Origin of the sequence: Actinosynnema sp. NPDC050801, from assembly GCF_040673975.1 — a bacterium.
GTDB lineage: Bacteria > Actinomycetota > Actinomycetes > Mycobacteriales > Pseudonocardiaceae > Actinosynnema.
Window position 1 is genome coordinate 115,344 of the sequence record NZ_JBFAQZ010000003.1, and the last position, 57,671, is coordinate 173,014.

Annotated in this window: 49 protein-coding genes and 2 pseudogenes (2 of these 51 cut by a window edge); 18 read left to right on the top strand and 33 right to left on the bottom strand. The window is 71.7% G+C overall.

Translation table 11 applies throughout. The annotated features are described in order from the left end of the window. The 5 genes and pseudogenes from secD to ruvC form a co-directional block, all read right to left on the bottom strand. On the bottom strand, positions 1-1,857 hold the 5' portion of the coding sequence (gene secD / locus AB0K14_RS08570; protein ID WP_360450949.1) for a protein translocase subunit SecD. It extends 24 nt beyond the left edge of the window; the window shows 1,857 of its 1,881 coding nt (coding positions 1-1,857); it begins with the start codon at positions 1,855-1,857; the stop codon falls past the left edge of the window. A gap of 141 nt (positions 1,858-1,998) precedes the next feature. Continuing rightward, a complete protein-coding gene (yajC, locus tag AB0K14_RS08575; RefSeq protein WP_360450951.1) occupies positions 1,999-2,340 on the bottom strand; it encodes a preprotein translocase subunit YajC in 342 nt (113 codons plus the stop codon). Between the two features lie 115 nt (positions 2,341-2,455). Next, the gene (ruvB, locus tag AB0K14_RS08580) at positions 2,456-3,553 is read right to left on the bottom strand and encodes a Holliday junction branch migration DNA helicase RuvB (protein ID WP_360450953.1); all 1,098 of its coding nucleotides are present in this window, start codon (positions 3,551-3,553) and stop codon (positions 2,456-2,458) included. Next, positions 3,550-4,140: a Holliday junction branch migration protein RuvA gene (gene ruvA, locus AB0K14_RS08585; RefSeq protein ID WP_360450955.1), complete on the bottom strand. Its 591-nt coding sequence runs from the start codon at positions 4,138-4,140 to the stop codon at positions 3,550-3,552. Before ruvA ends, ruvB begins: the two co-directional genes overlap by 4 nt. A 470-nt stretch (positions 4,141-4,610) precedes the next feature. Next, positions 4,611-5,159 (bottom strand): annotated as a pseudogene (gene ruvC, locus AB0K14_RS08590) (crossover junction endodeoxyribonuclease RuvC); the annotation flags it as partial. Positions 5,160-5,340: 181 nt separating this feature from the next. Between ruvC and AB0K14_RS08595 the strand changes: the two are divergent. Beyond that, a complete protein-coding gene (locus AB0K14_RS08595; protein WP_360450958.1) occupies positions 5,341-6,864 on the top strand; it encodes a GGDEF domain-containing protein in 1,524 nt (507 codons plus the stop codon). A gap of 16 nt (positions 6,865-6,880) precedes the next feature. Then, on the top strand, positions 6,881-7,327 hold the full coding sequence (locus AB0K14_RS08600; protein ID WP_360450960.1) for a cupin domain-containing protein: 447 nt from the start codon (positions 6,881-6,883) through the stop codon (positions 7,325-7,327). A gap of 41 nt (positions 7,328-7,368) precedes the next feature. Here the strand turns inward: AB0K14_RS08600 and AB0K14_RS08605 are convergent, their stop codons facing one another. Continuing rightward, on the bottom strand, positions 7,369-7,872 hold the full coding sequence (locus AB0K14_RS08605) for a DinB family protein (protein ID WP_360450962.1): 504 nt from the start codon (positions 7,870-7,872) through the stop codon (positions 7,369-7,371). Between the two features lie 115 nt (positions 7,873-7,987). Between AB0K14_RS08605 and AB0K14_RS08610 the strand changes: the two genes are divergently transcribed. Genes AB0K14_RS08610 through AB0K14_RS08620 form a run of 3 tightly spaced genes read left to right on the top strand, consistent with a single transcriptional unit; the run spans position 7,988 to position 11,108 of the window. Then, entirely contained in the window at positions 7,988-9,040 is a 1,053-nt protein-coding gene (locus AB0K14_RS08610; RefSeq protein WP_360450965.1) for an ATP-dependent DNA ligase, read from the top strand. Further along, positions 9,037-10,110, top strand: coding sequence for a non-homologous end-joining DNA ligase (ligD, locus tag AB0K14_RS08615; RefSeq protein ID WP_360450968.1), 1,074 nt, complete (start codon positions 9,037-9,039; stop codon positions 10,108-10,110). The genes AB0K14_RS08610 and ligD overlap by 4 nt, the downstream gene beginning before the upstream one ends. 38 nt (positions 10,111-10,148) lie before the next feature. Further along, positions 10,149-11,108 carry a YafY family protein gene (locus AB0K14_RS08620; RefSeq protein WP_360450971.1) on the top strand — a complete coding sequence of 320 codons (960 nt, stop codon included), beginning with the start codon at positions 10,149-10,151 and terminating at the stop codon, positions 11,106-11,108. Positions 11,109-11,162: 54 nt separating this feature from the next. On the opposite strand, the gene AB0K14_RS08625 is transcribed toward AB0K14_RS08620, so the two are convergent. The 3 genes from AB0K14_RS08625 to AB0K14_RS08635 form a co-directional block, all read right to left on the bottom strand. Beyond that, positions 11,163-11,636, bottom strand: a complete 474-nt coding sequence (locus AB0K14_RS08625; RefSeq protein WP_360450974.1) for a TspO/MBR family protein — start codon at positions 11,634-11,636, stop codon at positions 11,163-11,165. A 69-nt stretch (positions 11,637-11,705) separates the two neighbouring features. Beyond that, positions 11,706-12,248, bottom strand: coding sequence for a uracil-DNA glycosylase (locus AB0K14_RS08630; RefSeq protein WP_360450977.1), 543 nt, complete (start codon positions 12,246-12,248; stop codon positions 11,706-11,708). Between the two features lie 152 nt (positions 12,249-12,400). Beyond that, complete coding sequence (locus AB0K14_RS08635) at positions 12,401-13,153, bottom strand: DUF427 domain-containing protein (protein ID WP_360450979.1); 753 nt, start codon at positions 13,151-13,153, stop codon at positions 12,401-12,403. A 170-nt stretch (positions 13,154-13,323) separates the two neighbouring features. Between AB0K14_RS08635 and AB0K14_RS08640 the strand changes: the two genes are divergently transcribed. Continuing rightward, entirely contained in the window at positions 13,324-13,908 is a 585-nt protein-coding gene (locus tag AB0K14_RS08640; RefSeq protein WP_360450982.1) for a hypothetical protein, read from the top strand. A 15-nt stretch (positions 13,909-13,923) separates the two neighbouring features. Here AB0K14_RS08640 and AB0K14_RS08645 read toward each other — a convergent pair whose 3' ends face one another. Next, the gene (locus tag AB0K14_RS08645) at positions 13,924-14,451 is read right to left on the bottom strand and encodes a DUF305 domain-containing protein (protein WP_360450985.1); all 528 of its coding nucleotides are present in this window, start codon (positions 14,449-14,451) and stop codon (positions 13,924-13,926) included. After that, positions 14,448-14,990 carry a DUF1996 domain-containing protein gene (locus tag AB0K14_RS08650; RefSeq protein WP_360450987.1) on the bottom strand — a complete coding sequence of 181 codons (543 nt, stop codon included), beginning with the start codon at positions 14,988-14,990 and terminating at the stop codon, positions 14,448-14,450. Before AB0K14_RS08650 ends, AB0K14_RS08645 begins: the two co-directional genes overlap by 4 nt. Before the next feature lie 186 nt (positions 14,991-15,176). Here AB0K14_RS08650 and AB0K14_RS08655 point away from each other — a divergent pair, with 186 nt between their 5' ends. Next, positions 15,177-17,312 carry a discoidin domain-containing protein gene (locus tag AB0K14_RS08655; RefSeq protein WP_360450989.1) on the top strand — a complete coding sequence of 712 codons (2,136 nt, stop codon included), beginning with the start codon at positions 15,177-15,179 and terminating at the stop codon, positions 17,310-17,312. A gap of 131 nt (positions 17,313-17,443) precedes the next feature. Here the strand turns inward: AB0K14_RS08655 and AB0K14_RS08660 are convergent, their stop codons facing one another. From AB0K14_RS08660 to AB0K14_RS08685, 6 genes are read right to left on the bottom strand one after another with little or no spacing between them, the layout of a single operon-like run. Further along, a complete protein-coding gene (locus AB0K14_RS08660) occupies positions 17,444-18,856 on the bottom strand; it encodes a GH1 family beta-glucosidase (RefSeq protein WP_360450992.1) in 1,413 nt (470 codons plus the stop codon). Positions 18,857-18,902: 46 nt separating this feature from the next. After that, positions 18,903-19,913: an ABC transporter ATP-binding protein gene (locus tag AB0K14_RS08665; protein ID WP_360450995.1), complete on the bottom strand. Its 1,011-nt coding sequence runs from the start codon at positions 19,911-19,913 to the stop codon at positions 18,903-18,905. Further along, positions 19,910-20,902: an ABC transporter permease gene (locus tag AB0K14_RS08670; protein ID WP_360450998.1), complete on the bottom strand. Its 993-nt coding sequence runs from the start codon at positions 20,900-20,902 to the stop codon at positions 19,910-19,912. Before AB0K14_RS08670 ends, AB0K14_RS08665 begins: the two co-directional genes overlap by 4 nt. 3 nt (positions 20,903-20,905) lie before the next feature. After that, positions 20,906-21,886, bottom strand: coding sequence for an ABC transporter permease (locus tag AB0K14_RS08675; protein WP_360451000.1), 981 nt, complete (start codon positions 21,884-21,886; stop codon positions 20,906-20,908). Further along, complete coding sequence (locus AB0K14_RS08680; protein ID WP_360451003.1) at positions 21,883-22,971, bottom strand: ABC transporter ATP-binding protein; 1,089 nt, start codon at positions 22,969-22,971, stop codon at positions 21,883-21,885. The genes AB0K14_RS08675 and AB0K14_RS08680 overlap by 4 nt, the downstream gene beginning before the upstream one ends. Before the next feature lie 53 nt (positions 22,972-23,024). Further along, entirely contained in the window at positions 23,025-24,683 is a 1,659-nt protein-coding gene (locus AB0K14_RS08685) for an ABC transporter substrate-binding protein (RefSeq protein WP_360451006.1), read from the bottom strand. A 186-nt stretch (positions 24,684-24,869) separates the two neighbouring features. On the opposite strand from AB0K14_RS08685, the gene AB0K14_RS08690 reads away from it, so the two are divergent. The 4 genes from AB0K14_RS08690 to AB0K14_RS08705 all read left to right on the top strand — a co-directional run bounded on the left by AB0K14_RS08690 (position 24,870) and on the right by AB0K14_RS08705 (position 32,207). Further along, positions 24,870-26,096 (top strand): ROK family transcriptional regulator, encoded by a 1,227-nt coding sequence (locus AB0K14_RS08690; protein ID WP_360451008.1) that lies wholly within the window; start codon positions 24,870-24,872, stop codon positions 26,094-26,096. Between the two features lie 261 nt (positions 26,097-26,357). Next, positions 26,358-28,727, top strand: a complete 2,370-nt coding sequence (locus tag AB0K14_RS08695) for a glycoside hydrolase family 3 C-terminal domain-containing protein (protein WP_360451010.1) — start codon at positions 26,358-26,360, stop codon at positions 28,725-28,727. Between the two features lie 108 nt (positions 28,728-28,835). Further along, positions 28,836-29,879 (top strand): LacI family DNA-binding transcriptional regulator, encoded by a 1,044-nt coding sequence (locus AB0K14_RS08700; protein WP_360451013.1) that lies wholly within the window; start codon positions 28,836-28,838, stop codon positions 29,877-29,879. A 123-nt stretch (positions 29,880-30,002) separates the two neighbouring features. Beyond that, a complete protein-coding gene (locus AB0K14_RS08705; protein ID WP_360451016.1) occupies positions 30,003-32,207 on the top strand; it encodes a discoidin domain-containing protein in 2,205 nt (734 codons plus the stop codon). A 63-nt stretch (positions 32,208-32,270) separates the two neighbouring features. Here AB0K14_RS08705 and AB0K14_RS08710 read toward each other — a convergent pair whose 3' ends face one another. Continuing rightward, the gene (locus AB0K14_RS08710) at positions 32,271-32,621 is read right to left on the bottom strand and encodes a VOC family protein (RefSeq protein WP_360451019.1); all 351 of its coding nucleotides are present in this window, start codon (positions 32,619-32,621) and stop codon (positions 32,271-32,273) included. 96 nt (positions 32,622-32,717) lie between these two features. On the opposite strand from AB0K14_RS08710, the gene AB0K14_RS08715 reads away from it, so the two are divergent. Then, complete coding sequence (locus AB0K14_RS08715) at positions 32,718-33,500, top strand: helix-turn-helix domain-containing protein (RefSeq protein WP_360451022.1); 783 nt, start codon at positions 32,718-32,720, stop codon at positions 33,498-33,500. 69 nt (positions 33,501-33,569) lie between these two features. Here AB0K14_RS08715 and AB0K14_RS08720 read toward each other — a convergent pair whose 3' ends face one another. After that, positions 33,570-34,436, bottom strand: a complete 867-nt coding sequence (locus AB0K14_RS08720; protein WP_360451025.1) for a maleylpyruvate isomerase family mycothiol-dependent enzyme — start codon at positions 34,434-34,436, stop codon at positions 33,570-33,572. A 159-nt stretch (positions 34,437-34,595) separates the two neighbouring features. Here AB0K14_RS08720 and AB0K14_RS08725 point away from each other — a divergent pair, with 159 nt between their 5' ends. Next, a complete protein-coding gene (locus AB0K14_RS08725; RefSeq protein ID WP_360451027.1) occupies positions 34,596-36,884 on the top strand; it encodes a hypothetical protein in 2,289 nt (762 codons plus the stop codon). Between the two features lie 45 nt (positions 36,885-36,929). Here the strand turns inward: AB0K14_RS08725 and AB0K14_RS08730 are convergent, their stop codons facing one another. After that, positions 36,930-38,069 (bottom strand): DUF418 domain-containing protein, encoded by a 1,140-nt coding sequence (locus tag AB0K14_RS08730; RefSeq protein WP_360451030.1) that lies wholly within the window; start codon positions 38,067-38,069, stop codon positions 36,930-36,932. Positions 38,070-38,330: 261 nt separating this feature from the next. On the opposite strand from AB0K14_RS08730, the gene urtA reads away from it, so the two are divergent. The 5 genes from urtA to urtE are packed head-to-tail and all read left to right on the top strand — an operon-like array spanning position 38,331 to position 42,935. Further along, entirely contained in the window at positions 38,331-39,548 is a 1,218-nt protein-coding gene (gene urtA, locus AB0K14_RS08735) for an urea ABC transporter substrate-binding protein (RefSeq protein ID WP_360451033.1), read from the top strand. A 12-nt stretch (positions 39,549-39,560) separates the two neighbouring features. After that, positions 39,561-40,451, top strand: coding sequence for an urea ABC transporter permease subunit UrtB (urtB, locus tag AB0K14_RS08740; protein WP_360451035.1), 891 nt, complete (start codon positions 39,561-39,563; stop codon positions 40,449-40,451). After that, positions 40,448-41,494, top strand: coding sequence for an urea ABC transporter permease subunit UrtC (gene urtC / locus AB0K14_RS08745; RefSeq protein WP_360451038.1), 1,047 nt, complete (start codon positions 40,448-40,450; stop codon positions 41,492-41,494). Before urtB ends, urtC begins: the two co-directional genes overlap by 4 nt. Beyond that, positions 41,491-42,240: an urea ABC transporter ATP-binding protein UrtD gene (urtD, locus tag AB0K14_RS08750; protein WP_360451041.1), complete on the top strand. Its 750-nt coding sequence runs from the start codon at positions 41,491-41,493 to the stop codon at positions 42,238-42,240. The genes urtC and urtD overlap by 4 nt, the downstream gene beginning before the upstream one ends. Further along, positions 42,240-42,935: an urea ABC transporter ATP-binding subunit UrtE gene (urtE, locus tag AB0K14_RS08755; RefSeq protein ID WP_360451337.1), complete on the top strand. Its 696-nt coding sequence runs from the start codon at positions 42,240-42,242 to the stop codon at positions 42,933-42,935. Before urtD ends, urtE begins: the two co-directional genes overlap by 1 nt. Before the next feature lie 10 nt (positions 42,936-42,945). On the opposite strand, the gene AB0K14_RS08760 is transcribed toward urtE, so the two are convergent. The 13 genes and pseudogenes from AB0K14_RS08760 to AB0K14_RS08820 form a co-directional block, all read right to left on the bottom strand. After that, complete coding sequence (locus AB0K14_RS08760) at positions 42,946-44,133, bottom strand: hypothetical protein (protein WP_360451044.1); 1,188 nt, start codon at positions 44,131-44,133, stop codon at positions 42,946-42,948. After that, entirely contained in the window at positions 44,130-44,888 is a 759-nt protein-coding gene (locus AB0K14_RS08765; protein WP_360451046.1) for a hypothetical protein, read from the bottom strand. Before AB0K14_RS08765 ends, AB0K14_RS08760 begins: the two co-directional genes overlap by 4 nt. A gap of 267 nt (positions 44,889-45,155) precedes the next feature. Continuing rightward, positions 45,156-46,337, bottom strand: a complete 1,182-nt coding sequence (locus tag AB0K14_RS08770) for a hypothetical protein (RefSeq protein ID WP_360451049.1) — start codon at positions 46,335-46,337, stop codon at positions 45,156-45,158. Next, on the bottom strand, positions 46,334-46,663 hold the full coding sequence (locus AB0K14_RS08775) for a hypothetical protein (protein WP_360451052.1): 330 nt from the start codon (positions 46,661-46,663) through the stop codon (positions 46,334-46,336). The genes AB0K14_RS08770 and AB0K14_RS08775 overlap by 4 nt, the downstream gene beginning before the upstream one ends. Next, positions 46,660-47,493 carry a hypothetical protein gene (locus tag AB0K14_RS08780; RefSeq protein ID WP_360451054.1) on the bottom strand — a complete coding sequence of 278 codons (834 nt, stop codon included), beginning with the start codon at positions 47,491-47,493 and terminating at the stop codon, positions 46,660-46,662. The genes AB0K14_RS08775 and AB0K14_RS08780 overlap by 4 nt, the downstream gene beginning before the upstream one ends. Then, positions 47,490-48,563 (bottom strand): hypothetical protein, encoded by a 1,074-nt coding sequence (locus AB0K14_RS08785; protein WP_360451056.1) that lies wholly within the window; start codon positions 48,561-48,563, stop codon positions 47,490-47,492. Before AB0K14_RS08785 ends, AB0K14_RS08780 begins: the two co-directional genes overlap by 4 nt. Before the next feature lie 143 nt (positions 48,564-48,706). Next, positions 48,707-49,348 carry a response regulator transcription factor gene (locus AB0K14_RS08790; protein WP_360451059.1) on the bottom strand — a complete coding sequence of 214 codons (642 nt, stop codon included), beginning with the start codon at positions 49,346-49,348 and terminating at the stop codon, positions 48,707-48,709. Then, positions 49,339-50,865, bottom strand: coding sequence for a sensor histidine kinase (locus AB0K14_RS08795; protein ID WP_360451062.1), 1,527 nt, complete (start codon positions 50,863-50,865; stop codon positions 49,339-49,341). The genes AB0K14_RS08790 and AB0K14_RS08795 overlap by 10 nt, the downstream gene beginning before the upstream one ends. Positions 50,866-50,901: 36 nt before the next feature. Next, positions 50,902-52,200, bottom strand: coding sequence for a 2-polyprenyl-6-methoxyphenol hydroxylase-like oxidoreductase (locus tag AB0K14_RS08800; RefSeq protein ID WP_360451065.1), 1,299 nt, complete (start codon positions 52,198-52,200; stop codon positions 50,902-50,904). A gap of 133 nt (positions 52,201-52,333) precedes the next feature. Beyond that, a complete protein-coding gene (locus tag AB0K14_RS08805) occupies positions 52,334-55,696 on the bottom strand; it encodes a fibronectin type III domain-containing protein (protein WP_360451068.1) in 3,363 nt (1,120 codons plus the stop codon). A 327-nt stretch (positions 55,697-56,023) separates the two neighbouring features. Next, positions 56,024-56,362, bottom strand: coding sequence for a proprotein convertase P-domain-containing protein (locus tag AB0K14_RS08810; RefSeq protein WP_360451340.1), 339 nt, complete (start codon positions 56,360-56,362; stop codon positions 56,024-56,026). Positions 56,363-56,389: 27 nt separating this feature from the next. Beyond that, positions 56,390-57,169, bottom strand: a pseudogene (locus AB0K14_RS08815) (serine protease); the annotation flags it as partial. 212 nt (positions 57,170-57,381) lie between these two features. Further along, on the bottom strand, positions 57,382-57,671 hold the 3' end of the coding sequence (locus AB0K14_RS08820) for a hypothetical protein (RefSeq protein ID WP_360451071.1). The gene runs 856 nt beyond the window's last position; the window shows 290 of its 1,146 coding nt (coding positions 857-1,146); its start codon lies off the right edge, out of view; it ends in the stop codon at positions 57,382-57,384.

Here is a 57,671-nt window from a genome sequence, read left to right on the forward strand (position 1 = left end):
CTTCGCACCAGACGGCACGCGGTCGTCGGCAGCGGCCTGGACGGCGCCGCCCAGGCCCGAGAGCTTCGGGTTGGACAGGCGCTTCGACTTGGAGATCATGCTGACCAGCGGGTGCGTGACCAGGAAGACCACGACGAGGTCGAGCACGGTCGACATGCCGAGGGTGAACGCGAAGCCCTTCACCTGGCCGACGGCCAGCACGTACAGGATGGCCGCGGCGAGGAAGCTGACCATGTCCGCGGACAGGATCGTGCGACGCGAGCGGACCCAGGCGCGCGGCACCGCGGACCGGAACGACCGGCCCTCGCGCATCTCGTCCTTGAGCCGTTCGAAGAACACCACGAACGAGTCCGCGGTGATACCGATCGACACGATGAAACCGGCGATGCCCGCGAGGTCGAGGGTGAACCCGATCCAGCGGCCCAGCAGCACCAGCACCGCGTAGACGACCACGCCGGACAGGGCCAGCGACAGGATCGTCAGCACGCCGAGCAGGCGGTAGTAGAACAGGCAGTAGACGAACACCAGCAGCAGGCCGATGCCACCGGCGATCAGGCCGGCCTGCAGCGAGGCCAGGCCGAGCGTCGCCGACACCGTCTCGGCCTCGGAGGCCTCGAACGACAGCGGCAGCGAGCCGTACTTGAGCACGTTGGCGAGGCTGGTGGCCTCAGCCTGGGAGAACTTGCCGCTGATCTGCGTCGAACCGCCGAGGATGGCCTCGTTGATGTTCGGCGCGGACACGACCTGGCTGTCCAGCACGACCGCGACCTGCTGCTGCACGTTGGCCGAGGTGAACTGGCCCCACTTCTTGCCGCCCTCGCCCTTGAACGTCAGGTCGACCACGAAGCCCGCGCCCTGCGGGTCGGTGCCGGACACCGCGTTGTCGATGTCCTCACCGGTCAGCCGCGAGTACAGGCTGAAGTCGTCGTCCTTCACGCTGCCGTCGGTCGGCGGGGTGACCGGCGCCAGCACGTACTTCTCGGTGTTGTTCCGGTCGCAGGTCAGCAGCGGCAGCGAGGGGTCGTCGTTGCCGATCAGCGGGTCGACCTTCGGGCAGGTGAACGCGCCGAGCGCCTGGGACACGGTCTGCGCGTCCAGGGTGGTCAGCTGCGGGTCCTGCCGGCAGGTGCGGGATTCCTCGATGGCCTTGGTCGGGTCCTCCGAGTACACGCCGCCGAACACCGCGCGGCAGTCGACCTGCGACTCGGCGGGCGGCGCGTTCGGGTCCGAAGGTGGTGCGTTCGGGTCCGCGGGGGGCGTGGCGTTCGGATCCGCCGGCGGCGTGGTGGTCGCCGGCTGGCCCTCGAACGCCGGCGCCGGGCGACCCTGTGCGGTCGTGGTCGGCGCGGCGGAGTTCGCGGTCTCCGTCGGCTCCTTGTCGCCGCTCGCGGGCGGCGTGGTCGAGGCGCCGGGAGGGGCGGAGCCGGACGTGGACGGTGGCGTGCTGCTCTCGGACGGCGCGGGCTCCGGCGCGTTGGGCACCGGCGAGCCGATGACCTTGCGGAAGTTCAGCTTCGCGGTCTGGCCGAGGCGCTTGGCGCCCTCGCTGTCGGAACCGGGGACCGTGATCACCAGGTTGGTGCCGTCGCGGACGACCTCGGGCCCGGCGACGCCCAGACCGTTGACCCGCGTCTCGATGAGCGCGCGGGCCTGGTCGAGCGACTCTTCCGACGGCGCTTTCCCATCAGGAGCCCGGGCGGTCAACGTGACACGGGTGCCACCCTGGAGGTCGATACCGAGCTTGGGGGTCGCCTTGCCGTTCCCGGTGAAGAACACCAGGGAGTACAGCGCGACCACGATGAGGACAAATGCGCCCAGGTACTTCGCGGGGCGGATTTGCCCGGCCGGAGGTGCCACGGTCCGTCCGTCTCCTGATAGTTGACAAGGTCAGCGAAGCGGGAGCGTACCCCTGATGGTGTGAGCTGCGCGTCACTGCCTGGAGTCGGCACGTTGACAGTTGCCGGCTCCAGGCCCAGGGGTCCGCGGGGGTGCTTCGGGTTACTTCTTGCTCTCCTGCTGTGCGGGCTCGACGTCCACGGTCCCGTCGGCGACATCGTCGACGTCGTCGACGACCGCGTCGGTCTCGGTGTCCACCACAACCTTCTCGCGAATGGCCTGGCGAAGCCAAGTGGTGACCACGCCGTCGGCGATCTCGAGATCGATCGTGTTGTCTTCGTCGTTCACGTCGGCAACCGTCGCGTACAGCCCGGAGGTGGTCATGACCCGGTCGCCCGGCTCCAGGGAGTTCAGCAGCGCCTGCTGTGCGGCGACGGCCCGCTTCTGCTTGCGGGCGCTGAGGAACAGCGGCACCGCGAGCAGCACGAGCAGCAGCGGGAACATCAAGGAAGACAGGTCCATCATTCTCCGATCAACCGGACGGGCGGACGCGATGAGCGCCCGGAACGTCCGAATTTCTGGGGTGCCGGTGCCGATTGTGCCAGGTGAGTAATCCCGATCACTCGGTGGCGTCGTCGAACAGGGACCGGGTGGCCTCGCCGGGCGCCTGCGGCGGCGGTTGCAACCCGAGGTGCAGCCATGCCGTGGCGGTGGCGACCCGACCACGCGGAGTGCGCGCCAGCATGCCCGCGCGCACCAGGTAGGGCTCGCAGACCTCCTCGACCGTGGTCGGCTCCTCACCCACCGCGACGGCCAGCGTGGAGACGCCGACGGGGCCGCCGCCGAACGACCGGACCAGCGCGCCCAGCACCGCCCGGTCCAGCCGGTCCAGGCCCAGTTCGTCCACGTCGTAGACCTTCAGGGCGTCCCGGGCGACCTGGAGGGTGACCGCGCCGTCCGCGCGCACCTCCGCGTAGTCCCGGACGCGGCGCAGCAGGCGGTTCGCGATGCGGGGCGTGCCGCGGGAGCGTCCCGCGATCTCCCGGCCGCCGTCGTCGCGCAGGTCGACGCCGAGGATCTTGGCGGACCGGCGGACGATCAGCTCCAACTCCTCGGGGCTGTAGAACTCCATGTGCCCGGTGAAGCCGAACCGGTCGCGCAGCGGGCCGGTCAGCGCGCCGGACCGGGTGGTGGCGCCGACCAGGGTGAACGGGGCGATGTCGAGCGGGATGCTGGTCGCGCCCGGTCCCTTGCCGACGACCACGTCGACCCGGAAGTCCTCCATCGCCAGGTACAGCATCTCCTCGGCGGGGCGGGCCATCCGGTGGATCTCGTCGATGAACAGCACGTCGCCCTCGACCAGGTTCGACAGCATCGCGGCCAGGTCGCCCGCGCGTTCGAGGGCGGGGCCGGAGGTGATGCGCAGCGACGCGCCCAGCTCGGCGGCGATGATCATGGCGAGGCTGGTCTTGCCCAGGCCGGGCGGGCCGGACAGCAGCACGTGGTCGGGCGGCGAGCCGCGTTGCATCGCGCCCTGGAGGACGAGTTCGAGCTGTTCGCGGACCTTCGGTTGGCCGACGAACTCGTGCAGGTCCTTGGGTCGCAGGGTGGACTCGACGTCCTGCTCGCCCACGTCGGGCAGCGGGTTGAGCGTGTCGTCGGCGTAGTCGTCGGGGTAGTCGTCCGCGTGGCCGTCCGGGTGGCCTTCGGGGGTCATCGCTTGCGGCCCAGCGTGGCCAGGGAGCGGCGGAGGACTTCGGAGGTGCCCAGCGAGCCGTCGGCGGCCAGCACGGCGTCCACGGCCTGTTCGGCCTGCTTGGCCGGGAAGCCGAGGCCGAGCAGCGCCTCGGTGACCTGGGTGCGCACCTGGCCGGTGCCGCCGCCCGAGGTCGGGGCGGGTGCGAGTTGGCCGACCTTGTCGCGCAGTTCGATGATCAGCCGTTCGGCGCCCTTGCGGCCGATGCCGGGCACCTGGGTGAGCACGGTGATGTTGCCCTCGGCGAGCGCGGCGCGCAGCTTGTCCGGTTCCAGCACGGCCAGCGTCGCCAACGCCAGCCGCGGCCCGATCCCGGACACGGTCTGGAGGAGGCCGAACAGCTCGCGGGCCTCGGTGTCGGCGAAGCCGAAGAGGGTCAGCGAGTCCTCGCGCACCACCAGCGACGTGGCCAGCTGGGTCTCCTCACCGCGCCGCAGCGTGGCCAGCGTGGCGGGGGTGGCCTGCACGGCGTAGCCGACACCGCCGACCTCGACGACGACGTGGTCGAGCCCGATCGACAGCACCTGCCCGCGCAGTGACGAGATCACTGGCTCCTACCTCCGGTCTTCGCAGCCTTGGCCGGCGCGACTTCGGTCGCCGCCGACAGGACCCCCATCTTGGCCGCCGCGTCCGGCACGCCCTCGCCCGGTACCGCCTGGCCTGGTACCGACCCGCCTGGTACGGACCCGCCCGGTGCCGCCCGGGTCTTCGCCGACGCGGCCAATCCGGCCTTCGCCGACGCAGGCGCGGCCTGGGTCTTGGCCGTCGTGGCCGGTCGAGGTTCGGTCGAGGTGGTCTTGGCCTGCCCGACCTTGGCCTGCCCGACCTTGGCCTGCCCGGCTTTGGCCGGTGCGGCCTTGACCTGCCCGGTTGTGGCCGGTGCGGCCTTGACCTGCCCGGTTGTGGCCGGTGCGGTCTTGGCTGGGGTGGTCCTGGCCGGGGTGGCAGCGACCTTGACCTGGGACGTCGGTCGTCGGGTGGTCGTCGAGGTGGTCGAGGTGGTCGAGGTCCGCGCGCCGGCCTGCGCCAGTTTCGCGCGGTGCGTTCGGGCGATCTCGGCGGCCCTCGCCTGAGCTTCCTCCAAGCGCGACCGCATCGGCGCCCGCCACAGGTGGCAGATGGCCAGGGCCAGCGCGTCGGCGGCGTCGGCGGGTTTCGGGGCGGTCTTGAGGCCGAGCAGCTTGGTCACCATGGCGGTGACCTGGGCCTTGTCCGCCCGACCGGAGCCCGTGACGGCCGCCTTGACCTCGCTCGGCGTGTGGAACACGACCGGCAGGCCCCGGCGCGCGGCCGACAGCGCGACCACGCCGCCCGCCTGCGCGGTGCCCATGGCGGTGCGCACGTTGTGCTGGCTGAACACCCGCTCGATGGCCACCACCTGCGGCTGGTAGTGGTCCAGCCACTGCTCGACCGCGTCGGACAGCTGGAGCAGCCGCAGCGCCAGGTCCAAGTCCGCCGGTGTGCGCACCACGTCCACGGCCACCGGTCGCACGGTGCGGCCCGCACCGCCGTCGACCACCCCGAACCCGCACCGGGTCAAGCCGGGGTCGACTCCGAACACGCGCACGCTGGTCCCCTCAACCGCCGACGAACACCAGTTCGAAACCTTAGACCTTGATCACGGCCACCGCCCCGGATGACACGCGCACGGTGACGAACAGACACCCCGCGATCGACACAGCGTCACGAGGTCACTACAGTGGCTCGGTCAACTGATCGACTCACAGTGGCGGCATGAGCGGGGTGCCATGACCCTGAGGCGGTTCGGCATCGTCTCCGGTGCCGTCTGTGCTCTGGTCTTCGGCATCGTCTTCCTCGTCGTCTCCGGCGTGCTCGACCGACCCACGTCCGTGGCCATCGACAAGTTCACCCAACTGCTCGCCTCGACCGCCGCGATGGTGTCGTACTGGCGGGCGGCACGGCTGCGGCAGGGTGTGGCGCGGCGCTGGCGGCTGTGGATGGCCGCGGCGATGGCGAGCCTGGTCGTCGGCCTGGCCGCGTGGATCTGGGGCCAGGTGTTCCTCGGGGTGTCGCTGCCCTCGTCCACGCTGGCGCCGCTGGGCTTCATGCTCGTGCCCGGCCTCACGCTGTGCGCGGTCCTGGTGCTGGCGCACGGCGGGTCGGGCAAGTTGCCCGGCCACCGCAGCAAACTCGTGGTCGCGCTGGACGGGTTGATCGTGGTCGGCTCGCTGTTCGTGCTCACGTGGGTATCGCTGCTGGAGTCGATGGTCCGCGCGTGGGCCACCTCCGGTCCGGGCTTCGCGACCGTCGTGGCGCACCCGGCGGCCTACCTGGTGATGCTGGTCGTGCTGCTGGTGTCGTCGTGGACGCACCGCTCGGTGCGGCAGCTGCCGGTGCTGTTCATCGCGCTGGCGGGCCTGGCGCAGTCGTCGTCCGGCTGGGTGTTCGCCTACATGGTCAGCAACGGCGCCACCGCCATCCCGACGGCCGCCGACATCGGCTTCATGGTCTGCCCGGCGTTGTTCTTCCTCAGCTCGATCGCGCCGGGCGGCGGTGGGCGGGAGCGGGCCGGCGCGGCGCGGCTGCGCGCGGGCGAGCTGCTGCACCTGCTCGTGCCGTACCTGCCGATGCTCGTCACGGGCCTGTTCATCGTGGTCGGGACGGCGACCGGCGTGCGGCTCAACCCGCTGGAGATCTACGTCGGGCTCGGCGTGGTGCTGCTGGTGATCGCACGGCAGCTGCTGACGCTGATCGACAACGTCCGGCTGCTGGACCAGCTGCGGGAGAGCCGGGAGCGGCTGCGGCACCAGGCCTACCACGACCCGCTGACCGGGGTGCCGAACCGGGCGCTGTTCCGGGAACGGTTGGACGCGGCGCTGGCCGGCGCGTCGCCGGTGGTGGTGCTGTTCATCGACGTGGACGGGTTCAAGGACGTCAACGACAACTTCGGCCACGCCGAGGGCGACGCGGTGCTGCGGATCGTGGCGTCGCGGTTGCAGGGGTGCGTGCGGTCCCAGGACGTGGTGGCCCGGCTGGGCGGTGACGAGTTCGGCGTGCTGGTCGACGGCTACCCGCAGCCGCCGGAGGAGATCGGCAGGCGGGTGCTGCGGGCGCTGGACGCGCCGCACCGGACCGAGAACGGCTCGCACGTGATCCGCGCGTCGATCGGGATCTCGCACCGCGACGCGTTCGACCCGTCGTTGACCGCCGACGACCTGCTCGGCACGGCCGACGCGGCGATGTACACGGCCAAGCGGCTGGGCAAGGGCATGGTCGTGGTGCACGGTTCGGTGGAAGCCGAGCTGTCGTGAAGGGGACGGGGTAGCCGTGGACGCGGACGAGGCCATCGCGGCGCTGGGGCTGGTCGAGCTGCCGGTGGAGGGCGGGTGGTTCGGGCAGTCGTGGCGGTCGCCCGAGGTGTCCGCGATCTACTACCTGCTGCGCGCGGGCGAGTTCTCCGGCGTGCACAAGCTGGACCACGTGGAGATCTACGCCTACCACTGCGGCGCGCCGTTGCGGATGCTGCTGCTGCACCCGGACGGCGAGGTGACCACGCCGGTGCTCGGTCCGGACCTCGCGGCTGGTCAGCGGCCGCAGGTGGTGGTGCCCGCGGGCGTGTGGCAGGCCAGTGAGCCGGACGGCGCGTGGTCGCTGGTCGGCACGGTGGTGGTGCCGCCCTACACCGATGACGTGGTCACCTTCGGTGCGGCCGACACCCTCGCCCCGCGCTACCCCTCGCACGCCGACGCGGTGCGCCGGCTCTGCCGGCTCTAGGACCGGGCGCCCGGCATCGGGCGCCCGAGACCGGGCGCCGGTCAGCCCATCGTCTTCTGGCCGTCGATGCTCTCGCGCAGGATGTCGGCGTGGCCCGCGTGCTGGGAGATCTCACCGATGAGGTGCAGCGCGACCCGGCGGACGCTCCAGCGGACGCCCGGCTCGAACCACGGCGCCTCCGGCAGCGCGTGGGAGGTGTCCAGGTCCAGCTCCTGGAGCAGCCGGTCGGTCTTGGCGGCGGTCTCCTCAAAGGCGGCGAGCAGCTCGTCCAGGGTCTCGTCCGGCAGCATCCGGAAACCGTTCACCCAGTCGTGCGGCACGCTCTCCATCAGCTCCGCGCCGCCGACCGCGAACCGCATCCACGACTCCTCGACGGTGCGGACGTGCTTGATCAGGCCACCGAGGGAGAGCTCGCTGGCGGTCGGCGTGAGCCTCGCCTGCTCGTCGGCGAGCCCGCGCACGGTGAAGAGGAGGAAACCGCGGTGCTTGGCCAGGGTGGCCAGCAGGTCGGTGACTTCGGCCGAGGCGATCGCCGTGGTGCTCATCAGTGTTTCTGCCTTCCGTTCGGTGTGCTGCCCACGCTACGAACGATTGCGGACAACTCCCGTCCTCTATTCGGATCTGCGGTGAACACGTCCGGCTGGACTTACGCTCGGCGGCGTGGACCTCCCCGTGATGCCACCCGTGCGGCCGATGCTCGCCAAGGCCGTGCACTCGGTGCCGCGCGAGCCAGGGCTCGTCTACGAGCCGAAGTGGGACGGGTTCCGGTGCGTCGTGTTCCGCGACGGCGCCGAGCTGGAACTCGGCTCGCGCAACGACCGGCCGTTGACCAGGTACTTCCCCGAGGTGGTCGACGTGCTGCTGGCCGGGCTGCCGCCCCGGTGCGTGGTGGACGGCGAGATCGTCATCGTCACGCCGGAGGGGTTGAGCTTCGACCTGTTGCAGCTGCGGCTGCACCCGGCCGCGTCACGGGTGCGCAAGCTCGCCGTCGAGACGCCCGCCGGGTTCGTCGCGTTCGACCTGCTCGCGCTGGACGACCGGGACCTCACCGCGACGCCCTTCGGTGAACGCCGCCGGCTGCTGGCGGACGTGCTCGGCGACGTGCCCGGGCTGTACCTGACGCCCGCCACCGACGACCCGGACCGGGCCGAGGACTGGTTCACCCGGTTCGAGGGCGCGGGGTTCGACGGGGTGGTGGCCAAGCGCACCGACCTGCCGTACGAGCAGGACAAGCGGGTCATGTGGAAGGTCAAGCACGAGCGCACCGCCGACTGCGTGGTGGCCGGCTTCCGGCCGCACAAGGACGGCGAGGGCGTCGGCTCCCTGCTGCTCGGCCTGTTCGACGACGCGGGCGTGCTGCACCACGTGGGCGTGGCCAGCAGCTTCACCGCCGCGCGTCGCCGTGAGCTGCTGGAGGAGCTGGCGCCGTACCGGGAGGACGCGCTGGCGGGGCACCCGTGGGCGGAGTGGGCCGGGATGGACGCGGCCACGCCGGGTGCGCAGAGCCGGTGGGCACCGACCAAGACGTTGTCCTGGGAGCCGGTGCGGCCGGAGCTGGTCGCCGAGGTGCGGTACGAGCACCTCCAGTCGCGGCGGTTCCGGCACACGAGCAGGCTCGTCCGCTTCCGGCCGGACCGCACGCCGGAGTCGTGCACGTACGCGCAGCTCGAAGAGGTCGCGCCGGCGGAGCTGAGGGACGTGTTCAGCCCGTGATCGAGGTCGAGGGCGTGCCGATCACCAACCCGGACAAGGTGTTCTTCAGCAGGCGGGGTGAGACCAAGCTCGACCTGGCGCGGTACTACGCGGCCGTCGCCGGGCCGTTGCTGCGCACGATGCGCGACCGGCCGCTGCTGATGGAGCGGTACCCGGAGGGCGCGGGCGGCAAGTCGTTCTTCCAGAAGCGGGTGCCGAAGTCGCCACCGGAGTGGTTGCGGACGACCGTGGTGTCCACGCCGAACGGCACGACCAGCGAGGCGTTGGTCGCCGCCGACATCCGGCACGTGCTGTGGGCGGTGAACCTGGGGTGCCTCGGCTTCCACGTGTGGCCGGTCCGGGCGTCCGCGCCCGAGGTCACCGACGAGCTGCGGATCGACCTCGACCCGTCGCCGGGCGTGGGGTTCCCGCAGGTGCGGGAGGCGGCGGTGCTCGTGCGCGGGCTGTTGGACGAGCTGGGCATCCGGGCCTACGTGAAGACGACCGGCTCGCGCGGGCTGCACGTGTACGTGGCGTTGCAACCGAGGTGGGACGGCTACCAGGTGCGGGCGGCGGCGGTGGCGCTGGCGCGCGAGCTGGAGCGCAGGCACCCGGAGCTGATCACCGCTCGGTGGTGGAAGGAGGAGCGCGGCGCGCGCGTGTTCGTGGACTTCAACCAGAACGCCCCGCACAAGACGGTGTTCGGGGCGTGGTGCGTCCGGCCGCGGGTGGGCGCGCAGGTGTCGACGCCGGTCGGCTGGGACGAGCTGGCCACCGTGGACCCGGACGAGCTCACCATCGCCACCGTGCCGGGTCGCGGTGACCCGTGGGAGGCGATGGCGGACGAGCCGCAGTCGTTGCTGCCGCTGCTGGAGCTGTCGGAGCGGGACATGGCGGCCGGGCTGATGGACGCGCCCTGGCCGCCGGTCTACCCGAAGATGCCCAACGAGCCGCCGCGCGTGGCGCCCAGCCGGGCGAAGCCGGGCAAGCAGGCCGAGCCGGGCGGGCAGGACCGGCAGGACCGGCAGGCTGAGCCGGGCGAGCAGGACCAGCGGGGCGGGCAGGCCGAGCAGGCTGAGCCGGGCAAGTAGGTCACGAACCGTCCTGGACGTCGGTCATGCTGGTCGGCGTGACCGACACCGCGGGCCGGCTGCTCTCCCTGTTGTCCCTGCTCCAGATGCCGCGCGAGTGGCCCGGCAGCGAGTTGGCGCGACGGCTCGACGTCAGCCCGCGCACGATCCGCCGCGACGTCGACCGGCTACGGGAGCTGGGCTACCCGGTCGAGGCGACGATGGGCGCCGACGGCGGGTACCGGCTGGTCGCGGGCACGGCCATGCCGCCGTTGCTGCTCGACGACGAGGAGGCCGTGGCGATCGCGGTCGGCTTGCGCACGGCGGCGCGGCAGGCCGTGGCGGGCATCGAGGAGGCGTCCGTGCGGGCCATGGCGAAGCTGGAGCAGGTGCTGCCGTCGAGGCTGCGGCGACGGGTGGCCGCGTTGGGCGCGGCGACCGTGCCGGTGGTGCTCGGCGCGGACGGGGTGACCGTGGACCCCGAGCACCTGACCACGCTGGCGTCCGCCATCGCGAACCGGGAACGGCTGCGGTTCCGCTACTCGGCGGCGGACGGCGCGGAGACCAGGCGGCATGTCGAGCCGCTGCACCTGGTGCCGTCGGGCCGGCGGTGGTACCTGGTGGCGTTCGACCCGGAACGCGACGACTGGCGGTTCTTCCGGGTCGACCGGATGACCGCGTTGACGCCCACCGGTGCGCGGTTCCCGCCGCGGGCGCTGCCCGCCGACGACCCGGCGACCTACCTGGCGGAGCACATGCTCAGCCGGGCGCCGACCTACGCGGCGGTGGCGACGGTCCGGCTACCCGCCCGTGACGTGCGCGCCCGCTTCCCCGGCATGACGGTCGAGGTCGTGGACGAGCGGACCTGCCGGGTGAGCGACCTCGGCGACACGGTCGAGTACCTGGCGTTCCACCTGCTGCAACTGGGCTGCGAGTTCGAGGTGCACGAGCCGCCCGAGCTGGTGGCGCACCTGCGCGAGCTGCACGGCCGGATCGGGCGCGCGGTCGGGTCGGGTTGACGCCCAGTCCAGGCCGAAGACCAGTCCAGACCGAAGATCAGTCCAGACCGACGATCAGTTCAGGCCGACGATGCTCGCGTTCAGCGCGGTCGCGAAGCCCACCCAGGCCAGGTAGGGCACGAGCAGCAGCGCGGCGACCCGGTGCTTGCGGCCGAACACCACGATCAGGGCGATGATCGACACGAGCAGCGCGATGATGTCGACCAGGGCCGCCCCGTACCGGCCCGCGGCGAAGAAGAGCGGCGTCCACGCCGCGTTGAGGACCAGCTGGACCGCGAACAGGACCAGTTCCCGGCTCGCGCCGTGCCGCTTCCAGAACAGCCAGCCGGACAGCGCGATCATCACGTACAGCGTCGTCCACACCGGGCCGAACAGCCAGGACGGCGGCGCCCACGACGGTGTGCGCAACTGCTGGTACTCGGCCGCGGAGGAGACGGCGGCCAGCGAGCCGATCACCGCGGTCGCGGCGACGGCGGCGGCGAACACCGCGAGTCCGGCCAGGGGTCGTCGCATCGCCACGTGAGCCATGCACCCCAGCCTAGGAAGGCTCGCCGCGGTCCGCATGACGGTTCCCGCGCCGCCCGGCGGCGGGTGCGCTCACTCGACCGCCTTCGCCGCCTGCCGGAAGGCTTCCACGAGCTGCGGCCACCGGGCCGCCCGGTCGCGGTTGATGGACAGCGGGGACGGGTGGGGTGCGTTGAACACCTTCAGCTTGTGGCCGCGGCCGGAGAGCGTCCAGCCGGTGCCCGCCGGCCGGCCGAGCACCACGACCGCCTTGAGCGCGGTCAGCATCCGGAGCAGCTCCACCAGGTACGGCACCGCCGCGCGCAGCTCCGCGGGCGTCGGCTCGCGGTTGGACAGGTACCAGGGCACCACGTTCCAGCTCAGGCACACCTGCCGCGACAGCCCGGCCTCGGCCATCGCGGCGAACACGTTGGCGGCGGTCGGGTCGTCGTTGTCGAGCGAGTTCAGGCCCGAGCCCGCCGAGGCGGGCCCGGGTGACTCCAGCAGCAGGAGGACCTTCGAGTTCACGCCGCCGCTCGCCGGGTCGAACAGCGGCACGTCGACCTTGCGCTCGGTGGCGACGCGCTGGGCGAACTCCGTCAACTTCGCCAGGTGCGGCGCTTTGAGCAGAGCCATCTTCCGAGCGACGACCACGGGGTTCCGGTGTGCCCTCGGGGTGGAGGGGAAGACGTTCATGGTTGGCAAGCGTCCCCGGAGTGATCAGGCCCGGCCATCCGCCGTACGGGCGGCACCGGTGACCGCGCGGTCGCACCGCGTCGACGTGGGGGCTAACCGACGTGGGTGCGGGGCCGCCCTTCGAGGACCCCGTCGACGTAGGTGTCGACCTTCTCGTTGTAGAACGCCACCAGGCCGGTGACCTGCCTGCTCTCCGGCAGCGGCGTGCGGTAGCCCCAGACGACGTTCTCGTGCGTCTCGTCGCCGACGACGACCGACCAGTACTCGGCGGTGCCCTTGTACGGGCAGCTCGTGCGCAGGTCGGTGGGCCGCAGCAGGTCCATCCGGACGTCGGTCATCGGCAGGTAGTAGCGGGCCGGGAGACCGGTCTCGAACAGGATCACCGGGTGGTGCGAGTTCGCCACCTCGACGCCGCCCACCTCCACCCGGATGTGCCTGCTGCTCGGCAACGCGTCGACCCTGGTGTACGGGTCGCGCGGGTGCACGTAGACCGGCTCGTCCTCCTCGAACCACTCGTCCATCGCGTCCCAGTCCAGCCGGACCAGGTCGCGCAGCGGCTCCAGCGGCGAGTCCGGGTAGCGCAGCCCCGCGCCCGCCGCGGTGGCGGCGCCGGTCTTCACGTCGAACACCTGGCCGTTGCCCCGACTGGGCGAGCGCTTCACCTCGCCGGTGGCCACCAAGGTCGCCCGGACGTCCTCCGCCGGGAAGTAGTAGGTCGGGTAGTACGGCTTCTCCCACACCAACGCCGGCCGCGTGGTGTCCACGACCAGTTCGCCCGCCAGGTAGGCCCGAACCCGCTTGGTCCCGGTCTCCACCCGCACCCGTCCGCGTTCCGCAGCACTCATGGTCACGACGCTACGCCCGAGTCCGCCGGGCGGGGAGTCGCCGCATTTCTCCGGTGTTGCCCAACGCGGGCCGCGCTTCCGGCACACGTGATCCGCCGTGCCTCACGGTCGTGCCGCTCCCTCCGGTTCGTCGGCGCCACCGGTGCCGGGGCTCGGATAAGGTGCCGCTCGTGACCCGCCACGCCGCCCGTTCGGCTTCGGCAGCGGCGCTGGTGGCCCTCGCCTTCGTGGCGGGCTGCTCCGCCGCGCCCACCGGACCCACCACCACGCCCCCGCAGTCGTCCACGCGCACCGTTCCGCCGTCCCTGCCACCCGAGGTGGCGGCCATGTGGGCCGAGGAGGTCGACCGGGCCAAGCGGACCGTGCCGGCCGAGGACCTGTGCGAGCTGCTCACCGGCGCGGAGATCGGCGAGGCCCTGGGCGTGGAGGTGCTGGAGGGCACCGCGACCGGGCCGACGAAGTGCGCGTGGCCGATCAGCGGCGCCACCGACGAACAGGGCCGCCCGGCGGCCGGCGTGGTGCTCCACACGCCGAAGACGCCCGTGTGGCTGGGTGAACCGACCGCCGTGGACGGGCATCCCGCGCGGCGCAAGGGCGGTGGCGACGTCTGCGTGCTCAGGGTCCTGCTCCGGCCACCGGTCGAGGACGCGGACGACCTGCCGGTGCTGGAGCTGTCGGTGGTCGGCGGCGAGGAACCCTGCCCCGCGGCGGAGTCCCTGGCCGGGCTCGCGCTGCAACGGCTGCCCTCGGCCTGATCCGGTCGTGCGCGGCTAGGGCGACACCGCCCCGAGTCGCGCCACCTGCGCGGCACGGGCCGTGCCGATCGACGCGGCCAGGTCGCGGGTCTCCTGGTCCGCGCCGCTGTCCTGCTCGCCGCGGGACAGCAACGCGCCCTGCTCCAGGTGCTCGCGCAGCTTCGCGGGCAGGCCGGACGGGTCCAGGCGCAGGGCCGCGAGGTCCACCTCCGACACCAGGCCGGGCATCTGGTGGCCGGTGTGCGGGTTGTCGTCCGACAGCCCGGCGCGGTCGCGCAACAGCCTGAGCCGAGCCAACTCCTGCTCGTGCGAGGCCCTCAGCTCCGCCGCGAACGGCGCCAGCGGCGGCGGTGCGAGATCCAGGGCGGGCAGCAGCTGTTCGTTCATCGGGATCATCAACTGGATCCACGCGGTGTCGGTGGTGTTGAACGGCGACGCCGACGGCGGTTCGGGCGCCGGGGCCTGCGTGCACGCCGCCAGCGCGAGCAGGGTGGCGCCCCAGAGCACCCGGAGGCGCCCCGGGGTGGCCGGGAAGATCCTCACCGCGGCAACCGGTGGTCCGGCCCGAGGGCGGCGCCCCGGTGCGGCTTGTACTGGTCGTACCCGCGCGGGTCGCACTGGAGGCCTCCGTTGACGCAGTGGCTGACCAGCGCCTGCAACGTGGGGCCGTCCCACGCGTTCATGAAGTCGTAGTGCCAGGTGTACCCGCGCCCGCTGGACAGCCGCACCCGCGACATGTCGCCCGAGACCGGGAACGCGATCTTGAACTCCAGCGAGGGGAACCAGTAGGCCGACTTGTCGTCCGGGGTCCGGCAGTTGGTCTGCCCCGCCTTGAGGGAGGCGTCGGTGCTGCCCGCGTTGGTGGAGTTGTTGCCCAGGAACGTGTGCATGTGGGACGCGCCGGGCAACCCGGGGAACACGATCGGGTCGTCCGGCCGGTGCGTGGTGACCGAGCAGTTGGCCTGGAACTCGTGGTGCGTGACCAGCTCGTCGGCCTGGGCCGGTTGGGTGGCGACCGCCAGGACGGCCGCGAACAGGCCGGCCGCGGCGGTAGCGGCCAGTGCGCGGAGTTTTCGGGACACCTCTGTCCTCCTGCCGACGTGCGGAACGTGGCTGGGAGAGCGCTCTCCCGACTGAGGTTGCCCGCTCGCCCACCCAGGTGTCAAGGGGCACCTCGTTGACAGATCCACGAACGGTTCGCGACACTTCGGGCAGGGTTGAGAGAGCGCTCTCCCGCACCTCGACCCGACAATCCCCCTGGAGACGCCATGTACCGCCTCCGATCCGCCGGCACGGTGTCGGCCACCGTCCTGGGGTTCGCCCTGCTCATCGGACTCGCCGTGGTCCCGGGCACGGCGAGCGCCGCGCCCGTGCTGCTCTCGCAGGGCAAGCCCGCCACCGCCTCCTCGACCGAGGGGACGGGCACGCCCGCGTCGGCGGCCGTCGACGGCAACGCGGGCACCCGCTGGGCCAGCGCGTGGAGCGACCCGCAGTGGCTGCGGGTGGACCTCGGCGCCACCTCGACCCTCGACCGCGTCGAGCTCGACTGGGAGGCCGCGCACGCCACCTCGTTCCAGCTCCAGGTCTCCCCCGACGGCAACGCCTGGACCACCGTCCACACCACGACGTCCGGCACCGGTGGCAGGCAGGGCTTCGACGTCACTGGTGCCGGCCGGTACGTGCGCGTGCTCGGCACGCAGCGCGCCAACGGCTACGGCTACTCCTTGTGGGAGTTCCGCGTCTACGGCACCCAGGGCGACACTCCCACGCCCGGTACGGGCGTGCACGTCACCGGGTCCCAGGGCAACTGGCAGCTCGTGGTGGACGGTCGGCCGTGGACGGTGAAGGGCCTCACCTGGGGCCCGCCGGCGGCCGACGCGGCCCGGTACATGCCGGAGCTGAAGTCCATGGGCGTCAACACCTTGCGCACCTGGGGCACCGACGGCTCGACGCGACCGCTGCTGGACGCGGCGGCGGCCAACGGCCTCAGGGTGATGAACGGCTTCTGGTTGCAGCCCGGCGGCGGCCCCGGTTCCGGCGGCTGCGTCGACTACGTCACCGACACCACCTACAAGAACGACATGCTCAACACCATCCGGCAGTGGGTGACCACCTACAAGGACCACCCCGGCGTGCTCATGTGGAACGTGGGCAACGAGTCCATCCTGGGCTTGCAGAACTGCTACTCGGGCACGGTGCTGGAGAACCAGCGCGTCGCGTACGCCAAGTACGTCAACGAGGCCGCGCGCGCGATCCACGCCATCGACAGCAACCACCCGGTCACCAACACCGACGCGTGGACCGGCGCCTGGGTCTACCTCAAGGCCCACGCCCCCGACCTCGACCTCTACTCGGTCAACTCCTACGGCAACGTGTGCCAGGTCCGGCAGGACTGGGTCGACGGCGGCCACACCAAGCCGTACATCCTCACCGAGGCCGGTCCGGCCGGCGAGTGGGAGGTGCCCGACGACGTCAACGGCGTGCCGAGCGAGCCGACGGACGTGCAGAAGCGGGACGGCTACACGCGGGCGTGGAACTGCATCACCGGGCACACCGGCGTGTCGTTCGGCGGCACGCTGTTCCACTACGGCACCGAGTACGACTTCGGCGCGGTGTGGTTCAACCTGACCCCGGCGGGCAAGAAGCGGCTGTCGTTCTACGCGGTGCAGCGGGCGTTCGGCGGCGCGACACCGGCCAACACCCCGCCGGTGATCACCGGCATGACCCTGCCGACCAGCGTCCCGGCGGGCGCGCGGCTGGACGTCGACGTGGCCGCGAGCGACCCGGACGGCGACCCGATCACCTGGTCCGCGGCGTTCAACAGCAAGTACGTCGACAACAGCGGCGGTCTGGCGTTCACGCCCGTGCAGGTCGACGGCAACCGGCTGACCGTCACCGCACCCGACCGGCTCGGCGTGTGGAAGGTGTACGTGACGGCCGAGGACGGCCGCGGCAACATCGGCATCGAGACCAGGTCGGTGCGGGTGGTCGCGCCGCGACCCGCGGGCGTGAACGTGGCGCAGGACAGGCCGACCACGGCATCGTCCCACCAGCAGGTGGGTGACGGCGCGCCGTTCCCGCCGGCCAACGCCGTCGACGGCAACGCGGGCACCCGCTGGGCCACCGACTGGTCCGACCCGCAGTGGTTGCGGGTCGACCTCGGCGCGGTGACCACGTTCCAGCACGTGCAGCTGGTGTGGGAGGGCGCGTACGGCCGGGCGTACGAGATCCAGGTGTCCGACGACGGCACCGGTTGGCGCCCCGTGTACGGCACGACGAGCGGCAACGGGGGCGTCGACTCGATCGACGTCACGGCGACCGCCCGGTACGTGCGGCTGCACGCCACCCAGCGCGGCACCGGGTGGGGCTACTCGCTCTACGAACTCGGCGTCTACCGGCGCTGACGCGGCACGGTGAGGCGCCGGAGGGAACACGTCCCTCCGGCCCTTCGACCATCGCACCGCCGAGCGCGGCCACTGCGGCGGCGACGCGCGAGCGAGGGGCGTGCCCCGCGGCACGCCCCTCTTCCGCCCGGTCAGCTGCCGCGAACGCGGCGGATCGTGTCCCGGTACCACAACGCGCTGCTCTTCAGGGTGCGGACCTGCGTGTCGTAGTCGACGTGCACCAGGCCGAACCGCTTGTCGTAGCCGTAGGACCACTCGAAGTTGTCCATCAGGGACCACGCGAAGTACCCGCGCACGTCGGCGCCGGCCGTGCGGGCCTTGGCCACCGCCGCGATGTGCGAGTCCAGGTAGGCGGTGCGGTCGTCGTCGCGGACGAAGCCGCCCTCGTCGGCCTTGTCGTCGAACGCCGCGCCGTTCTCCGTGATGACCATCGGCACGCCCGGGTAGTCCTCGCCGATCTGCACCAGCAGGTTGGTGAAGCCCTCGGGCACGATCTCCCAGTCCATCGCGGTCACCGGGCGGCCGTAGCGGACCTCCCGGCACACCGGCACGCCGTCGGCGTCCTCGGTGTTGCCCGCCTCGTCCACACCGGAGAACTTGGAGCTGGAGTAGTAGTTCACGCCCAGCACGTCGATGGGCTGCTTGATGATCTCCAGGTCGCCCGGCTCCTCGGGGATCCCGACCCCGCGCGCGGCCAGGTCGGCCACCACGTCGGCCGGGTAGCGGCCGCGCACCAGCGGGTCCAGGTAGATCCGCCGGGACAGGCCGTCCGCGCGGCGGGCCGCGTCGTGGTCGGCCGGGCTGTCGGTGGCGGGGCTGGCGTGGCTCATGTTCAGCGTGATGCCGAACTCCATGGGCACGGTGGCCGCCTCGCGCATCCGCCGCGTGGCCAGGCCGTGGCCGAGCAGGAGGTGGTGCACGGAGTGGATGGCCGCCCCGAAGTCCTGCCTGCCGGGCGCCTGGCGGCCCTCGTAGTAGCCGAGCATCGCCGAGCACCACGGCTCGTTGAGCGTGGTCCAGTGGCGCACCCGGTCGGACAGGGCCTCGAACACGAGCATCGAGTAGTCGGCGAACCGGTAGGCGGTGTCGCGGACGGGCCAGCCGCCCGCGTCCTCCAGCTCCTGCGGCAGGTCCCAGTGGTAGAGCGTGACCCACGGGGTGATGCCCTGGCCGAGCAGCTCGTCCACCAGCCGGTCGTAGAACGCCATGCCGGGCGCGTTGACCGGGCCCTTGCCGCCCGGCTGCACGCGCGGCCAGGCGACGGAGAAGCGGTAGGTGTCCACGCCGAGGGAGCCGATCAGCGCGACGTCCTCGGGCATGCGGTGGTAGTGGTCGCACGCCACGTCACCGTTGTCGCCGTTGTGCACCATGCCGGGCGTCCGGCAGTACGTGTCCCAGATGGACGGTCCGCGACCGTCCTCGTCGTGGGCGCCCTCGATCTGGTACGCGGAGGTCGCCACGCCCCAGCGGAACGAGGCGGGCAGGGTGTCGATCGCGGGGTCGAGCCCGACGGTCGGCGCCGTGGTGTCGGTGTAACTCTCCACTTGGGGAAACTCCTCTGGAGGTCGGAACCCGTCGTCGTGAACGGGGTCAGAGCCCGTTGTCGTGAACGGGGTGCAGCCAGCAGGCCACGGTGCGGTCGGCCGGGCCCTCTTGTGCCGAGGGGGTTCCGAGCACCGGGACCTCCACACCGCAGCGCTCCATTGCGTGCGGACAGCGTGGGTGGAACGCGCAGCCCGCAGGCATCGCGCGCAGGTCCGGTGGTGAGCCGGGGATGCCGGTCAGCTCGCGCTTCGGTCCGCGCAGCGCGGGGAACGAGTTGAGCAGGCCGTGGCTGTAGGGGTGCAGCGGGTCGCGGTAGAGGTCGGCGGAGTCCGCCTGCTCCACGATCCGGCCGCCGTACATGATCGCGATCCGGTCGGAGAACTCGACCAGCAGGGACAGGTCGTGGGTGATGAACACGACCGAGAACCCGAGCCGTTCGCGCAGCTCCACGAGCTGGCGCAGGATCTGCCGCTGCACCACCACGTCCAGGGCGGTGGTCGGCTCGTCCATGATGACGACCTTCGGCTCCAGCGCCAGCGCCATGCCGATCATCACGCGTTGCCGCATCCCGCCGGAGAGCTGGTGCGGGTAGCTGTCCAGCCGGTCGGCGGAGATGCCGACCAGGTGCAGCAGCTCGCGGGCGCGGGCCAGCCGGGACGCGGGCGTGCTGCGCGGGTCGTGCGCCTTGATCACGTCGGTGAGCTGGGCGGAGATCCGGTGCACCGGGTTGAGCGAGTTCATCGCGCCCTGGAACACGATCGCGACCTCCGCCCAGCGGAACGACCGCAGCTCCTGGTGGTTCATCCGGAGCACGTCGACCGGGTCGCCGCCGTCGGGGTGGTAGAGCACCTCGCCGCCCGCGATCACGCCGGGCGGCGGGAGGAGCCTGGTCAGGCCGTAGGCCAGGGTCGACTTGCCGCTGCCGCTCTCGCCCGCGAGGCCGAGCACCTCGCCCCGGTAGAGGGTGAGGTCCACGTCGCGGACGGCGTGCACGGCCTCGTCACCGAGGCCGTAGTCCACGTTCAGGCCGCGGATCTCCAGCACCGCGTCGGTCACGGCCTCTCCCTTCCCTCGGACGGAGTCGTCGTGGCGAGCACCGGCGTGAAGCCGACGCGCATCCGGACCGTGTGGCCGTCGGCGGTCTTGACGTTGGTCTTGCCGCTGCCGCGCAGGCGCGGGCTGACGAACTCGTCGATGCCGAAGTTCACCAGCGACAGCGCGGTGCCCAGCAGCGCGATCGCCAGGCCGGCGGGCACGAACCACCACCACGCGCCCTGCCCGAGGGCTTGCTGGCTCTGCGCCCAGTACAGGACCGTGCCCCAGTTCCAGTCGCCGCCCGCGCCGATGCCGATGAACGCCAGCGTGATCTCCAGCGTCACCGCGAAGATGACCGTGCCGACGAAGCCGGAGGCGATGACCGCGGTGAGGTTGGGCATGATCTCGAACAGGATGATCCGCCACGTCTTCTCGCCGGTGGCCCGCGCGGCCTCCACGTAGTCGCGCCCGCGCAACGACAGCGTCTGCGCCCGCAGCACGCGTGCGCCCCAGGCCCACGAGGTCAGGCCGATGACCAGCGCGATGGTCATCGTCCCGGTCTCCGGCAGGGTCGACGTGATGATGATCATCAGCGGCAGCGCCGGGAGCACCAGGAACACGTTCGACAGCGCGGAGAGCATCTCGCTGCCCGCACCGGCCAGGTAGCCGGACGTGACGCCGACCAGGATCGACAGGACCGTCGCCACGAGGCCCGCGACGAACCCGACCACGATGACGCTGCGCGTGCCGACCACGATCTGGCTGAAGATGTCCTGACCGAGGTGGGTGGTGCCGAACCAGTGCGCGGCCGACGGTCCTTGGAGCAGGTCGTTGCCGCGCGCCGACGGGTCGTACGGCGCGATCCACGGCCCGATGACCGCGATCAGGGCGAAGAAGCCAAGGATGACCAGGCCGGTGGTGGCCTTGGGGTTGGCCACGAACCGCAGCCGGCGGCGCTTCACCGGCGCGGCGACCGGGGTGGCCGTCCCGGTGGTGGGAACCACGGTCACGGCTCAGCCCTCCCGTCGGGTGCGCGGGTCGAGCGCGAGGTAGGCCACGTCGGCGAGGAAGTTCGCCAGCAGCACGGACAACGTGATGATCAGGAAGATGCCCTGCATGAGCGGGTAGTCCTTGGCTCCGACGGCCTGGAACAGCTGCAGGCCCAGGCCCGGGTAGGAGAACACGATCTCGACCAGCAGCGTGCCGCCGACGATGAAGCCCAGCGACAGCGCGAACCCGGAGACGTTGGGCAGCAACGCGTTGCGCGCGGCGTAGGCCACCATCACGCGGCGGTCGGACAGGCCCTTGGCGTGCGCGACGGTCACGTAGTCCTCGGAGGCCACCGTGACCATCATGTTGCGCATGGACAGGATCCAGCCCGCCATGGACGAGATCAGGATGGTGAACGCGGGCAGGATGCCGTGCCGCAGCACGCTGCCGATGAACTGCAGGTCCGGGTTGGGCACCAGGCCGCCGTCGTAGGCGCCGGAGGCCGGGAAGAAGCTGTCCGGGCCGGTCAGCAGCGCGATCGCGATGAGGCCGAGCCAGAAGTACGGGATGGACGACACGAACGTGGTCACCGGGATCAGCGCGTCGGCCCACGAGCCGCGCCGCCAGCCGATGACCGTGCCCAGCGCCGTGCCGATCCCGAAGCCGAGCACGGTGGTGATGCCGACCAGGCCCAGCGTCCACGGCAGGCCGTCGCCGAGCACCTGCGACACCGGTGACGGGAAGTGCGTGAACGACAGGCCGAGGTCGCCGCGCAGCAGCTGACCGAGGTAGTCGACGTACTGCTCGACCAGGCTCGCGTCCTTGTCCAGCCCGAACAGCACGTACAGCGACTGCACGGCCTCGCTGGTCATCTGGCCGCGCGAGCGGGTGATCAGCGCCTGCACCGGGTCGCCGGGGATGACCCGCGGGATGAAGAAGTTGATGGTGATCGCGGCCCACGCGGTGAACAGGTAGAACGCGATCCGCTTGAGGAGGTAGCTCACGGCACCTCCCCTGGGCCGGCGCCGGTCGTCCCGGACCCGACCTCGACGACGCGCAGCTTGACCTTGTCGCCCTCGGACAGGTCGTCGCCGTAGAGCCAGCAGGCGGCGAAGTGCGCCTCGGTGCCGCGCGCGCCGTCGTCGCCGATGGCGAACCGCGGCGGCACCCGTTCCGCGCAGACCCGCATGGCGTGCGGGCAGCGCGGGTTGAACCGGCAGCCCTCGGGCGGCTTGATCAGGCTCGGCGGCTCCCCCGTGCCGCCGTCCTTCTCCTGCGCGGCGGGCCGGTCGGGGTCCGGGGCGGAGTCGATCAGCAGCTGCGTGTACGGGTGCGCGGGCCGTTGGGTCACGGTCTCGCTGTCGCCGCCCTCGACCACGCGCCCGGCGTACATCACGAACGTCTCGTCGGCGAAGTAGCGGGCCGACGCGATGTCGTGGGTGATGTAGAGGATCGCCAGGTGCAGGCGTTCCTTGAGGTCGCGCAGCAGGTTCAGCACGCCGAGCCGGATGGAGACGTCCAGCATCGACACCGGCTCGTCGGCCAGCAGCACCTCGGGGTCGGCGCCGAGGGCGCGCGCGATGGCGACGCGCTGGCGTTGACCTCCGGACAGCTCGTGCGGGAACTTGTCGACGTACCGCTCGGGCGGGGTGAGCTGCACGCGGGTCAGCAGGTCGGCCAGCGCCCGCTCCAACTCCTGCGGCGTCCGGCCCGCGTTGCCGTGGATCTTCAACGCGCGGGTCAGGTGGTAGCGCACGGTGTGCACGGGGTTCAGCGAGGCGAACGGGTCCTGGAAGATCATCTGGACGCGCTTGCTGTACGCCCGGAAGCGCTTGCCGCCCTTGACCTCGACGGCCTCGCCGTGCAGCCGGATCGCGCCGGCGGTGCGCGGGTAGAGCTGCGCCAGCAACCGGGCCACCGTCGACTTGCCCGAACCGGACTCGCCGACCAGGGCGGTGACCCGGCCGCGGTGCAGCCTGAGCGTCACGTCCTCGACCGCGCGCACCGAGCGCACGGTCCGGGACAGCAGCTCGCGCCCGCGTTTGCGGACCGGGAAGTGCTTGGTCAGGCCATCGGCCTCCAGGACCACCCCGGAAGAAGGGTTTGGAGTGGTCCCGGAGGCCGACGGTGCGGTGCTGGTCGTCATGCGGCCGGCTTCAGGTGCATGACGACGTCGAGCGCGTTCTCCAGCGTGGGCTGGGCGGGCGCGTACGGGTTGGCCTGGTCGGGCCAGCCCACCCAGTTCTTCGTGCTGTACTGGCCGCCCGCGTTGGCCGCGGAGGTGATGGCGACCGGCATGTCCCGCACGTGGATCTGCTGGAGCTTGTGCAGGGCCGCGTTGCGGGCGGTGTCGTCGGCGGCGTTGGCGTACTCGTTGAGCAGCGCGGTCGCCTCGGGGTTCTCGTAACGGCCGTAGTTGCCGTTGATGCCGCCCTCGCCGATCGGCTTGTACAGCGCGCCGTTCATGATGTTCTCGTAGATGTCGTACGGCGTCGGACCGTTGTTGGTCCAGTGCAGCGCGGCCTGGAAGTCACCGGTGTCGAGCGCCTTGCTCCACGCGTCGGCGTTCGGCAGGTCGACCGTGGCCTCGATGCCGATCTTGGACACGTTGTCCTTGATGATCTCCAGGTTCGTCACGTAGTCCGACCAGCCGGACGGCACGGTCATCTTCAGCGTGACGGGCTGGCCCGACGGGTCCTTGAGCTTGTCGCCGTCGAAGGTGAAGCCGGCGGCGGTCAGCTCCTTCTTGGCGTCCTCGACGTCGACGTTCACGATCTTGCTCTTGAACTCGGGCGCGATGTAGGAGTCACCGGCGGGCGTCGGGATGCCGGTGATGTTGTCGACCTTCGGGTAGAAGTACCCGGCCTCGCCCTGCACGAAGATGTCGTCGCGGTTGATCACCATGTTGACCGCGCGGCGCAGGGCCGGGTTGTCCCACGGCTTGACCTTGGTGTTGAACCACAGGCCGTGGATACCGAGCACCGGCGGGAAGTAGAGCTTGTAGTGCTCGGGGTCCTTGGAGGTGTAGACGGCCTCGTAGTTCGGGATGAACACGAAGCTCCACTCGGCCGCGCCGGTCGCCAGGGCGGTGGTCTGCGCGTTGTTGTCGCTGTAGGAGGTGTAGCGGACCTCCTTGACCTTCGGCAGCTCCTGCCAGTACGAGTCGCGCACGGTCAGCGTGACGGTCTGCGACGTGAACGTCTTGAGCGTGTACGGGCCGCTGCCGACGGGGGTCTTGACCGCGTCCGTGCTCGGGTTGGCGATCGTCGACCAGATGTGCTTGGGCACGATCAGCTGTTCGAGGATCTTCTTCTGGTTGACGAACTGCGACCTCGGGAAGGCGACGTCGACCTTGTTGCCGGACGTGGAGACCACGTCGTAGGGGACGGAGTCGACGTTCAGGCCGGGGTTCTTCTTGAGCAGCTCGAAGGTGAACGCCACGTCCTCGGCGGTGAGCGGCTTGCCGTCCGACCACGTCGCGCCGTCGCGGATGGTCAGGCTCAGCTTGCCGTAGTTGTCCGACCACTCCCACTCGGTGGCCAGCCACGGCTTGGGCTTCTCCGTGGGGTTGGTCTCGTTGACCATCGCCAGCGGCTCGAAGATCAGCCGGCGGTAGCCGAGCGAGCTGGCCGCCGACGTGTTGAGGAACGGGTTGTTGTTCTCGGTCTGCGGGCCGTTCGGCATGCCCACGTTCAGCACGCCTTCGTTCGTGCTGTTCGCACCGGGGTTCGTGGTGGAACAGGCGGCCGAGAACAGCAGTGCTGCCGCGACGGCGAGGGCGGACGTTCGCCTGAGTCGCATGGGTTCTCCTTGTCGGGCGGGGGAAGGGCGAGCGCTCGTGAGTGCGGGCCGCGGGTGCCATCGCGGCTGGGACGCCGTCGGCGTCCTCGTGTCGTTGCAGACTCAACCCCGGTGAGCCAAGTCACGTCAATCACGAACAGGTTACAAACTTAGACTAATTTTAAGTCGCAAACTAAGGTCCGGGACGTGGCACCGAAGCGCACCACCGTCCGCGACCTGCGTCGGCAGAACCGGTCGACGCTGCTGTCGACGCTGTTCTTCGACGGGCCTTTGAGCAGGTACGAGCTGTCGCGGCTGTCCGGGCTGTCGGCCGCGACGGTGTCGAACGTGACCGCGGAGCTGGTCGACGACGGGCTCGTGGTGGAGGCGGGTTCAGTCGACTCGGACGGCGGCAGGCCACGGGTGCTGCTGCGCGTCAACCCGGCGTTCGGGCACGTGGTCGGGGTGGACGTGGGCGAGACCGGGATCAAGGTCGAGCTGTTCGACCTGTCGCTGACGCAGCTGGCCGCTCTCGACCACGCCTTGTCGCCGTCGTCGCCGGCCGCGGTCGCGTCGTTGATCGCGTCGTCGGTCCGGGACGTGGTCGCCTCGGCGGGAGTCCCGGCATCGACCGTGCTCGGCGTCGGGATCGGCGTTCCCGGGACGGTCGAGCAGGGGACGACGGCGGTCGTGCACGCGCCCACCATCGGGTGGGACGGCGTGCGGCTGGAGGAGCTGGTGGCCTCGGCGTCGGAGTCCGCGTGGCCGTTGTACGTGGAGAACGGGGCGAAGACGCAGGGCCAGGCGGAGATGTGGTTCGGCGCCGGTCGTGGGGCTCGGCACGTGGTGATAGCCCTCATCGGGTCGGGGGTCGGTGCGGCGGTCGTGACCGACGGCGGTGTGTACCGGGGCGCCACCAGTTCGGCCGGCGAGTGGGGGCACACGACGATCGTGTACGGCGGTCGGCCGTGCCGGTGCGGTGCTTCGGGGTGCTTGGAGGCCTACGTGGGCGCCGAGGGCATCCTCGACCGGTACCGCAAGGCGCGGGGGCGTGAGCTGCCCGGGGGCGACGAGCAGTCGGCCGTGGCCGCGTTGATCGACGCCGCGTCCCGGTCGAAGACGGCGGCCCGCGTCCTCGACGAAACCGCCGGTTACCTGGGGGCGGGCATCGCGAACCTGGTGAACCTGTTCAACCCGGAGCGGATCGTGCTCGGCGGGTGGGCCGGGTTGGCCCTCGGCTCGCACCAGCTGGACCGGATCGTGGCGGCGACGCGTGCGCACGCGTTGCGGCACCCGTACGAGCAGATCTCGATCGAGCTGGGCCGGCTGGGTCCGGACGCGGTCGCCGTCGGTGCCGCCACCCTGCCCGTCGCGGCTCTGCTGGACCGTGCCGCCGACCCGCGCAAACCGGCCTCCCGCGCCGACATCGCCTGACCTGAACGTTGAACTCGGGGTACCTGAACGTAGGACACACCCGTTCCGAACGTAGGACACGCGCGCGAGTCCTACGTTCACGTCGCGCGTGTCCTACCTTCAGGTCGCGCGAGTCCTACCTTCAGGTCGGGCGAGTCGAACGTTCAGGTACCCCGAGTTCTGCGTTCAGGTGCGCCGAGTTCTGCGTTCAGGGTGGTTGACACGGTGGGTGGTGGGGGCCGAAGGTGGGCGGGAGAGCGCTCTCCGAGGTGAGGGGTCGGTGTGGACGAGCCGGGGTTGGGGTTGCTGGTCGGCAAGTTGGACGTGGCGCGCAAGGTTCGGCTGCTGACCGGGGCCTCGGTCTGGCGGACGCACGACGAGCCGGACATCGGGCTGCGGTCGATCGTGGTGTCGGACGGGCCGATCGGGGTGCGCGGCCAGGGGTGGGACGAGCGCAGCACGTCGCTGGCCCTGCCCTCCCCCACCGCGCTGGCCGCCACCTGGGACGTCGGGCTGGTCCGCCGGCTCGGCGTGCTGCTGGCGGCGGAGGCGCGCCGCAAGGGCGTGGACGTGCTGCTGGCGCCCACGCTCAACCTCCACCGGTCGCCGTTCGCCGGCCGACACTTCGAGTGCTACGCCGAAGACCCCCTGCTCACCGCTCGCATCGGCGCCGCCTACATCACCGGCGTGCAGAGCGGCGGGGTGGCGGCCACCGCCAAGCACTACGTGGCCAACGACTCCGAGACCGAACGCATGACGCTGGACGCCGACGTGGACGACCGCACCCTGCACGAGGTCTACCTGGTCCCGTTCGAGGCCGCCGTCGAGGCGGGCGTGTGGGTGGTGATGTCGGCCTACAACGGCGTCAACGGCACCACCATGTCGGAGAGCCCGCTGCTGGACGAGCCGCTGAAGGGTTCCTGGGGCTTCGACGGGCTGGTCGTCTCCGACTGGGGCGCGACCCGGTCCACCGCGCCGTCCGCCAACGCCGCCCAGGACCTTGCCATGCCCGGCCCGGAGAGTCCTTGGAACGACCTGGTCGCCGCCGTCGAGAACGGCGAAGTGCCGGAGAGCGCGTTGGACCTGAAGGTCGCGCGGCTGCTCCGGCTGGCTGCCAGGGTCGGCGCGCTCGACGGCACGACCGCACGGGAACCGCGGGTCGAATCGCCACTGGAGCTGCTGCGCGAAGCCGTCGCGGCGAGCACCGTGCTGCTGCGCAACGACGGCACCCTCCCCCTGTCCCCCGGTGCGAAGGTCGCCGTCCTCGGCCCCAACGCCGCCACCGCCCGCATCCAGGGCGGTGGCAGCGCGGGCGTCTACCCCGGATCGGTCGTGTCCTTCGTGGACGGTCTGGCCGAGGTGGCCGAGGTCGTGCACACGGCCGGCGTCCGACCGCGGCACCGACCGGCGCCGCTGACCACCGCCAACGCCCGCCACCCGCACGACGGCGAGCCCGGCGTGCTGGTCCGGCTGCTCGACGCCGACGGCGCGGAGCTGACCGCCGAGCACCGGTTCCTCGGCCGCATCCTTGAAGTGCCGCTGGTCGACGGCGCACGCACGGTGGAGATCCGCGGCAAGCTCACGGTGGACGTCACCGGCGACTGGACGATCTCGGTCGCCGGTTTCGGCCGCCTCACCCTCGACGTGGACGGCGAGCGGCTGGTGGACGAAGACGTCCCGCTCGACACCGACGACCCGGCCGTCATCCACCTCACCCCGCCGTCCCGGCAGGCCACCGCGCACCTCGACCAGGGCACGACCGTCGACCTCGTGGCACGCCGTGAGCTGCGCGAACACACCGGCACGGCGACCGTCCTCGCGGCCGACCCACCCCGACTGAGCGAGGCCGACGAGCTGGCGGCGGCCGTGGAGCTGGCCCGCACGAGCGACGTCGCCGTGGTCGTGGTCGGCACCACGGACGAGATCGAGAGCGAGGGCTTCGACCGGACGTCGCTGGCCCTGCCCGGACGCCAGGACGAGCTGGTCCGCGCGGTGCGCGCGGTGAACGACCGGACGGTGGTCGTGGTCAACTCCGGCGGCCCGGTCGAACTGCCCTGGCGCGACGAGGTGGCCGCGGTGCTGCTGACCTGGTTCCCCGGCCAGGAGGCCGGCCACGGGCTGGCCGACGTGCTGTTCGGCGTCCGCGAGCCCGGCGGCCGGTTGCCCACGACGTGGGCCGCCACCGCGCGCGACCTGCCCGTGTCGAACGTGGCACCGGAGGACGGCGTGCTGCGCTACGACGAAGGCCTGCACATCGGCTACCGCGCCTGGCACCGGTCCGACGCGCGACCGGCCTACTGGTTCGGCCACGGCCTCGGCTACACGACCTGGGCGTACGGGGAGGTCACCGCCACCGCGTCCGGTGTCCGGGTGCGCGTGCGCAACACCGGCGACCGCGCCGGGCGCGAGGTCGTGCAGGTCTACCTGGCGCGGCCGGACAGCGCGGTCGAACGGCCGGAGCGGTGGTTGGCCGGCTGGGCTGTGATCACCGCCGGCGCGGGCGAGGCGGTCGAGGTCGACGTCGAGGTGACCGAGCGCGCGTACCGGCACTGGACCGCGGCCGGGTGGACGACCGAGCCCGGCGAGTTCACGCTGCTGGTCGGCCCGTCGGCGGGCACCACCCCGCTCACCACCCGCGTCGCCCGCGGCTAGGCCCGGTCCCGCGTGCGCACCGCCGGTTGCCGAGGGGTCGGCCGGGTGGGCGGCGAAGGGGGAAGCGAGGCAGGGAGAGCGCTCTCCGCGCGTGGCAGAATAGGCCGCATGAGCAGACCGCCGACGACTCCGCCGACGTTGGAGGACGTGGCGCGGGTCGCCGGCGTGTCCCGCGCGACCGTCTCCCGGGTCATCAACGGCACCCGCAACGTCGACCGCAAGATCCAGGAGATCGTCCGCGCGGCCATCGACAAGACCGGGTACGCGCCCAACCGCGCGGCCCGGTCGCTGGTGACCAAGCGGTCCGGCACGATCGCGCTGGTGGTGTCGGGCGCGGGCGACCCCGGCGAGGAGGACGCGTTCGCCACGCGGGTGTTCTCCGACCCGTTCTTCGGCCGGGTGGCCAGCGGTGTGCTGGGTTTCCTGCGCACGCGCGGCGTGCACCCGGTGCTCATGGTCGCCGACACCGAGCGGGCCAGGGAGGACGTGCTGGCGTTCCTGCGGCAGGGCAGCGCGGACGGCGCGCTGCTCGTCTCGACCCACGCCGAGGACCCGTTGCCCGCCAGGCTGGTCGAGGCCGAGCTGCCCGCCGTGCTGTTCGCGCGGCCCGCCCTCCCGGTGCCGATCAGCTACGTCGACCTCGACCACCGGGCGGGGGCGAAGCTCGCCGCCGACCACCTGGTGCGGCGCGGGTGCGGCCGGGTGGCGGCGATCACCGGGCCGCTGGACGTGCCCGCGTCGCAGGACCGGCTGACCGGGTTCCGCGACGCCGTGGCACGGCACGGGATCCCGTACGTCCCCATCGCCGAGGGCGGGTTCACCGCCGCCAGCGGCGAGGTGGCCATGGAACGGCTGCTGGCCGAGCACCCCGGGATCGACGGCGTGTTCGCGGCGAACGACCTGATGGCGCAGGGCGCGTTGGCGGTGCTGCACAAGCACGGTCGGCGCGTGCCGGACGATGTGGCGCTGATCGGCTTCGACGACAGCAGTCCCGCCCTGGTCTGCCGGCCGCGGTTGACCACCGTGCGCCAACCGGTCGAGGACATGGCGGCCGGGATGGCCCGGTTGCTGCTCGACCACGTCGAAGAACCGGGACTGCGCCCGGAATCGGTCATCTTCGAGCCCGCGCTCGTCGTGCGCGAGTCCGCCTGAACCGTCGTTGACGTCTTCGCAACATCGGCGTTACGCTCCGAGAGAGCGCTCTCTCAGCGCCTCCGGTGCCACGGAGGCACAGCTCCGGGCCATCTCGCGCCCCTTACCTCGTCAGGTAGGACCATGAGCTCTCCCCGTTCCCTGTCACGGGTCCTGACCGCCGCGCTGGCACTCGGCCTCGCCGCGGTGCTCAGCCCCGTGATCACCCAGTCCGCACAGGCCGCCGAGTGCGGCACGACCAACGCCGCGCTGAACCGGCCTGCGACCGCGTCGTCCGTCGAGAACGGCGGCACCCCTGCCGCCGCCGCCGTCGACGGCAACACCGGCACCCGCTGGTCCAGCGCGTTCGCCGACCCGCAGTGGATCCAGGTCGACCTCGGCTCCACGCAGCAGGTGTGCCGCGTGACGCTCACCTGGGAGGCCGCCTACGGCCGGGCGTTCCAGGTGCAGCTGTCGGACAACGCGTCCACTTGGAACACCGCCTACTCCACCACCACCGGCACGGGCGGTGTGCAGACCCTGACCGTGACCGGCAGCGGCCGTTACCTGAGGGTGCACGGCACGGCGCGCGCCACCGGCTACGGCTACTCGCTGTGGGAGCTGGCGGTCAACACCGAGACCACCGGGGGCATCGTCATCCCGCCGACCGACCCGCGCAACCCGGACTTCGGCCCGAACGTGCTCGTCTACGGCCCCGGTTACGACCGCGCCGCGATGCAGTCCCGGTTGGACCAGATCGCCACCCAGATGAAGACCAACCAGTTCGGCTCGGAGCGGTACGCCGTGCTGTACAAGCCGGGCGTGTACGACGCGGACGTCAACCTCCGCTTCTACACCCAGGTCGCGGGCCTCGGCCTGCGGCCGGACGACGTGCGGCTCAACGGCCACGTGCGCGTCGAGGCCGACTGGTTGCAGCAGGGCGACAACCCGAACAACCTGGGCAACGCGACCCAGAACTTCTGGCGCCAGGCGGAGAACCTGCACGTCAACCTGCCCGCCGGGCAGATCGAGCGGTGGGCCGTCTCCCAGGCCGCGTCCTACCGGCGGATGCACCTCAGCGGCCAGGTCCAGCTGTGGAACGGCGGCGACGGCTGGGCGTCCGGCGGCCTGATCGTGGACAGCAAGATCGACGGCGTCACGGTGTCCGGTTCGCAGCAGCAGTTCCTGACCCGCAACAGCAACCTCGCGGGCGGCTGGAACGGTTCGGTGTGGAACATGGTGTTCGTCGGCACGCAGGGCGCGCCCGCGCAGCACTTCCCGAACCCCTCGCACACCACGGTCGACACCACGCCGGTCGTGCGCGAGAAGCCGTTCCTGCACTTCGAGAACGGCGAGTACAAGGTGTTCGTCCCCACGCTGCGGCACAACTCCCGCGGCACGAGCTGGGAGTCCGGCGCGCCCGCCGGCCAGTCGATCTCGCTCGCGGACTTCTTCATCGTCAAGCCCGGCACCCCCGTGGCGACGACCAACGCGGCGCTGGCGCAGGGCAAGCACCTGCTGCTGACCCCCGGTGTGCACCGCCTCAACGACACGATCAACGTGACCCGGCCGAACACCGTGGTGCTGGGCCTGGGTCTGGCGACGTTGTCGCCGGACACCGGCAAGGCCGCGCTGGCCGTGTCCGATGTGGACGGTGTCAAGCTGGCCGGCTTCCTGGTGGACGCCGGTGTGCAGAACTCCCCCGTGCTGCTCCAGCTCGGCCCGACGAACTCGTCGGCCTCGCACGCCACCAACCCGACCTCGATGCACGACGTGTACCTGCGCGTCGGCGGTCCCCAGGCGGGCAAGGCGACGGTCTCGCTGGAGATCAACAGCGACAACGTGATCGTCGACCACACGTGGGTGTGGCGCGCCGACCACGGCACGGGCCCCACCGGCTGGACCGCCAACACCGGCCGCAACGGCGTCGTCGTCAACGGTGACAACGTGACCGCGTACGGGTTGTTCGTCGAGCACTACCAGCAGTACAACACGGTGTGGAACGGCAACGGCGGTCGCACGTACTTCTACCAGAACGAGCTGCCGTACGACCCGCCGAACCAGGCCGCCTGGATGAACGGCTCCCAGCTGGGCTGGGCCGGGTACAAGGTGGCCGACCACGTCACCACGCACGAGGGTTGGGGCATGGGCGTGTACGCCTTCAACCAGGCCGACCCGAGCGTGCGGACGGCGAACGGCTTCGAGGTGCCCAACCGGCCGGGTGTCCGGCTGCACGACCTGGTGACCGTGTCGCTCGGCGGCGTCGGCACGATCGACAACGTCGTGAACGGCATCGGCGGCGCCGCGAACACGGCCACCCAGCAGCGGTACGTCGTCAACTACCCGTGACGACCGCCGCTTGACCGCGTGGTCGACGAACCGCCCCGCCGGGTCCCGGCGGGGCGGTTCACGTCATCCGGCGGGCATCACGCAGAACGGGTGGCCCTCGGGGTCGGTGAGGACGGTCCACTTCTCCGCGCCGGGCTGGAAGTCCGGCTTGCGCGCGCCGAGTTCGAGCAGCGCCGCGACGGTCGTGCCCACGTCGTCCACGGCGAAGTCGAGGTGGGCGTGCTTGCGGTCGTCGGGCCAGCTCGGGCCCTGGTAGCCGGCGACGCGCTGGAACCCCAGCTGCACCGTGCCGCCGTTGCCGAGGTACACGAAGTCGTCGTCGGCGTAGGTCGAGCGCCAGCCGGTCGCGGCGGCGTAGAACTCCGCGAGCTCCGCCGGGTCGGCGCTGTCGAGCAGGATCGTGGCCAAGCGCATGATCGTTCCTTCCGGGTTCGGTGCGGACAGCTTCTCCGGCCGGCCGGGCGGCGGTATTGAACTTTTTTGTCGGACCCCCGGCGTAGGTTCCGGGGCGTGCTCACCCAGACCCCGCTCGTGGCGTCGGCCGATTTCGCGGTCGACCAGGTGACCTGCACGGGTGCGCACGCCCGGTGGTCGGAGGCCGAGCTCGGGTCCGGGCACCTGGTCGTGCTGGTGCGGCGCGGCCGGTTCCGGCGGCGGGCGCGGGACGGGGTGTTCGACGCCGGGCCGGGCACGGCGTACCTGCACGCGCCGGACGAGCCGGTGCGGTTCGCGCACCCGGCCGGCGGTGACGTGTGCACGGCGGTGTGGGTGCGGCCGGCGCTGTGGCGGTCCGTGGCGGGTGAGGACCGGCCGGCGCGGACCGCGTTCTACGTCGACGCGGCGGTGGAGCTGGCGCACCGCCGGCTCGTGGCGGGCCGTGACGTGGAGTTCGGCGTGGCCGAGGACCTGGTCCGGCTGGTGGGTGCGGCGGTGGGCCGCGTCTCGGACCGCCCGCTGCCCGGTGTGGCGGACCGCGCGGTGGTGGCCGCGGCGCGCGAGGCGGTGCTGGCGGACGCGCCCGAGTCGGCCGGGCTGGTGCCGCTCGCGGAGTCGCTCGGCGTGTCGCCGTACCGGCTGAGCCGGGCGTTCAGCCGCGAGGTCGGCGTGTCGCTGACGAGGTTCCGCAACCGGGTGCGGGTGGGGCGGGCGGTCGAACGGCTGGAGGCGGGCGAGGTCGACCTGGCGGGTCTGGCGGTGGACCTGGGTTTCGCCGACCAGGCCCACATGACCCGCACCGTCCGCGAGCACCTGGGCAACACGCCCACCGCGCTGCGCCGGCTGCTGTCCGGCTGAGCCGCTCGCCCTGGGTCTGCTCGCCCTGGGTCTGTTCGGCCTGGGGTCGGCCCGGATCCGGTCGGGCGGCTAGTTCCCGGACAGCGGCAGGGAGTTCGTCGGCATCCGGACCGCGCGCAGGAACGTCGGCAGCAGCCACGGCCGCTTACCGCTGACCCGCAGCTTCCCGGTCAACGCCGCCCGGGTCCGGCTGACCCGGCCGAACAGCACCAGGTGCAGCACCGCCGGGTCGAAGCCAAGGCGCACGTCGACCGGACCACCCGGTTCCTCGACCGTCACCCGGCCCCGGTGCAGGACGACCGTCACCGGCGTCGTGTAGCGGGAGCTGAAGGCGACCGCGATGCGGCGGTCGCGGGGTGGCGCGCCGTCGAGCAGGCTGCCGACGTCGTTGCGCAGCAGGCCGATGATGAACAGGTCGAAGAACGGCGCCGCTTCGCGCGACGGGATCGACCACGGCGTGCCGACGGCACGGGCGATGTCCCAGCCGTGGATGAGCAGTTCGTTGACGAGGTGGGCGAGCACACCGCCGATGGGCACCTTCGACGCGCCCAACCACGGCACGGTCCGCTCGGGATCGGCCTGCGCGGTCAGGTTCAGGATGGAGGCCACCATGGACCGCAGCATGGCCGCGAGCTTCGCCGGGTCGCGCTCGGTGAACCGGGTCAGCGCCAGGGCGTTCAGGTCGGCGACGGTGTCCACGGTGACCGTGGGGATGAACTCGGCCAGGGCCGGGTCGGCGACCTCTCCGCCGTCGGGCGCCAGGAGCGTGGTGTAGATCGAGGCGATCATGACGACGTGCGCGGCGGTGTCGGTCACGGTCCAGTCGGACGTGGCGCGCGCATCCGGGTCCGAGGCGACGACGAGTTCGGCGAACCGCCTGGTCACGACCGGCAGCGCGGCCCGGACCGCGGACCACTGCTCGGACACATCCCCCACGGCAACCCCCCAGTCGTTCGTGTGGCGACCACCGGACGATAGCAGCGCCGGCCCGCCCCGGGTTCTCCTCGACTGCGACGCCTGCGGAGCCGCGGTCGTCCGGTGGTGGGCTGTTAGCCTCGAATCCGGGTCGGGGGACTCGAAGTACGGGGGGATCTCATGCGGTTTCTCACCGCTGCCTTGATGGCGGCCGCCCTGGTCGTGGTCGTTCCGGCCGGGCCTGCCGCGGCGGCCGGACCACCGGCCGCAGTGGCCGGACCACCGGACGCGGCGGCCGTCGCGTCCACCTACACGGCGCTGTCGCCCACGCGGGTCCTGGACACCCGTACGGGCCGGGGGCCGATCGGTGCCGGGGGCACCACGACCGTCGACCTGGCCGGCCGGGTCCCGGCCTCGGCCACCGCGGTCGTGTTCAACCTGACGGGGACCGAGCCGACCGCGGACACGTACGTCACGGCCTGGCCGCACGGGCAGGCGCGGCCCGTGGTGTCCAACCTGAACCTGCGGGCGGGTGAGACGCGGGCGAACCTGGTGACCGTGATCGTCGGGGCGGACCGGGTGCTCGACCTCTACAACAACGCGGGCAGCACCCATGTCGTCGTCGACCTCGCCGGGTACTACTCGACGGGCACCGGGTCGAGGTTCCTGCCGGTGCAGCCGAATCGCGTGCTGAGCGTGCGCGCCGGCGCCGGGAGCACCACGACGCTGGACCTCTCGTGGGCCGTGCCGCGGTCGGCGACGGCGGTCGCGCTCAACGTGACCGCCGCGACCGCGACCGCGAACACGTTCGTCACCGCGTGGCCCGCCGGCGGCGCCCGGCCCAACGCCTCGACGGTGAACGTGCCGACCGGTGGCACCAATCCCAACCTGACGACCGTCGCGCTGGGCGCCGGGCGGTTGGTGAACCTGTACAACAACGCCGGTTCCATCGAGCTGCTGGTCGACATCCAGGGCTTCTACACACCGGAGTTCGGCGCCTTGTTCACCCCGTCGGCACCGCAGCGGGTCTTCGACACCCGCGACGGCACCGGCAACCACGACCAGAACCGCACGCCCATCGGGCAGGCGCAGCACCGGGGCGTCGTCCCCGGCGCGGCGGTGCCGAACGAGGCCATCGGCGCGGTCGTCAACATCACCGGGATCGCACCGACCGCCGACACCCACGTCACCGCCTGGCAGTACACCAACATCCACGGTCCGTGGACGTCCAACCTGAACCTGACGCGCGGCCGGACGGCGGCGAACCTCGCCGTGGTCGAGATCAGCGGCGAAGTCGACGGCGGGCGCTTCTACGCCTACAACAACGCGGGCGACGCCCACGTCGCCGTGGACCTGGCCGGGTACTTCGCCATGCCGCCCGCGCCGTGCACCCACGACTGCGCGTACGTGTGGGGCGGCAACGGCGGCTACCTCGGCATCGGGACGAGGACGGGCGACACCCTGCCCACTCCGCTGTACGGGTTGTCCGGTGTGGTGTCGGTGGCGTCGAGGACCGCGGCGCTGGCCGACGGCTCGGCGTGGGCCTGGGGCTTCAACGCCGGCCACAACACCGGTGACGACTGGAACGCCACCGCCCACGTCCCGTTCCCGGTGCGGGTGCCCGGGCTCACCGGGGTCGTCGCGGTCACCAACACCGACGGGGCGGGCTTCTCGAACACCCACTACGCGCTGCGGGCCGACGGGACGGTCTGGTCCTGGGGCGGCGACGCCTACGGCGCGCTCGGCACCGGCGGGGTGTGGCCGCCGGCGAAGTGGCCGCAGCAGGTCTCCGGGCTGACGGGCGTCACCGCGATCGCGGGCGGTTGGGGCACCGGGTACGCGTTGCGCGCCGACGGCACGGTGTGGGCCTGGGGCTGGAACGAGCACGGCGAGCTCGGCAACGGGTCCACCGCCCCGGAGTCGAACGTGCCGGTCCGGGTCAGCGGCCTCACCGGCGTCGTCGAGATCGCCGCAGGCTCGTCCAACGCGTTCGCCGTCACCGCCGACGGGAACGTCTGGGCGTGGGGCTCCAACCACAACGGCACCCTCGGCGACGGCACGACCGGAGGCCTGTCCCGGATCCCGGTGCGCGTCTCCGGGCTGACCGGCGTCGTCGCGGTCGACGGCGACAACCAGAACGGCTACGCCGTGCGCGACGACGGCACGGTCTGGTCGTGGGGCACGAGCGCGTGGGCCGGTCTCGGCGACGGCACCGACTGCCACGAGTGCATCAGGAACGTGCCGGCCCGCGTCGAGGGCATCGGCGGCGCGGTCGACGTCGTGAGCCACTACCACGGCGGACAGGTGCTGGACGCCTCCGGCCGACTCTGGGTGTGGGGCTGGAACCAGTCCGCCGACCTGGGCATCCCGTCCAGCGGCAAGCCCGCGTTGCGGCCGGTGCAGCACCCGGGCCTCACGAACGTCAGCGGGTTGGGCGACGGCGGACAGGCACTGGTGGACACCCCGTGACGGCCGGGTGGGCACCGGGATCCACCGGTGCCCACCCGCCGGTCCTCAGCCCGTCGGCTGCACCGCGCGTCGCCGTTGCGGCGCCCGGTACGCCAGGTTCCACACCGTTTCCACCGGTCCACGCGGGAACCGGCGCATCCACCACGACGCGCCGACCAGCAGCAGGACCGAGATCACCAGCCACATGCCGACGGTGAACCACGGGCCGAGGTGGCCCCAGCGCTCGGTCAGCCCGAGACCCCACCGGTAGCAGAGCGCGGACGCGATCACGTTCTGCGCGATGTAGCTGCTCAGCGCGGACCGGCCGACCGCCGTGACGCCCCGGCGCAGCCGCCCCGGCTCGGCGCGCATCCGGTTGACCAGCGCGGTGATCCCGCCGAGCAACCCGAACGCGACCACCGGCGCGCACGCGTACCGCTCGACGGCGAACCACTCCGGCCCGGCGAGCGTGGCCGCGACGTTCAGCGGCACGCCGACACCCAGGCCCCACACCATCAGCCGCCGTTGGATCCGCGCGCCCCGCGCTGAGTCCTCCAGCGCGCCGGCCTTGAACAGGCGCGCACCACCCAGGAACAGCAGGGTGCTCAGCGGCAGCACCAGGAACCCCTCGGCGCGGAACATCCCGAAGTGCTCGACCCGGTCCCGCACACCGCCCCACCAGCTGTCCGCGGCCAGGACGATCCCCGCATCCCCGACCGTCGTGCCCTCGGCCAGCAGCGCCGCCGTGATCAGGCCGACGACGGCCAGGTTCACCACGCCCGCCGCGACCATCCAGCCGGTCTGGACCCGCGGGCCGCGCCCGACCAGGTAGGCGACCAGCACGGACACCACGGCGTAGAACATCAGCACGTCGAACTCGAAGATGAGCACGTAGTGCGCCAGGCCCTCGAAGAGCAGCAGCGCCGAGCGCCACAGGTACCAGCCCGGCCACCGCTGCCCCTGCCGTTGCGCCGAGCGGTGCTGGATCGCCAGGCCGATGCCGAACATGATCGACAGCAGGCCGAGGAACTTCCCGTTGCTGATCATCTGCAGCAACGTGGTCGCGGTGTCGCCCGCACCCCCGCCGAACTCGGTCAGGAACCCCATCACCCCCTCGGGGTGCGTGAAGATCCAGACGTTGGCCCCCAACGTGCCGAGGATCGCCACCCCGCGCAGCACGTCCAACGCCGCGATGCGTCCACCCATGTCGCTCCTCCCGAACAACTCACGTGAGGCGACGTTAGGGCGAGGGGCGGTGGTCGATCGTCGGCCGAAGGTCCGCGGTCGTGTCGCACCTTCGGACGACCGGCTCGGCCGAACGGATGACCCGGTGGCAGCGGATCGTGAACACGCAAGGTCACAAGTGCATACCGTGCGCACTTGGCCACGTGAACGTAACCTCGCGCGCCCGGCACGCAACACGCGGTTCATAGCTTCTCGGTTCCACCTGCTCGAAAGGAGCCGCCGGTGCGTCCCAGAACCTCCAGTCGCGGTCTGATCGCCTTCCTGCTGCCCGTTCTGCTCGTGACGGCCTGCGTCGACGAACCCGGTGGTGGTGCGGGCGCCTCCGGTGACGAGATCAAGGTCGGGATCCTGCACTCGTTGAGCGGCACCATGGCCATCAGCGAGGTGACCGTGCGCGACGCCGAGCTGCTGGCCGTCGACGAGATCAACGCCAAGGGTGGCCTGCTGGGCAAGAAGGTCGTCCCGGTCACCGAGGACGGCGCGTCGGACTGGCCGACGTTCGCCGAGAAGGCGCAGAAGCTGATCTCGCAGGACAAGGTGGCCGCGGTGTTCGGCGGCTGGACCTCGGCCAGCCGCAAGGCGATGCTGCCGGTGTTCGAGCGCAACAAGGCGCTGCTGTGGTACCCGGTGCAGTACGAGGGCCTGGAGAGCTCGCCGTACATCTTCTACACCGGCGCGACGACCAACCAGCAGATCGTGCCCGCGCTCGACTACCTGGCCGGGCAGGGCAAGAAGAAGATGTTCCTGGTGGGCAGCGACTACGTGTTCCCGCGCACCGCCAACAAGATCATCAAGGCGTACGCCGCCGCCAAGGGCATCGAGATCCTGGGCGAGGAGTACACGCCGCTGGGTCACACGGAGTACAGCACGCTGGTCAACAAGATCGCCGACGCCAAGCCCGACGCGGTGTTCAACACCCTCAACGGCGACAGCAACGTGGCGTTCTTCAAGCAGCTGCGCGGTTCCGGCATCACGCCGCAGACCACGCCGGTGGTGTCGGTGAGCGTCGCGGAGGAAGAGGTGAAGGGCATCGGCCCGGAGAACGTGGCCGGTCACCTCGTGGCGTGGAACTACTACCAGACCACCACCACGCCCGCGAACGACGCGTTCGTCAAGGCGTTCAAGGCGAAGTACGGCGCGGACAAGGTGACGTCCGACCCGATGGAGGCCGGTTACAACGCGGTCCACCTGTGGGCGGAGGCGGTGAAGAAGGCGGGCACGACCGAGGTGGAGGCGGTGAAGAAGGCCGCGGGCGGCATCTCGATCGAGGCGCCCGAGGGCACGACCACCATCGACGGCGAGAACCAGCACGTGGCCAAGACCGCCCGGATCGGTCTGGTCCAGGCGGACGGCCAGATCAAGGAGGTGTGGTCCTCCCCCGGCCCGATCAAGCCCGACCCGTACCTCAAGTCCTACGACTGGGCCGGGGGCCTGGGTTAAGGGGGTCGACCCATGGGGGCATTGGCCAACCAGTTGCCCATCGGGCTGAGCATCGCCGCGGTGCTGCTGCTCATCGCGCTCGGCCTGACGTTCACGTTCGGTCAGATGGGCGTGATCAACATGGCGCACGGCGAGTTCATCATGGCGGGCGCCTACACCGCGTACCTCTTGCAGAGCTCCTCGTTCCTGGACGACGCCGGCCAGTCGTTCCTCGTCGCGCTCCCGGTCGCGTTCGTCGTGGCCGGGTTGATGGGGCTGCTGCTGGAGTGGTCGCTGATCCGGCGGTTCTACGGGCGGCCGTTGGACACGCTGCTGTTGACCTGGGGCGTGAGCCTGGTGCTGCAACAGCTCGCACGTGACGTCTTCGGCGCGCCCAACGTGCAGGTGACCGCGCCGTCGTGGCTCGTCGGCGGCGTGGACGTGCTCGGTGTCCGGCTGCCCCACAACCGGGTGTTCATCATCGTGCTCGCCGTGCTGTGCGTGGTCGGGGTGTGGTTCTACCTGACCAGGCTGCCCGCCGGCCGTCGGATGCGGGCGGTGGTGCAGAACCGGGAGCTGGCCGCCTACAGCGGCATCGCCACGGGGCGCGTGGACCGGTTCACGTTCCTGCTCGGCTCGGGGCTGGCCGGGGTGGCGGGCGTCGCGCTGACGCTCGTCGGCCCGGTCGGCCCGAGCCTGGGCACCTTCTACATCGTGGACGCGTTCCTGGTCGTGGTCGCGGGCGGGCTCGGCCAGTTGCGCGGCGCGGTGCTGGCCGCGGTCGCGCTCGGGTTCCTCAACGGCTACCTGGAGTTCTGGACGGACGCGAGCCTGGCCAAGGTGCTGGTGTTCCTGGCGATCATCGCGTTCCTCCAGGTCCGGCCGCAGGGCATGTTCGTGCTGAAGGGGAGGGCGCTGGTATGACGTGGGGTCGCATCTCCCTCGTGGCGTGCGTCGTGCTGCTGGCGGTGGCGCCGTTCGCGCTCTCGCCGTTCCGCCTCGGGTTGCTGGCGAAGTACCTGTGCTTCGCGATCGTCGCGGTCGGCATCGCGCTGGCCTGGGGTCAGGGCGGGATGCTGACGCTGGGCCAGGGCGTGTTCTTCGGCCTCGGCGGCTACGCGATGGCCATGTACCTGAAGCTGAAGGAGGCCGGGTCGGCCGGGTTGCCCGACTTCATGGTGTGGAGCGGGGTCGAGCAGCTGCCCGCGCTGTGGAAGCCGTTCGGCAACCCGGTCTTCGCGCTGGCGGCGGTGGTGCTGGTGCCCGGCGTGGTCGCGTTCCTGCTGGGGCTGCTGGTGTTCCGGCAGCGGGTGCGCGGCGCGTACTTCGCCATCCTGTCCCAGGCGTTGGCGGCGGCGTTCGTGATCCTGCTGGTGGGTCAGCAGGGGCTCACCGGCGGCACCAACGGCATGACCAACTTCAGCCAGTTCTTCGGGCTGGACCTGACCGACCCGAACGGGCAGCGCGCCGTGTACGCGATCGCCGCCGTCGTGCTCGGCGTGACGTTCCTGGTGGCGAAGCTGCTGGTGCGCAGCCGGTTCGGCCGGCTGCTGGTGGCGGTGCGCGACGGCGAGGACCGGGTGCGGTTCCTCGGCTACGACCCGGCCGTGGTCAAGACGATCACGTTCACCGTCTCGGCGGTGATGGCGGGTCTGGCCGGTGCCCTGTTCGTGCCCGTCGTCGGCATCATCTCCCCCGCGCTGCTCGGCATCGTGCCGTCGCTGGAGCTGCTGGTCGGCGTCGCGGTCGGCGGGCGGTTCGTGCTCGCGGGAGCCATCGCGGGCGCGATCGCGGTCAACTACGCCAAGACCCTGTTCAGCGAGGACTTCGCCGAGGGCTGGCTGTACCTGCAGGGCGGGCTGTTCGTGCTGGTGCTGGTGTTCGCGCCGAAGGGCCTGGCGGGCGTGGTCGAGTCCGCGCGGCACCGGCTGCCCGCCCGTCGGCGACCCGCGGAGGTGACGGCGTGACGGCGTTGCTGGAGGTGCGCGGGCTGCGCGTGGTGTTCGACGGCTTCGCCGCGATCGACGGGCTGGACCTCACCGTCGAGGAGGGCGAGCTGCGGTTCCTGATCGGTCCGAACGGCGCCGGCAAGACGACGCTCATCGACGTGGTGACCGGGCTGACCAGGCCCGCTTCGGGCAGCGTCACGTTCGGCGGTCGGGAGCTGGTGGGCAGGCGGGAGCACCACATCGTGCGGATGGGTGTCGGCCGCACGTTCCAGACCGCCACCGTGTTCGAGGAGCTGACCGTGGTGGAGAACCTGGACCTCGCGGACAGCTTCCGGCTGCCGCTGCGGTCCTTGTTTCGGCGTCGGCGCGGTGTGTCCGACGCGGTGGCCTCGGCGTTGGAGGCGGCGGAGCTGACCGCGTTGGCGGACAAGCCGGCCGGGGTGCTCTCGCACGGCCAGCGGCAGTGGCTGGAGATCGGGATGCTGCTGGTGCAGCGGCCGAAGCTGCTGCTGCTGGACGAGCCGGTGGCGGGGATGAGCCGCGCCGAGCGCGAGCGGACCGGCGAGCTGCTGCACCGGATCGCGTCGACCCACACGGTGGTCGTGGTCGAGCACGACATGGAGTTCCTGCGCAAGTACGCGCGCAAGGTGACCGTGATGCACCAGGGGTACGTGCTGCGCGAGGGATCGGTGGTCGAGGTGCAGGAGGACCCGCAGGTGCGCGAGGTGTACCTGGGGCGGGCCAAGGGGAAGGCGGTGACGTGATGCTGTCGGTGTCCGGGGTGGACGCGGCCTACGGGCGGGCGCGGGTGCTGTTCGGCGTGGGGCTGGAGGTGCCCGCCGGGTCGCTGGTGTGCGTGATGGGGCGCAACGGCGTCGGCAAGACGACGTTGCTCAAGACCGTCATGGGCACGCTCACGCCCACCGCCGGCCGGATCACGTTCGACGGCCACGACATCACGCGGATGCCGACGCACCAGCGGGTGCGGGCGGGCATCGGGTACGTGCCGCAGGGGCACGTGTCGTTCCCGCAGCTGACCGTGTGGGAGAACCTCCAGGTCACGCTGGAGGCCACCGGGCACCGCGACCCGGCGGCGGTGGACGGGGCGCTGGACGTGTTCCCGGCGCTGCGGCAGTTCTTCAAGCGGCCCGCCGGGTTCCTCTCCGGCGGGCAGCGCCAGCAGTTGGCCATCGCGCGGGCGTTGATCACCCGGCCGCGGCTGCTGCTGCTGGACGAGCCGACCGAGGGCGTCCAGCCGTCGGTGATCGACGAGATCGAGGCCGCGATCGAGCGGCTGCACCGGGAGGCCGGGCTGACCGTGCTGCTGGTCGAGCAGTACCTGGACTTCGCGGTGCGGCTGGCCGACAGCTTCGTGGTGATGGACGCGGGCGAGGTCGTGCACGCGGGCTCCACCGACGAGCTCCAGGACGAGGAGGTGCGGCGGATGCTGGCCGTGTGAGCCGCCGGGCCTACCGCCGCCTGCTCGCGGCCTGGCGGGCGAGCGCACCCGCGCCCAGGATCAGGATCATCGCCACCAGGCCCCAGCGGCGCTGGTCGCGCACGGTGTTGTCGGCCGGCGCCAGGGTCTCCGCCCGACGGTCGGGTATGTCCACGTCGACCGGTGGCGGTGGTGGCGGAGGCGGTGGCGGCGTGTGCAGCGGTGGCGGCGGCGGGTTGGGCAGTGGGACGAGGGGCACGGGCCGCGGTGTGGTGGTCGACCGCGCGATGGTGGTCGTCGGTGGCGGGTTCGTGGTGGTGGTAGTGGTCGTCGTCGGCGGAGCGGTTGTGGTCGTCGGGGTCGGGCCGGGTGTCGTGGTCGTCGTGGTCGTGGTTGTGGTGGTGGTTGTGGTGGTCGTCGGTTTCGTGGTGGTGGGTTTCGTGGTCGTCGTGGGTTTCGTGGTCGTGGTGGGCTTGGTGGTCGTGGTCGGCGTGGGGATCGAGGACAGGCAGCCGGTCGAGTCGATGGTGTGCAGCGCCGGCCGTGACGAGATCTCGGTGACCACGCCCGTGCCGTCCAACGCCACCCGCCACAACGTGCTGCGGCCGCCGTGCCGGTTGTTGGTCGTGTAGAGCGCGCCGTCGGGCGCCACCGTCACCGCGCCGTACCCGCTGCCGCCGGGCAGCCGACCGACGCCGGGCACGGTGGTCGTCTTGCCGGTGCGGGGGTCGATGCTCACCACCGCGCCGCGGCCGTGGTGGGTGGCGACGCCGTAGAGCAGGCCGTCGGCCGGGTTGACGTCGAAGTCGTCGACGGTCACCCCTTCCGACGGCCACAGCCAGGCCTTGTGCACGACGTGCCCGAACGTGGGGCTCTTCGGGTCGATGTCGACCGAGTGCAGCCACGGGCCGGCACGCACCACCAGCCGCTCGCCCACCACCGCGCCCGCCGTCGCGTGCCCCAGCAGGTGCGAGGGCGGCGTCGGCTTGCCGACCACCCGGCCCGACCGGTCGAGCGCGACGAGCCTGCCCTGCGGGTCCAGGCCGTAGACGAGGTTCTGCCGGGCGGAGAAGCCGATGGCGTTCAGCCGCACGTCAAGCGCGTTGAGCGGGGTCACCTCGCCGGACGGGAACCGCACCTGGAAGGCGGTCGAGGGCCCGTGCGCCCCCGCCTCGACCTGGATGGCGGTGCACACGACCTGCGCGAGAGCTTCGATCATCCGAACCGCTCCACGGCGGCCTCGAAGGCCGCGGGACTCACCCCGGCCCCACCGCCGAACGGGTTCTGCAGCTGGTAGGTCGCGTACAGCAGCAGCGTGATGGTGGCGGCGAGGGTGGCCACGATGAGCACGTGGGTGCGGATGCGCGGCCCGCCGAACAGCAGCGGCAGGCACACGGCCAGCACGCTGCCCGCGATCAGCACGAACCACACCACCGAGCTGACACCGCCGCCCGCCGCGTTCAGCCGTTCCTGCCTGGCCTCGTAGACCGTCCAGAGCTGGTTCGCGGCCTCGGTCTTGCGCTCCACCTGCCACTCGTCGGTGGCGGGCGCCTCGGCCACGAACTGGCGCAACCGGTCGAGCTGCGACCAGCCGGTCGACTCGAAGTCGGTGCCCTCCACCATCCCGGGCCACTCGTCGCCGATGACGGTCTCGGCGTAGACCCGCGACATCTCGCGGACCTCGTCGCCGGTCTCCTTGGACAACGCGTCGCTCGCCCAGGTGGCGGCGACCAGCCCGTCCGCCTCCCGGTACGAGGCCTCACTGGCCTGGTTGACGGCGTCGAACAGGGCGATGAGCACGAACGCCACCAGGACCGCGTGCAGGCCGCCCACGATCGTGAACACCTGCCCCGCGGCCTCGTTGTTGGCCGAGCGGCCCTCCAGCTCGCCGTACTTGCGGATCAAGTAAGCCATGACGGCGGCCACGACGGCCGCGCCGGCGACCCACAGCAGACCTGTGAGATAAATGCTCATCAACGCCCTTTCGTCACTCGGATGAATTCCACAGATCTGGCGATTTCACGCTACGAAAACTAGTGATAGACCCGATCCGGTGAGAAGGACGTTCATCCGTGTGCCGGGAAATGCCAGGCTGTCAGGTGACGGGCACGCCGCACCGCACCATGATCACGATGCCAAGACCGCTGGAATGCGGAGAAATCAACCTCAACGAGCTAACCAGTTAGCCCAATGGGGTTATTTGTGTCACGACAGACGGTCGCGAACACGCCGGCACGGCGTTCACCCGGCGAACAGCAGTGCCAGCCCACCGGCGGTGTAACCGACCATGAGCACCAGCAGCGGCACCTGACCGGTCAGGTGCTGGCGGGGCGGCAGCAGCCGCAAGGTGCGGTCGTGCGCGGCCACCACGGCCAGCAGGTGTCCGGCGAGCACCGCCCCGACCTGCACCGACGCGACCAGGACCGGTACGGCGAGGGTGTCGTCCGGGGTGAAGCCGGTGACGCCGAGCAGCAGTGCCACGCCCCGTTGGCCCTCCACGGCGAGCAGCGAGAAGTAGTGCGCCACGACGTACCCGGCGATGATGGGGACCATCGAGTGGGCGAGTCGCCCGCCCAGCGACCGGCTCGCGAGCAGGTAGCTGCCCGCGACCAGGACCACGGTCGCCACCAGCCCGACCGGGTCGGGCACCGCCAGGCGTGCCCAGGTCGGGGTGGAGCCGATGCTGTCGAACGCGGTCGAGCCGAGCAGCACCGCCACCACCGCGACCAGACCCGGCCGCACGGGTGTGGCCACGAGCGCCCGGAACGGGTTGCCGCGCAGTGGTGACAACCGGCCGAGCAGCGTCGAGAACACCTCGAAGCCGTCGGCCCGCTCGAACCACGTCGGTCCGAACACCACGCCACCGGCGAGGTTCACCACCGCGTACGCCACCAGGAACCACGGCAGGGCGGCCGGCTCGACCAGCTCGACCCAGGTGAACGCGAGCAGGCCCAGCGCGGCGGGCCAGTGGCCCAGCCACCCGGGGTACGTGCGGCCGAGCGTGACGCGGGTGGCCAGGCGCAGCGGGTTGACTACCCGCCACACCGGGCCGAACAGCATCGACAGCACCGCCACGCCGACCCAGCCGAGCACGAACACCAGGTGCGGCCACGCCTGGGCGGGTACGAACAGCAGGCCGACCGCGACCAGCAGCCGCACCGGCCACCAGTCCCGTTCGGGCCGGGGCTCGGCGGCCCCGGACCTGGCGGCACCGGACTTGGCGGCACCAGGCTCGGCAGCGTCGGGCTCGGTGGCACCGGGCTCGGTGGCACCGGGCTCGGCGGCGTCGAACCGCGGTGTCGTCCACAGCAGACCCAGGGCGAGGAACGACGCCAGCAGCGCGACCGCCGCGCCCTGGAGCACCAGGTCCAGCGGCAGCGGCAGGTCGTGCCGCGCGCCGACGCCGTGCGCCAGGACCGTCACCGCACCACCAGCTGCACCAACAACGTGTCCGGGTGCGCCTCCACGTCGAAGGTGCCCGTCCGGTCCGCGGTGAACGCCAGCACGGCGGGTTTCCCCCGCTCCGCCTTGGCCAGCACGTCGATCCCGTGCACGTGCACGTCCACCGGCTCCTCGCTGGTGACGGTCAGCTCGACGGCCTGCCCGCGGGCCGCCTCCACCCGCTGCGGTGACGCCTGGTCCACCGACAGCTCCAGCCGCAGCGGTCCGGTGGGTGGTGCGGGTTCGGCCGCCGGCGCGCAGCCCGCGAGCACGAGCAGGGCGAACGCCACGGCGTAGATGGTCCTCATGTGGTCGAACCAGTCCTTCTCAGGTAGTCGAATCCGCCCGCGGCGAGGCCGAGTCCCCCGCCGAGGGTGAGTGCCACGAGCAGCCGGTCCACGTCGGCCGGACCGGCGAACGGCAGTCGGGAGAACCGGAAGCTGTCGAAGTCCGGTATCCCCGCCACCACCAGCATCGCGCCGACGACGGCCGCCACGAACGCGGTCGCCGGTTTCCGCCGCACCGCCGCCACCACCGCGACCGCGGTCAGCGGCCACGCCACCAGGCCGACGCCACTGGCCCCGAGCAGCAGGGGCACGAACGACTGGCCGGTCACGGCGAGCGTCGACCCGACCGCGTGCCAGACGTGCCCGGCCGTCACCACGACCACGCCGGCCGCGAGCAGCGCCCGCCGGCGGCCCAGGAAGTAGCCGCCGACGGCGAGCGCGAGCGTGATCAGCAGCCACCACAGGGGGTTCGGGCCGGGCGTGACGTCCACCCGACCCCTGACCACCGACGTGCCGAGCGGGACCTCCCACTGCGGCGCGGCGGTGCGCTCGTCGCGGAAGCGGTAGGTCTCGCCCGGCCCGACCACGTGGTCGGCGACCTCGGCCCCGTCACCGATTCCCCCCGCGGTCTTCGTGACGGCGACCGGGACCGCGCCCCCGTTGCGGATCTCCAGCTCGGTGCCGTGGTTGACCATCGTCGCGGTCACGCCGGGCAGCGGCGGGTCGATCCCGGTGACCCGGCTCAGGTGGTCCTGCGGCGTGAGGCCGCCGGCGTGCGCCTGGGCCGGGGTGGCCGGGGCGACCAGCAGGGTGGCGATCAGCAGCACGAGGGCCGGCAGCGACACCCTCACCGGCGGGCGGTCGGCACGAGCACCACCGCCATCAGCAGACCGTGCAGCGCGGCCATGATCGGCGCGCCGGTCCACATCTCGGTGACGCCCGGCGTCGTGCCGCTGTCGATGATCACCGCCGCGAAGTACACCGCCCACGTGACGAAGGACGCCGCCAGGGCGAAGATCCGGTACTCCTTGACCCGCTCCTCGGAGGGGCGCAGCTTCAGCAGCAGCACGTCGATGACCACGCCGGCCACGACGAACCCGATCGCGATGCTCATGTTGGTGTAGTTGGCGACGGCCGTGCTGAGCAGCATCACCACGAAGGCCAGCAGGGTCGCGACGCCGAACGGCAGCCGGAACCGGCGCACGACCAGCAGCAGCGGCACGACCATGATCAGGTTGGTGAACATGATCGAGGCGGCGAGCTCCACCGCCCGGCCCGAGCCGCCCTCGGCCTTGTCGAAGCTGAACGCCCTGATCACCTGATCGCTGCGGAACACGGTGGCGTCGGCGTAGCCGGCGAACAGCAGCACCAACGAGGTGGCGAACGCCAGCGCGAGCCCGGCGGGCAGGAACTGCTTGAACGACGGGCTCACCACGTCCGGGTCGCTCCACAGCGTGCGCAGCGGCGTCGTGAGGATCACGATCATGGACGTGATCAGCACCAGGTGGGTGGGGCTGAACAGGATGTCGATGCCCTGCTCGATGCCGATGAACGTGTGCCACAGGTAGTCGCCGACGCCCGCGGCCGCGAACGCGGGCAGCGCGAGCACCGCCGGGCCGTAGCCGACCGGCACCACGTCCAGCCCGCGCAGGCCCTGCTGGTAGTTGCGCCACAGCACCCACAGGATCCACGCGCCGGTCGCGGCGAAGCCCGAGTAGAACACCGCGTGCCACGGCGTGAAGAAGGACTCCAGCTCGGGCACGTTGGAGTGCGCCCACGCGTCCAGGAACAAGCCGATCGAGAACCAGGTGCCCAGCAGCACCGTGATCAGGTCCGTGCGGAAGCCGGACCGGGGCCGCCCGCGCGCCGGCGCCGGGCTGCCCGCCAGGTGGTCAACTTCCAAGTCGCGCCCCAGTGTCATGGGGCCAGCCTGCCCGCGCGACGGGGCGCGCCGGAACCGTGCCAGCACCACCGCGTGGTGCGGTTAACCGCACCACGCGATCAAGGGCGAGTCACGCGTCGGGGTGACGCAGAATGGCGATCCCGCGACGGTGGTCCAGCGAGTCACGCGTTCAGGTATCGCAGCACCGCGAGCACGCGACGGTGGTCGTGCGGGCTCGCGGACAGGTCCAACTTGGTGAAGATGCTCGTGCAGTGCTTCTCCACGGTCCGCTCCGCGATGAACAGCCGCTGCGCGATGGCCTGGTTGGTTCGGCCCTCCGCCATCAACGCCAGCACCGCCCGTTCCCGCTCGGTCAACCGGTCGTCGCTCTCGTCGCGCCGCCGCACCAGCAACCGGCTCACCACGTCCGGGTCGAACGCCGAGCCACCCGCACCGACGCGCCGGATCGCGGCGGTGAACTCGGCCAGGTCCGACACCCGGTCCTTGAGCAGGTACCCGACGCCGTCCGCGCCCGCGTCCAGCAGCTCCGCCGCGTAGCTCACCCGGACGTACTGCGACAGCACCAGCACCCCGGTCGCCGGGTACTGCCTGCGCAGCACCACCGCCGCCCGCAGCCCTTCGTCGGTGTGCGTCGGCGGCATCCGGATGTCCACGATGGCCACGTCGGGCCGGTGCTCGTCCACCGACGCCAGCAGCGTCGGCGCATCCTCCACCGCCGCGACCACGTCGAAGCCCGCCTCGGCGAGCAGCCTGGCCAGCCCTTCGCGCAGCAACGTCGAGTCCTCCGCGATCACTACCCGCACGGCAGCACCACCCGCACGCTCGTGCCCGTCGACGGCGCGCTGAGCACCCGCATCGTCCCCCCGTTCGCTTCCACCCGATCGCACAACCCGCGCAGCCCCGTGCCCTGCTCCGGGTCCGCTCCCCCGCACCCGTCGTCGTCGACCTCCACGACCAGCTGCCCGGCCCGACCGCTGATCACGACCTTGGTCCGGGACGCCTCGGCGTGCTTGGCCACGTTCGCCAGCGCCTCGGCGACAACGTAGTACGCGGTCGTCTCCACCAGCGGCGGCACGGTGTCGGGCAGGTCCAGCGTCAGGTCGACCCGCGGCTCGGCCAACGCGGTCAGCTCGCGCACCGCGCCGTGCAGGCCACGCTCGGTCAGCACCGGCGGGTGGATGCCGTGGCACACCGCGCGCACGTCGTCGATCGTCGCCAGCACCGCCTGCTTGGCCTCGGCGGCGAGCGCACGCCCGCGTTGCGGCGGCACGGTTTCCGCCAGGCCCAACGTCATCGCCACCGACAGCAGCCGCTGCTGGACGCCGTCGTGCAGGTCGCGCTCCACCCGACGGCGTTCGTCCTCGGCGGCGCGCAACACCTTCGCGCGCGACTCGGCCAGCTGCCGCACCTTGGCCCGCAGCTCCGCGGTGAGCCGTTCGTTCTCCAGCGCCAGGCCGACCGCGGCGCACGCGGCGTCCACCAGTTCCAGGTCGAGCACCGGGTCGTGCAGCAGCACGGCGACCGGCGCGCCGCCCCGGTCCACCCTGGTGTGCGCGGAGTCCAGCGCGACCGGCGTGCCGTCCGCGTCCACGTACCGCTGCTGCTCAGCCACCCAGTACGCCACCCGCAGGCCCGGGTCGTGCAGCGTGGCGGCCAGCGCCTCCTGCACCCCGGCGTGCCTGCTGTCGCCGCTGAGCCGCACCACCAGGTCGGCCACCTCGCCGCGGTCCATCCGGCGGCGCAGCAGCCCGGCGAGGTAGGCGAACGGGATCCCGCTCATCGCCAGCATCAGCACCACGACCGGCGGGTCGAGGCCCGCGCGTTCCACCGGCTCCCACACGGCGAACGCGGTGACCGCCACCGCGGTCGCGCCCAGCATCGCGGTCAGGGTGCGCCGTTGCGCCATGCTGCTGCACCGCCAGCGGTGCAGTTGCAGGCCCAGCATGGAGCCCCCGACCACGGCCGTCATCGCCGTCTCGGACCCGATGATCGCGGCGGCCCACCGTTCGCGCTCGAACTCGAACGCCACGCTCAGCAGGAGGGACTCGAAGTACCCGGCGGTCACGACCAGGCGCCTGGTCACCGTGCGCAGCCTGCCCGTCGGGAACGCCACCAGCGCGTGCCCGAGCACCGACGGCCACAGGCTGGAGACCAGCATCAGTACGAAGGGTCCCTCGTCGACGGTGTACTCCAGCAGCCAGCCCGCGCCGACCCCGACGAACAGCAGCCCGATCCGGTTGTGCGGCTGCACCCGGCGGCTGATCACACCCGCGATCACGAAGACCGCGCTCACCGCGAGGATCGCGGACGGCAGCAGCATGGTGCCCAAGGTAGCCGTTCACGCGGGCTCGTCGGCTCAGTCGCGGCGCATCCCGCCTGCCACGACCCGGGCCAGCACGTCGGGGCGCAGGATCGACGTCGGCGGCTGGAGCAGGCCGATGGTGCGGATGAACGCGGTGGCGGCCACCGGGTCGTGCGTGGCGACGCGCTGCAACCGGGCGACGTACTTGTTCAACGCCTTGGTGGACAGCGACCGGTGACCGGGGATCTCCGGCAGCGCCAGGTCGCCCAGCGCGTTGAGCTGCCACACCGGGTCGATGATCTTGCCCGCGGCGCGGAAGAACCGCCGCGCCAGGTCGGTCTCGCCGTCGGCCAGGCACTTGCGCAGTGCTTCGGACTCCATCGCCGCGACGGTCATGCCCTGGCCGTAGATCGGGTTGAAGCTGCACATCGCGTCACCGAAGACGAGCAGGCCGGTTGGGAACTGCCGGAGCCGTTCGTAGCGGCGGCGCAGGCTGGCCGGGAACCGGTGCGTGCGGATCTCGGTGAGCGGTTCGGAGGCGACCACGGCGTCCAGCACGTCCGGCGGCGCGGACCGCTTGAGGAACGCCAGGAAACCCGCCTCGTCGGTCGGCGGGTGGTCGCCCGCCATGCCGACCTGGGTGACCATCCACTGGCCGTGCTCCTGCGCGGCGAACGCGAACCCGGTCGGCCGGCCGGGCACCGGGCCGACGAGGACCAGCTTGTCCTTGAACGGCGTCGACGGGCGCACCAACCGGCTGGCGTACACCATGTTGACGTCGATCCGGTCCTCGGCGGGCGTCGGCAGGCCCAACGACGCCAACCACGACCGCGCCCGGCCGGACCGGCCCATCGCGTCGATCACGAGGTCGGCGTCCAGCACCTCGTCCGCGCCGTTGCGGGTGACCTTGACGCCGGTCACCCGGCCACGCTCGAACACCGGGCCGACCACGTCGCACTCGGGCACGATCTTCACGCCGGGGTAGTCGGCGATCCGCGCGCGAACCGCGCCCTCCAGCATCGGCCGGGTCGTCTGGATGTCCGACGCGCCGGTGTCCGCGCGCACCATGGGGTGGCCCGCGAGCACGAACCGCGCGTCGACGTTGAAGCCGACCGGTATCGCGCCCTCGACGACCAGCTCGTCGGTCAGGCCGGGGAACATCTCGTCGAGCACCTGTTTGCCGCGCAACAGGATGGTGTGGAAGTGCTTGGCCTGCGGGACACCGCGGCGGTGCCCGACGTCGGCCGGTAAGGGATCCCGGTCGACCACCGTGATCCGATCGTAGGAGCCGACCAGCGCCCGTGCCGCCAGCAGCCCGCCCATGCTCGCGCCCATCACCACCGCATGCGTCATTCGGCGACTGTGGCGCAGTTCCCCGGCCCCGTGCATCTTCCGCTGTGCGAACCTGTCGATCCGCGTCCGGGCGCATCGGCCGAGTGGCCCCGCCGGGTGTCCGGTGCGGGGCCACTCGTCCCGGATGTCGGTGTCAGCGCCGCGGGCGCGGCGACAGCTTCACCTCGATGGTGTTGCCCGGCCCCGCGGTCATCCCGCTGATCAAGCCGTTGAGCGGACCGCAGCCGGTCAGCGGGGGCAGGGTGTAGGTGCCGGCCAGCGTGCCGCCGCCGAGCGGGTCGAAGCCGGGCCTGGACTCCAGCGGGATCGACGCCGGTGTCCTCGTCCGGCAATCCGGGCTGGTGCTGACCGGGATGCCGAGCACGGTGACGTGCGGCAGCTTCACCGTCACGCTCGACGTGGACCTGAGCACCCCGCCCGCCAGCGCGCCGGTGGTCTTGGCCGCCTGCACGAACCGGATCTTCGCCTGGACCGGCACGAAGCCGAAGGCCTTGAACCGGCCCACGGTCGGGTCGAGGGTGAGGTCGGCCTGGAACGCCCCGGTGGACAGGTCGAGCACGGCGGCGATGCCACCGGTGAGGGGGACCGTGCCGTTGGCGGCCTTGATCCTGGTGCTGCCGGTCAGGCCGTAGCCGTACTCGACGACCGGCGGGCCCTGTCCCGCCTTGGTCCGGACCTTCACCTCGGTGCTCGCGGCCGACGTGTTGCCCGCCGCGTCCTTGGCGACGACGGTGAACGCGTACTCGGTGTCCGGCGCCAAGCCGCCGACCGTGGCCGCGGTGCCGGCGGTGGTCCCGGCCGGCGCGGCGCCGTTGAACACCTCGTAACCCGTCACGCCGACGTTGTCGGTGGACGCGTCCCAGGCCAGCGCGACGCTGTTCTCGGTCTGCGCGGTCGACCGGAGGTTGCCGGGCGCGGTGGGTGCTTCGGTGTCGGGCAGCGGCTGGGTCCGCACCTTCAGCGCGGCGCTCACGTCGGACGTGTTGCCCGCCGCGTCCTCGGCGACGACGGTGAACGTGTACTCGGTGTCCGGCGTCAGGCCGTCGATCGTGGCGGTGGTGGCGGTCGTGGTGGAGACCGGTGTCGTGCCGTTGAAAACCTCGTATCCCGTCACGCCGACGTTGTCCGTCGACGCGTCCCAGGCCAGCGCGACGCTGTTCCGGCTCTGCCCGGTGGACCGCAGGGCGCTCGGCGCGGTGGGCGCCTGGGTGTCCGGCGCGTCGTCGGTGCGGACGGTGACGGCGGTGCCCGCCGGTGACCGGTTGCCCGCCGCGTCCTCGGCCACCACGGTGAAGCTGTACTCGGTGCCGGCGGCCAAGCCGTCGACCGTGGCCGTCGTGCCCTCGACGGTCGTGGCCGCCGTGCTGCCGTTGAACACCCGGTACCCCGTCACGCCGACGTTGTCGGTGGACGCGGCCCAGCTCAGGGTGACGCTGGACTGCGTGACGCCGGTGGCCGTGAGACCGGTCGGGGTGGTCGGCGCCTCGGTGTCGGGCGCGGTCCGGGTGCGGGCGGTGATCGCGGCACTGGCCGCGGAGCGGTTGCCCGCCGCGTCCTTCGCCACCACCGTGAACGTGTACTCCGTGTCGGCCGCCAGACCGTCCACGGTGGCGCTCGTGCCCTCGACAGTGGCCGCGAGCGTGTCACCGCTGTAGACGTCGTAGCCCGTCACGCCGACGTTGTCGGTCGCGGCGTCCCAGGCCAGGCCGATGCTCGACGCGGACGCGCCGGTGGAGCGCAGGTTCGCGGGCGCGGTCGGGCCCTCGGTGTCCGGCGCTTCGGGCGTGCGCACGGTGACCGCGTTGCTCGCGTCGGACACGTTGCCCGCGGCGTCCTGCGCCCGGACCGTGAACGTGTACTCGGTGTCCGGGCTCAGGCCGGCGATCGTGGCCGTGGTGCCGGTGGTGGTGGAGACCGGTGCGGTGCCGTTGAACACCTCGTAGCCGGTCACGCCGACGTTGTCGCTCGCCGCCGCCCACGCCAGGGAGGCGCTGGTCGGCGTCGCACCGGTCGAGGTCAGGGTGCCGGGCGCGGTCGGGGCCTGGGTGTCCGGGGCCGCCTTGGTGCGGGCGGTGACCGGAGCACTGGCCGACGACCGGTTGCCCGCCGCGTCCTTCGCCACCACCGTGAACGTGTACTCCGTGTCGGCCGCCAGACCGTCCACGGTGGCGCTCGTGCCCGCGACACTGGCCGCGAGCGTGTCACCGCTGTACACGTCGTAGCCCGTCACGCCGACGTTGTCGGTGGCCGCGGTCCACGACAGCGGCACGCTGGTCTGCGTGGTCTCGCCGGCGGTCAGGCCGGCCGGAACCGCAGGCGCCTCGGTGTCCGGCGCCGGGACCACGGTGAACGTGTGCAGCACGGTGCGCTGGGCCGCGTCGACCGGCGTGCAGTCCGCGACGAACGTGCCGAGCCCGGTGTCGCTGCCGTCGGCCTTCTTCGGGGTCATGGTGAGCACGAGGTCGTGCACGGACAGCGTCGCCGTGCCCGGCTGGTCGAACCGCAGCGCGGGCGCGACGCCGGCGGCGTTGATGACCAGGTCGCCGCTCACCGGGATCGGCTGGTTCGGCACGTTCGTCGGCACGGCCACGGCCTGGTGGCCGCCCGGCGACCGCACCAGCGACGTCGCGACCGCCGTGCCCTGGATGGTCTCGGCGCCGACGAGCCGCAGGCCCTGGGTCGCGGTGGGTCCGGCGTTGGACACGGCGGTGATGTCGATCTGCGGCGTGAAGCCGCCGACGCCGACCTCGGTCGGCAGGGTCGTGTCGATGTCCACGGTGACGTTCTGGTTGCCGATCAACGGGAACGGGCAGGTGTAGACCTGGCGCAGCGGCGGCGTGCCGCCCGTGCCGGCCGGCGTCTCGGGTGTGACGGCCGTGCCGGTGACGTCGTAGGTCTGCAGCACGGTGTCCTGGTTGGGCGTCGGCGTGCAGTCGGCGACGAACGTGCCGAGGTCGGTCGGGCTGCCGTCGGCCCGCAGCGGGGTCATCTCCAGCACCAGGTCGGTCACCTCGACGGTGGCCGTGCCGGGCTGGTCGAAGCGCAGGCCGGGCGCGGAGCCGACCGCGTTGAGCACGAGGTCGTTGCCGACGGCCGGGATCGGCTGGTCGGGCACGATGGTGGCGACCTGCACGGTGAGCGTGCCCTGGTCGCCCGGCGCGGTGACCTCCGAGGTGGCGCGGGCGGTGCCGCGGATGGTCTCGGCGCCGACCAGGCGCAGGCCCTGGGTGGCGGTCGGGCCCGCGTTGGACACGGCGGTGATGTCGAGCTTCGGGGTGAACCGGCCCGCCGCGACCGAGCCGGGCTGGGTGGTCTTGATGTCGACCGAGACGGTCTGGTCGCCGATCAGGGGGAACGGGCAGCTGTAGGTCTGGGTCAGGTCGCCCTGTGCGGCCGAACTCGTGCCCACGCCGATCGCGAGGCCCGCGACGACCATGATCGCGGTCGACACCGCGCCGAGCCTGGTCAGCCCGCGGGCTGGTCTTGTGTGTCTCACGGAACGTCCTCCCTGACGCCGAGCGCACGCCAGCAGATAGGGGGCAAGGTCGGAATGGTTCGCAGACGCGCTGCAAAGGGCAAATTAACCACGCCGCAACACTTGCGCAAGACCGCCGAACACCCATTGGGGAGAAGTCCGGAAAATTATCACCTTCGGACAATTACAGGGGCTGCCACCTGCACGGATGAGACACAGACCCGCGCCGGACGAAAATGGGGATTAGCAACTTCGAGCGCCTTTCCGGGATGACTTTTGGCACCTATATGACAAACCGCGCGCCGAGTGCTCGACGCGCGGTTTGTCGGGGTGGCGCGGAAGTGCGGGTCAGAAGGTGAGCCTCCAGGCGTCCACGTAGCCGGTGTCCTGGCTGTAGACGTCCTGCACCTTCAGCCGCCACGTGCCGTTGGCGACCTCGGAGGACGCGTTCACCGTGTAGGTGGTGACCACGTTGGGCGTGCTGGAGTTGCTGGAGCCCTTCAGCCGGTAGGTGGAGCCGTCCGGCGCGACCAGGTCGATCACCAGGTCGCCGCTCCAGCTGTGCTTGATGTCCACGCCGACCTTCAGGGTGGACGGCGCGTTGCCCGCGACGCCGGTGACGGTCACGTTGCTGAAGACCGCCGTGCCCGCGTCCGGGATGGTGACGTCGTCGAGGTTCTCGAACACCTTGCCGGGCGGCTGCGGCGTGCCGCCGAGGTCGGCTGCCGCCTGCGTGATGGCCGCCGCGAACGTGCTGACCTCGGTGTAGACGCCGGGGTTCTCCGGGCGGGCGCACCCGTTGCCGTGGCTGACGATGCCGACCTGGATCCACGCGCCGTTGCCGTCACGCCGGAACATGGGGCCGCCGGAGTCGCCCTGGCAGGTGTCGACGCCGCCCGCGAGCTTGCCCGCGCACAGCTCGGCGGCCGGGATCAGGTCCGCGTAGTACGGGTCGGAGTTCTTGCACGTGGTGTCGTCGATGTAGTCGACGTTCGCCTTGAGCAGGTAGCGCGACCCCGCACCGCCCTCCCTCGTGGCGCCCCAACCGGCCACGGTGAACACACCGGTGTTGTGGGCCGCGGTGGTGGCGATGGGCAGCAGGGCGGCGCCGGTGATCGGGCTCGCCAGCTTGATGATCGCCCAGTCACCGCCGGTGGAGGTGGGGTAGGTGGGCGAGCGGTGCACGTAGGTGGAGGTGCGGGTGGTGCGGGAGGTGTCCTGCAGGTCCACCACGCCGTAGGTGGCGGTGATGGAGGTGTTGTTGCCGGTGCGGCTGACGCAGTGCGCCGCCGTCAGCACCAGCTGGTCGGTCAGCATCGAGCCGCCGCAGCCCATGGACAGGCGGACCATCCAGGGGAACTCGCCCTTGGCGGCCTGGGTGCCGCCGACGACCATCGGCGTCGGGTTGCCCGCGTCCGGTGGCGGTGGAGCGGCGACCGCCTGGCCCGCGAACGCGGCCAGGGTGGCGACGATGCCCGCGGCCAGGGCAAGCATCCTTCTCGTGGTGTTGCGCAAGGTTGATCCTTCCCGCGCCCGGCCGGGGTCGTGCTCGCAGGGTGGCCGGACGTCGAGATCGCAGGGAACTATCCAGCCGGCCCCTCTGCCGGCGACTCATCGTGCGCGCCGGACAGGGTGGCGACAATCCGTCGATCGACGGGAGTTCTTCCGGTGCGAGCGCGGGTGGGACGCAGGTTCGCGCCGGTCGACTACTGGATCGTCGAGGCGGTGACGGACGGGTCGGTCGCGCCGAGGAAGAAGATGCCCTTGTACCCGGGCGTCTCGAAGCCGGCGCTCGGGTTGCGGCGCAAGGTGGAGGACTCCACCGACATCGTGCCGGTGCGGTCGTTGCTGACGAAGAAGACCGCGCCGCCGCCCTCGTTGGCCTTGTTGTCCTCGACGATGCTGCCCGCGATGCGGACCGTGAACCCGTTGCCGTCCGCGTAGATGGCGCCACCACTGCCACCGCCCGGTGTCCCGGCGCGGGCCGGGTTGGCGC

Bases quoted from the DNA above. Each gene is read 5' to 3' on its own strand.
- AB0K14_RS08795 (WP_360451062.1), bottom strand. From the start codon at position 50,865: ATGCTGCTGCCGTCCGCGATCCTCGCGGTGAGCGCGGTCTTCGTGATC.
- urtB (WP_360451035.1), top strand. From the start codon at position 39,561: ATGGGGGCATTGGCCAACCAGTTGCCCATCGGGCTGAGCATCGCCGCG.
- AB0K14_RS08800 (WP_360451065.1), bottom strand. From the start codon at position 52,200: ATGACGCATGCGGTGGTGATGGGCGCGAGCATGGGCGGGCTGCTGGCG.
- AB0K14_RS08635 (WP_360450979.1), bottom strand. From the start codon at position 13,153: ATGAGTGCTGCGGAACGCGGACGGGTGCGGGTGGAGACCGGGACCAAG.
- AB0K14_RS08785 (WP_360451056.1), bottom strand. From the start codon at position 48,563: ATGACACTGGGGCGCGACTTGGAAGTTGACCACCTGGCGGGCAGCCCG.
- AB0K14_RS08760 (WP_360451044.1), bottom strand. From the start codon at position 44,133: ATGATCGAAGCTCTCGCGCAGGTCGTGTGCACCGCCATCCAGGTCGAG.
- urtE (WP_360451337.1), top strand. From the start codon at position 42,240: ATGCTGTCGGTGTCCGGGGTGGACGCGGCCTACGGGCGGGCGCGGGTG.
- AB0K14_RS08710 (WP_360451019.1), bottom strand. From the start codon at position 32,621: ATGCGCTTGGCCACGATCCTGCTCGACAGCGCCGACCCGGCGGAGCTC.
- AB0K14_RS08605 (WP_360450962.1), bottom strand. From the start codon at position 7,872: ATGAGCACCACGGCGATCGCCTCGGCCGAAGTCACCGACCTGCTGGCC.
- yajC (WP_360450951.1), bottom strand. From the start codon at position 2,340: ATGTTCCCGCTGCTGCTCGTGCTGCTCGCGGTGCCGCTGTTCCTCAGC.
- AB0K14_RS08630 (WP_360450977.1), bottom strand. From the start codon at position 12,248: ATGGCTCTGCTCAAAGCGCCGCACCTGGCGAAGTTGACGGAGTTCGCC.
- AB0K14_RS08730 (WP_360451030.1), bottom strand. From the start codon at position 38,069: ATGGGTGGACGCATCGCGGCGTTGGACGTGCTGCGCGGGGTGGCGATC.
- urtC (WP_360451038.1), top strand. From the start codon at position 40,448: ATGACGTGGGGTCGCATCTCCCTCGTGGCGTGCGTCGTGCTGCTGGCG.
- AB0K14_RS08685 (WP_360451006.1), bottom strand. From the start codon at position 24,683: ATGCGACTCAGGCGAACGTCCGCCCTCGCCGTCGCGGCAGCACTGCTG.
- AB0K14_RS08705 (WP_360451016.1), top strand. From the start codon at position 30,003: ATGAGCTCTCCCCGTTCCCTGTCACGGGTCCTGACCGCCGCGCTGGCA.
- AB0K14_RS08775 (WP_360451052.1), bottom strand. From the start codon at position 46,663: ATGAGGACCATCTACGCCGTGGCGTTCGCCCTGCTCGTGCTCGCGGGC.
- AB0K14_RS08725 (WP_360451027.1), top strand. From the start codon at position 34,596: ATGCGGTTTCTCACCGCTGCCTTGATGGCGGCCGCCCTGGTCGTGGTC.
- AB0K14_RS08655 (WP_360450989.1), top strand. From the start codon at position 15,177: ATGTACCGCCTCCGATCCGCCGGCACGGTGTCGGCCACCGTCCTGGGG.
- AB0K14_RS08595 (WP_360450958.1), top strand. From the start codon at position 5,341: ATGACCCTGAGGCGGTTCGGCATCGTCTCCGGTGCCGTCTGTGCTCTG.
- ruvB (WP_360450953.1), bottom strand. From the start codon at position 3,553: ATGACCCCCGAAGGCCACCCGGACGGCCACGCGGACGACTACCCCGAC.
- AB0K14_RS08765 (WP_360451046.1), bottom strand. From the start codon at position 44,888: ATGAGCATTTATCTCACAGGTCTGCTGTGGGTCGCCGGCGCGGCCGTC.
- AB0K14_RS08625 (WP_360450974.1), bottom strand. From the start codon at position 11,636: ATGGCTCACGTGGCGATGCGACGACCCCTGGCCGGACTCGCGGTGTTC.
- AB0K14_RS08700 (WP_360451013.1), top strand. From the start codon at position 28,836: ATGAGCAGACCGCCGACGACTCCGCCGACGTTGGAGGACGTGGCGCGG.